General features: G+C 60.2%; 42 protein-coding genes and 2 pseudogenes (1 of these 44 cut by a window edge). 33 read left to right on the top strand and 11 right to left on the bottom strand.

Annotation, left to right across the window (positions count from 1 at the left end):
- Positions 1-212 carry the 5' portion of a hypothetical protein gene (locus tag M9827_RS08335; RefSeq protein ID WP_007917411.1) on the bottom strand. It extends 43 nt beyond the left edge of the window, so the window shows 212 of its 255 coding nt (coding positions 1-212); its start codon is at positions 210-212; its stop codon lies beyond the left edge, outside the window.
- Between the two features lie 154 nt (positions 213-366).
- Here M9827_RS08335 and M9827_RS08330 point away from each other — a divergent pair, with 154 nt between their 5' ends.
- On the top strand, positions 367-684 hold the full coding sequence (locus tag M9827_RS08330) for an ElaB/YgaM/YqjD family protein (protein ID WP_016982860.1): 318 nt from the start codon (positions 367-369) through the stop codon (positions 682-684).
- A 60-nt stretch (positions 685-744) separates the two neighbouring features.
- On the opposite strand, the gene M9827_RS08325 is transcribed toward M9827_RS08330, so the two are convergent.
- The gene (locus M9827_RS08325) at positions 745-1,785 is read right to left on the bottom strand and encodes an Ldh family oxidoreductase (RefSeq protein WP_250605007.1); all 1,041 of its coding nucleotides are present in this window, start codon (positions 1,783-1,785) and stop codon (positions 745-747) included.
- 229 nt (positions 1,786-2,014) lie between these two features.
- On the opposite strand from M9827_RS08325, the gene M9827_RS08320 reads away from it, so the two are divergent.
- Complete coding sequence (locus M9827_RS08320; protein WP_250605005.1) at positions 2,015-6,868, top strand: dermonecrotic toxin domain-containing protein; 4,854 nt, start codon at positions 2,015-2,017, stop codon at positions 6,866-6,868.
- Between the two features lie 85 nt (positions 6,869-6,953).
- Here the strand turns inward: M9827_RS08320 and M9827_RS08315 are convergent, their stop codons facing one another.
- Positions 6,954-7,223, bottom strand: coding sequence for a PepSY domain-containing protein (locus M9827_RS08315; protein WP_250605003.1), 270 nt, complete (start codon positions 7,221-7,223; stop codon positions 6,954-6,956).
- Positions 7,224-7,375: 152 nt separating this feature from the next.
- Here M9827_RS08315 and M9827_RS08310 point away from each other — a divergent pair, with 152 nt between their 5' ends.
- A complete protein-coding gene (locus M9827_RS08310; RefSeq protein WP_250604998.1) occupies positions 7,376-8,377 on the top strand; it encodes a FecR family protein in 1,002 nt (333 codons plus the stop codon).
- 55 nt (positions 8,378-8,432) lie between these two features.
- Here the strand turns inward: M9827_RS08310 and pvdQ are convergent, their stop codons facing one another.
- Positions 8,433-10,778, bottom strand: coding sequence for a bifunctional acylase PvdQ (gene pvdQ / locus M9827_RS08305; protein WP_250604993.1), 2,346 nt, complete (start codon positions 10,776-10,778; stop codon positions 8,433-8,435).
- Between the two features lie 897 nt (positions 10,779-11,675).
- Between pvdQ and M9827_RS08300 the strand changes: the two genes are divergently transcribed.
- The gene (locus tag M9827_RS08300; RefSeq protein ID WP_095050747.1) at positions 11,676-12,053 is read left to right on the top strand and encodes a fe2+ zn2+ uptake regulation protein; all 378 of its coding nucleotides are present in this window, start codon (positions 11,676-11,678) and stop codon (positions 12,051-12,053) included.
- Positions 12,054-12,071: 18 nt separating this feature from the next.
- Here M9827_RS08300 and M9827_RS08295 read toward each other — a convergent pair whose 3' ends face one another.
- Positions 12,072-12,260, bottom strand: coding sequence for a hypothetical protein (locus tag M9827_RS08295; protein WP_038363103.1), 189 nt, complete (start codon positions 12,258-12,260; stop codon positions 12,072-12,074).
- 158 nt (positions 12,261-12,418) lie between these two features.
- On the opposite strand from M9827_RS08295, the gene M9827_RS08290 reads away from it, so the two are divergent.
- From M9827_RS08290 to M9827_RS08265, 6 genes are all read left to right on the top strand, one after another.
- Positions 12,419-12,559, top strand: a complete 141-nt coding sequence (locus tag M9827_RS08290) for a hypothetical protein (RefSeq protein ID WP_250604991.1) — start codon at positions 12,419-12,421, stop codon at positions 12,557-12,559.
- A 275-nt stretch (positions 12,560-12,834) separates the two neighbouring features.
- Entirely contained in the window at positions 12,835-14,082 is a 1,248-nt protein-coding gene (locus M9827_RS08285) for an MFS transporter (RefSeq protein ID WP_250604989.1), read from the top strand.
- A gap of 11 nt (positions 14,083-14,093) precedes the next feature.
- Positions 14,094-15,224, top strand: a complete 1,131-nt coding sequence (locus M9827_RS08280; RefSeq protein WP_250604987.1) for a LuxE/PaaK family acyltransferase — start codon at positions 14,094-14,096, stop codon at positions 15,222-15,224.
- Between the two features lies 1 nt (position 15,225).
- Complete coding sequence (locus M9827_RS08275) at positions 15,226-17,622, top strand: acyl-CoA reductase (RefSeq protein WP_250604985.1); 2,397 nt, start codon at positions 15,226-15,228, stop codon at positions 17,620-17,622.
- Between the two features lie 42 nt (positions 17,623-17,664).
- Positions 17,665-18,966 (top strand): phenylacetate--CoA ligase family protein, encoded by a 1,302-nt coding sequence (locus tag M9827_RS08270; RefSeq protein ID WP_250604983.1) that lies wholly within the window; start codon positions 17,665-17,667, stop codon positions 18,964-18,966.
- Positions 18,954-19,883, top strand: coding sequence for a GNAT family N-acetyltransferase (locus M9827_RS08265; RefSeq protein ID WP_250604981.1), 930 nt, complete (start codon positions 18,954-18,956; stop codon positions 19,881-19,883). The genes M9827_RS08270 and M9827_RS08265 overlap by 13 nt, the downstream gene beginning before the upstream one ends.
- A gap of 59 nt (positions 19,884-19,942) precedes the next feature.
- On the opposite strand, the gene M9827_RS08260 is transcribed toward M9827_RS08265, so the two are convergent.
- A complete protein-coding gene (locus M9827_RS08260) occupies positions 19,943-20,470 on the bottom strand; it encodes a hypothetical protein (protein ID WP_250604979.1) in 528 nt (175 codons plus the stop codon).
- A 381-nt stretch (positions 20,471-20,851) separates the two neighbouring features.
- Between M9827_RS08260 and M9827_RS27960 the strand changes: the two are divergent.
- The 19 genes and pseudogenes from M9827_RS27960 to M9827_RS08170 form a co-directional block, all read left to right on the top strand.
- Positions 20,852-21,982, top strand: a pseudogene (locus M9827_RS27960) (HAMP domain-containing protein); the annotation flags it as partial.
- Between the two features lie 333 nt (positions 21,983-22,315).
- Positions 22,316-22,843, top strand: a pseudogene (locus M9827_RS27955) (methyl-accepting chemotaxis protein); the annotation flags it as partial.
- A 308-nt stretch (positions 22,844-23,151) separates the two neighbouring features.
- A complete protein-coding gene (locus tag M9827_RS08250; protein ID WP_250604975.1) occupies positions 23,152-23,598 on the top strand; it encodes a DUF411 domain-containing protein in 447 nt (148 codons plus the stop codon).
- On the top strand, positions 23,598-24,032 hold the full coding sequence (locus M9827_RS08245; RefSeq protein ID WP_250605465.1) for a YqaA family protein: 435 nt from the start codon (positions 23,598-23,600) through the stop codon (positions 24,030-24,032). Before M9827_RS08250 ends, M9827_RS08245 begins: the two co-directional genes overlap by 1 nt.
- Positions 24,033-24,119: 87 nt before the next feature.
- On the top strand, positions 24,120-25,169 hold the full coding sequence (locus M9827_RS08240; RefSeq protein ID WP_250604973.1) for an alpha/beta fold hydrolase: 1,050 nt from the start codon (positions 24,120-24,122) through the stop codon (positions 25,167-25,169).
- Between the two features lie 13 nt (positions 25,170-25,182).
- Positions 25,183-26,136: a D-2-hydroxyacid dehydrogenase family protein gene (locus M9827_RS08235; protein ID WP_250604971.1), complete on the top strand. Its 954-nt coding sequence runs from the start codon at positions 25,183-25,185 to the stop codon at positions 26,134-26,136.
- Positions 26,137-26,718: 582 nt separating this feature from the next.
- Positions 26,719-28,305, top strand: coding sequence for a glycogen synthase GlgA (gene glgA / locus M9827_RS08230; protein ID WP_250604969.1), 1,587 nt, complete (start codon positions 26,719-26,721; stop codon positions 28,303-28,305).
- Between the two features lie 18 nt (positions 28,306-28,323).
- A complete protein-coding gene (gene treZ, locus M9827_RS08225; protein ID WP_250604967.1) occupies positions 28,324-30,126 on the top strand; it encodes a malto-oligosyltrehalose trehalohydrolase in 1,803 nt (600 codons plus the stop codon).
- The gene (gene malQ / locus M9827_RS08220; protein WP_250604965.1) at positions 30,123-32,201 is read left to right on the top strand and encodes a 4-alpha-glucanotransferase; all 2,079 of its coding nucleotides are present in this window, start codon (positions 30,123-30,125) and stop codon (positions 32,199-32,201) included. The genes treZ and malQ overlap by 4 nt, the downstream gene beginning before the upstream one ends.
- On the top strand, positions 32,198-34,972 hold the full coding sequence (locus M9827_RS08215) for a malto-oligosyltrehalose synthase (RefSeq protein WP_250604963.1): 2,775 nt from the start codon (positions 32,198-32,200) through the stop codon (positions 34,970-34,972). The genes malQ and M9827_RS08215 overlap by 4 nt, the downstream gene beginning before the upstream one ends.
- A 21-nt stretch (positions 34,973-34,993) precedes the next feature.
- Entirely contained in the window at positions 34,994-35,308 is a 315-nt protein-coding gene (locus M9827_RS08210; protein WP_250604962.1) for a DUF2934 domain-containing protein, read from the top strand.
- A 226-nt stretch (positions 35,309-35,534) separates the two neighbouring features.
- Positions 35,535-37,694, top strand: a complete 2,160-nt coding sequence (gene glgX, locus M9827_RS08205) for a glycogen debranching protein GlgX (RefSeq protein WP_250604960.1) — start codon at positions 35,535-35,537, stop codon at positions 37,692-37,694.
- Position 37,695: 1 nt separating this feature from the next.
- Positions 37,696-38,694 (top strand): acyl-CoA dehydrogenase family protein, encoded by a 999-nt coding sequence (locus M9827_RS08200; RefSeq protein WP_250604958.1) that lies wholly within the window; start codon positions 37,696-37,698, stop codon positions 38,692-38,694.
- Positions 38,691-39,449 carry a PIG-L deacetylase family protein gene (locus tag M9827_RS08195; RefSeq protein WP_250604956.1) on the top strand — a complete coding sequence of 253 codons (759 nt, stop codon included), beginning with the start codon at positions 38,691-38,693 and terminating at the stop codon, positions 39,447-39,449. The genes M9827_RS08200 and M9827_RS08195 overlap by 4 nt, the downstream gene beginning before the upstream one ends.
- Complete coding sequence (locus M9827_RS08190) at positions 39,446-40,045, top strand: SAM-dependent methyltransferase (RefSeq protein ID WP_250604954.1); 600 nt, start codon at positions 39,446-39,448, stop codon at positions 40,043-40,045. Before M9827_RS08195 ends, M9827_RS08190 begins: the two co-directional genes overlap by 4 nt.
- On the top strand, positions 40,042-40,728 hold the full coding sequence (locus tag M9827_RS08185; RefSeq protein WP_250604952.1) for a glycosyltransferase family 2 protein: 687 nt from the start codon (positions 40,042-40,044) through the stop codon (positions 40,726-40,728). Before M9827_RS08190 ends, M9827_RS08185 begins: the two co-directional genes overlap by 4 nt.
- A gap of 156 nt (positions 40,729-40,884) precedes the next feature.
- Positions 40,885-41,643 (top strand): PIG-L deacetylase family protein, encoded by a 759-nt coding sequence (locus M9827_RS08180; protein ID WP_250604950.1) that lies wholly within the window; start codon positions 40,885-40,887, stop codon positions 41,641-41,643.
- 188 nt (positions 41,644-41,831) lie between these two features.
- Positions 41,832-42,614, top strand: a complete 783-nt coding sequence (locus M9827_RS08175) for an endonuclease/exonuclease/phosphatase family protein (RefSeq protein WP_250604948.1) — start codon at positions 41,832-41,834, stop codon at positions 42,612-42,614.
- Between the two features lie 388 nt (positions 42,615-43,002).
- Entirely contained in the window at positions 43,003-44,070 is a 1,068-nt protein-coding gene (locus M9827_RS08170) for an autotransporter domain-containing protein (RefSeq protein ID WP_250604946.1), read from the top strand.
- Between the two features lie 124 nt (positions 44,071-44,194).
- On the opposite strand, the gene glgB is transcribed toward M9827_RS08170, so the two are convergent.
- The 3 genes from glgB to M9827_RS08155 form a co-directional block, all read right to left on the bottom strand.
- Entirely contained in the window at positions 44,195-46,426 is a 2,232-nt protein-coding gene (gene glgB, locus M9827_RS08165; protein WP_250604944.1) for a 1,4-alpha-glucan branching protein GlgB, read from the bottom strand.
- Positions 46,427-46,428: 2 nt separating this feature from the next.
- Positions 46,429-49,770 carry a maltose alpha-D-glucosyltransferase gene (treS, locus tag M9827_RS08160; RefSeq protein WP_250604942.1) on the bottom strand — a complete coding sequence of 1,114 codons (3,342 nt, stop codon included), beginning with the start codon at positions 49,768-49,770 and terminating at the stop codon, positions 46,429-46,431.
- Between the two features lie 142 nt (positions 49,771-49,912).
- Positions 49,913-51,910, bottom strand: a complete 1,998-nt coding sequence (locus M9827_RS08155; RefSeq protein ID WP_250604940.1) for an alpha-1,4-glucan--maltose-1-phosphate maltosyltransferase — start codon at positions 51,908-51,910, stop codon at positions 49,913-49,915.
- 217 nt (positions 51,911-52,127) lie between these two features.
- On the opposite strand from M9827_RS08155, the gene M9827_RS08150 reads away from it, so the two are divergent.
- Positions 52,128-52,286: a hypothetical protein gene (locus M9827_RS08150; protein ID WP_250604938.1), complete on the top strand. Its 159-nt coding sequence runs from the start codon at positions 52,128-52,130 to the stop codon at positions 52,284-52,286.
- A 120-nt stretch (positions 52,287-52,406) separates the two neighbouring features.
- Here the strand turns inward: M9827_RS08150 and M9827_RS08145 are convergent, their stop codons facing one another.
- Complete coding sequence (locus tag M9827_RS08145; RefSeq protein WP_250604936.1) at positions 52,407-52,919, bottom strand: MgtC/SapB family protein; 513 nt, start codon at positions 52,917-52,919, stop codon at positions 52,407-52,409.
- A gap of 124 nt (positions 52,920-53,043) precedes the next feature.
- Here M9827_RS08145 and M9827_RS08140 point away from each other — a divergent pair, with 124 nt between their 5' ends.
- The 3 genes from M9827_RS08140 to mapR all read left to right on the top strand — a co-directional run bounded on the left by M9827_RS08140 (position 53,044) and on the right by mapR (position 56,688).
- Positions 53,044-53,292 (top strand): DUF3203 family protein, encoded by a 249-nt coding sequence (locus tag M9827_RS08140; protein WP_250604934.1) that lies wholly within the window; start codon positions 53,044-53,046, stop codon positions 53,290-53,292.
- A 195-nt stretch (positions 53,293-53,487) separates the two neighbouring features.
- Positions 53,488-54,930, top strand: a complete 1,443-nt coding sequence (gene ccoG, locus M9827_RS08135; protein ID WP_250604932.1) for a cytochrome c oxidase accessory protein CcoG — start codon at positions 53,488-53,490, stop codon at positions 54,928-54,930.
- Positions 54,931-55,278: 348 nt separating this feature from the next.
- Positions 55,279-56,688 carry a GntR family transcriptional regulator MpaR gene (mapR, locus tag M9827_RS08130; RefSeq protein ID WP_016985121.1) on the top strand — a complete coding sequence of 470 codons (1,410 nt, stop codon included), beginning with the start codon at positions 55,279-55,281 and terminating at the stop codon, positions 56,686-56,688.
- Between the two features lie 149 nt (positions 56,689-56,837).
- On the opposite strand, the gene M9827_RS08125 is transcribed toward mapR, so the two are convergent.
- A complete protein-coding gene (locus M9827_RS08125; RefSeq protein WP_250604931.1) occupies positions 56,838-57,584 on the bottom strand; it encodes an SDR family oxidoreductase in 747 nt (248 codons plus the stop codon).
- Positions 57,585-57,671: the final 87 nt, after the last annotated feature.

The raw sequence follows: 57,671 nt of genomic DNA, 5'->3' as shown, positions 1-57,671 counted from the left end.
ATGTTGGCGAACTCCGGCGGCGACATGCCGTCCAGTTCCGCGCGGACCCACTCGGCCCACTTGCCTTTGCGCTTGCCGCGCTCGCCGAACAAACGCGCGGCTTCGCCTTTGGCTTTGCCCAGATTGTTCTGCCAGAGTTCGAACAGACGGGATTTCTCGTCTTCCAGCGCAGCGCGCTCTGCGAGTGATTTGTCGGCCAGATTGAAACTCATGGGGAATTATCCTGCTGCGTAAAATGGCGACATCTTACACGCTCGACGGAAATCTCCCGCGCAGGTTTTTATTTCTGACCTAAATTCAGTGCAACTTTTCAGCAAGCGCCACACTCCATTGATCACTGTCCATTCAACTGCAAGGAGTCACCCAATGGCCCGCAAATCCGCCGTGCAAGCCGCCGAAGATCAAATCAAGGATCAGGCCTTCAGCGAACTTCAGGCTCTGATCGAAGAGTCCGACAAACTGCTCAAGAGCAGCGCCTCACTGGTCGGCGAAGAAGCGGAAACGCTGCGCGGACAAATCGCCCTGAAACTGCAGCAGGCGCTGGATTCCGTGTCGAGCGTACGTGATCGCACCAAACCGGCGGTCGACGCCACCGAAAGCTACATCGGCGGTCATCCATGGCAGACCGTGGCGATCTCCGCCGGTTTCGGCCTGGTGGTCGGTTTGCTGCTCGGTCGTCGCTGAGTCAGGCACACAAAAAAGGCGAACCCTGCTGGGTTCGCCTTTTTTATGCCTGGCGAAAACTTAAGCGCCTGCCAGTTCACGCAACTGCGCCAGCGTCTGCGCATCCAGCACAATGCCCTCAGCCAGCGACTTGCTCCGTTGCCAATGCCGACGATCGCCCGGCAAACGCTTGAGGCCGACACTGTGCATCTGCCGCACCAGCTCACCACTGCGCTCGGCAAAACTCTGCCCGGCGGCTTTGCTCGGGTCGATGACGATCAACAATTGACCGGTCCACGGTGTTTTCGCCCCGGGATGATTGGCCCAATCGAACTCGAAAGAAAAATTCCCCCCCGTTAATGCGGCCGCCAGCAACTCGACCATCATCGACAGCGCCGAACCTTTATGCCCGCCGAACGGCAGCAACGCCCCACCCTCGAGAATCGCTTTGGGATCCTGCGTCGGCTGCCCGAGGCTGTCCACGCCCATTCCGGCCGGCAGCCGCTCGCCTTTGCGTGCAGCGATCTGCACGTCGCCATGGGCGATGGCACTGGTGGCCAGATCGAAAACAATCGGCGCAGCACCGGCCCGTGGTGCCGCGAATGCAATCGGATTGGTGCCGAACAGCGGGCGGTCGGCGCCGTGCGGCACCACGCAAGTCATGCTGTTGACCACGCTGAGCGCCACCAGACCTTCATCGGCGAAGGGCTCTACGTCCGGCCACAGCGCGGCAAAGTGATGCGAGTTGCGAATGGCCAACACGGCAATCCCGGCACTACGCGCCTTCTCCACCAGCAACGGCCGGGCGGCGGCCAGTGCCGGTTGGGCGAAACCGTTGCCGGCATCGACACGGACAAATCCCGAGGCGACATCCTCCACTTGCGGCACCGCGTGGCCGTTGACCCAGCCGCTGTTCAAGGTCGAGACATACCCGGGAATGCGGAACACGCCGTGGCTGTGGGCACCGTCGCGCTCGGCGCCGGCGCAGTTGGCGGCCAGCACTTGCGCGACTTCGGCGGAGGTGCCGTGGCGCAGAAAAATCGTTTCAAGCAGTTGCGTCAGCGCTTCGAGTGACAACGAGGACGAGACGGCAGAGGACACATGATCGTGTGGCGCAGACATCTGAAGCTCCAGAATGATTATTGGAGGGAACAACAGCGTACGGACGACTTGCCCGCCGATTAACCATGCCGGAGCTATTGGCTGTCAACCCTTCGATTGGCGATGGCGGGCATTGGTCCATGGCACATTTCAACTCGATGTGTGCGGTAACTATGTACCGCCTGCACGGCGACCTGCCTGCCTACTCTTGAACTCCCCGCCCAAGGCGTCCCCGTTCAGAGTTGCGAAGATGTCCAGCCCATTGCTATTCCCCGACATACTCAAATTCCAGGGTGAGCATGACGACCCAGGTCGAACGCACGGGCTCAACAGCAAAGATTTCAGCTGGCTCGCGCATGTGCAGCTGGCAACCCACACCCTGCGCAGCGAACAAACACCGCCCATGCTGGCCGAACGCATTCTGCTTAACGCCGACAAGCAATTGGCTGTACCGCTGGCCGGCAGTTTTGTACTCAGCGCCGGGCCGGATGACAGTGGCGTGTTTTTGTACACCCCTTACGACGGTCTGAAAAAGTACAGCGATGAAAAAGCGCTGACAGATGCCCTGCAGACACGCCTCGACAACGCTGACGAAACGGATGATCTGTTGGCCTTTCTCAGTGTTTCGCTGCGCAAGGAACTGGTAGAGAAACGCGGCATTACCCTCACCCGCGAAACCATCGCAGGCGATGTCTTTGACGATCAAAGCGCCACGATCCGCCAGTCTCAGGACACCTGCGCCCGCGACCTGCTGGATGAACTGAAACAGCTGCCGTCGCTCACCACCCTGCTGGAGAAGATTCTCGACGAATTGCTCGAAGCGCATTTTGCCGGTTTGCAGCAGTCGCGCACCCGCGTCAATTTCTATCCCGACAGCGCCCCGCTGTCCGGAGATATCAGGCAATGGATCCGTTCGATGTCATTGAGTGAAGCGCTGTTGCTGCACTTTCGCCGTCAGGGCTGGCCACGCGGCCAGACAGCGCAATTCTCCCACCCGGCCCGCGCAAGCCAGGAGGAAGATCAGGCTGCCTGGGCCGATGCGATCAAGTCTGCGTCAGGGAAACTGACCATGCTGCTGTTTCGACAGCTAGAGGCCTACTGGAACGCCGCTGCATTCGAGGGTTCGCCCAGACGCCTGTGCTTCAGCCAGGCGTTGAAGGATCAAATGCGTGCCGATTTGATGCTCAAGCGCGAAACGGAAATCCTCTGCGCCAGCGAATTCGACGCCCTGCACAGCGTGATCCGGGAGCCGAAGGTGGCGTTCCGACGGCCCAACTTCGAAACCGTGTGCTTGCGTGAGGCGACCGCCCATGTCGAACTGGCCGGCTCGCTGATGATCAACCATGACAAGGCTTATCTCTACACCCCGACCCAAGGCTTGCAAGTCCTCACCGACTACTCCGATCTGAAACAGACGCTGATCGCCAAACTCAGTGCGGCCGGCCATGAAGACGAGCTGTATGGACTGATGAGCCTGGAGGAACGCAATCGCTATCTCGGCTTTACCCAGGTTCAAGTGTCCGGGGAAAACATCGGCGGCGACATCATCGCCACGCTGCTTGAAGCGATCCTCACCAAGCAGCGGCAGAACGTTGAATTCGCCTTGCAGCTCTTCCGTCAGAGTGAGCGCACGACCGATATCCATGCGCTGTTCGACAAGGCGCTGGATATCCGTTCGATGATTCATGAGCGCCTGCTCAAGCTCGACGTCAACGAGCGCTGGAGTACCCGACCGTTGTTTGCCAGTGCGCCGCTCTCATCACGGGTGCAGGCCGACAAGGCTGCGCAACTGGCGATAACACTCGAACGCGACGAGGAGAATCTGAGCCGTCACTTCAAGGACCAGCCGACCGCGAGCAGCGCCGAACAACGCGTGTTTCTCCAAGGCATTCGATGGAAACTGGCGCAGGCTTTTGAGGATGGCGTGCGCGCCGAGGCGCACGTGAGAAATCTCAGCGGTTCCTGGCTGACGGTCGAACGGAAAATAGTCGAGACCGTGTTCGATGCAAAACACGCGACACGCAGGGATCGCCTGGCGTTCAATGGTTTTCGGCCAGATGCCTGGTCGTTGATCCTCACCTGCGCAGGCAAAAGCGATGCACTGCCGCTTGCGCATTGCGTGCTGTTGACCGAGCGCGGAGGCATGGACGCCGAGCATTCCGGACGGGTGATCCTCTGGACGCCAGCCATGGGCCTGGAATCGTTCGACGACATCGCCATTGCGCAAAAGCAATTGCAACGGCGCCTGGACAACAACAACCAGTCTCAGACGCTGCTGGAAAATTTGCCAACGGCACACTATCGACTGGATCAACAATACACACTGGGCCCGTTACAACTGATTGAAGGCGACGTGTTGAATGATCGCATGCAATCGGCCATTGACCATTTCCTGGCCCGTTGTGAGGCGTTACGCGTTTGCATCACGGACAAGTCCGTCCTCGCGAACTCCCTCACGCAAATGGCAAACACGACCATCGATACCAATCTGCGCCGCGCCATCGAACTGACCCGGACTTTCGTCCGTCAACAGGATTTCCCCGACTGGTTGCGCATGGCTCCGGACACGGAACAACGCACACAACTGGCACTGCTGGATGAGGTGCGGCGCAGTGTTATCGAGGGCAAGGATTTTCTCCACGACGTCCCCGCGTTGGCCACCCATGTCGAGCAAACGCTGAAGACTCTGCTCGACGCGCGATTCCCGGGTACCGACCTCAAGCCACAGGAAATCCAGATCACCCCGAATCTCACGCTGGCAGGCCCGCCTTGCAACCTGCTCGACTTTGCCTTGCATCACTACAACATCGTGCAGGGCACCGGTTTCAAGGTTGCCTCGACAATCGCCAGCGCATTGCCGGCAAAGCTTGATCAGTCGGCGGTGCAGCAACTGCTGCAATCCCTCGACATCACCACCACCTACACGCGAAAAGTCACCGACTCGCTGTCAGCCAACAGCGAGTCGGCACGCACCAGCAAAGCGCGTTTCCTCCGTCAGTTGCCCTGGCAATTGATGCAGCACGCGCATGCCTTGAAGTTGCAACAGCAGCTATCGGAAACCGGGTACGACTACATTTGCCAAGTGCTGGATATGCCGGACGGCATAGCGCGCGCCACGGTGCAGGGTGCGCACGCCATCGCTTGCCCGCTGTCATTGATCAAGACCTCCGGTGCCGATTTCGTTGACACCCTCGGACTTTATGTCATTGGCCCCGGCGCGGGACATACAGGGCCACGCGTGCTCTACGCACCCTACTCGCGCTTCGTATTTCGGGAATTCGAGAACCAAGCGCAATTGGTCGAGACCTTGAATACACCGGGGCATTTTCAGGACCTGATCATCCGGCGCCTGCCTTCCGGGCAACAGGCCGTTTTCAAGAACCTGCTGCAAACGACGATTGGCAAAACCAGTGAAATCAAAATTCACAGCACGCCCATCAGCGGCAATCTGCTGGAGCATTTGCACAAGGACACGCTCAGTCTGCTGCCGCAACTTCTCAGGTGCCAGCCGCAGATCAATGCACAAGCCGATTGGGAGACCGCGAAGTCTCTGTTCTGTCACGGTGTGCGTCTGGTTCCCCATCTCTTGCCGGGGAAAATTGCCTCTTTGTTTTTTCTGTGGAAAAGCTACAACGACTTCAAGGAGTCCGCCGAAAACCTGCAGGATCATCATTGGGCCAACGCTCTGAAAAGCTTTATCGCCGGGGCGATCTCGCTGTTTAGCCTGGGGCGTCTGTCCTGGGAAGCAGAGGCAGAATCGGAGACGGCCGAGTTTGCCGCTGAAACGCCGGCGCCAGGACCAAAGGTTGTGCAAGCCTTGGAGAATACGACGGAAAAAGTCGCCAGCCGCTGGGCAAAAGTCCCGCCGGTTACACCCTCTCGCGCCAACTTACAGCCTTATGAAACCAGCACCGCACTCGAAAACCTCAAGTTCGAAGCCAATAAACTGGTGTATGCGGATGCGTCGAATACACGCAAGTACGCGGCGATTGCCGGCAAGGTCTATCCGGTGCTCCTGTCTGAAGAGACGTGGCACTTGCGCAAGAAAGACGGGGGGCTGGGACCTGCGCTTGAACAGAAAAACACAAGACTGGTGCTTGCCCCCGTCGGTCAGGCCGTGCATCGCTGCCGATCGAAGAGGCGCGCGCCTCTGCAAACCAGACTTGAGCAGCACTGTTCAGTTCTGATGCTTATCCAGGCCAGAGGAATGGCGGAAATCAACCGTTTGTACCCCGCCCGAGCGTTCGTGATCCAGCAGGCGGTCGGGCGGGCGAGAACTTACGCGCTGAATTGCCTGCATAACTTTGTCGTACACCGCGACAATCTCGGCGGCACTCGCGTGGAAAGAGTCCTGAGGGACTTTTTCGAAGTGTCGCAGGTGACGCCCATGTTGCTGAAGAAGATCGAGAAGGTGATCCTGCCCCTTTGCCGGGAGCTGACGGACCCTAAAGATGACTTGCTCTATACCGAGCGTTTTTTCGCGGGCCTCAATGCGCGCTACGACGACGATACGGTGGCCTTTGTGTTTAAGGAAGACAGGCGAAGGGTCGTGCACTTCACGGAACATTTTTTCAATCCGAAACTGGATACCTACACCGCTTATTTGCCGCCCAGGTTCAATGTCGACTCCCATGCTCGCGCGGTCACGCTGCTCCACGAACTGTCGCATTTGATCTGCGACAGCGAAGACCTCGTCTCCGTAGAGGCAATGAGTCCGTACCCGGACCTTATCGATACCAACATTGCAGACGGTCAACTGCTCAAAACCGTTCTGGAACGCTATCGCAAGTCTTTGTCGCGCTCCACCACGCCGGCACAGTTATTCGCGGACAAGAATCAGAAAGGAGTGTGGGTGGAACTGGGTCAGTTACCGGAGCAAGCCACGGCTTACAACAAAGTGCTCAGCCTGACCAAAACCAGAAATCTTGCCGAGGCGCGCAAAGCGTTTCGCAATCCGCTCGCTGATGAAGCGCGCATAGACGTGATGATGGCCAACGCCGACTCGATCGCGCTGCTTATCAGCGAATTGGGCAGGCAACTGGATCCACCACCGGCACCGATACCGTTGCCGGCGCCCACATCAAGCCAGGCGAATTCCAGGTAAGCGTCACCGTGCCCAGTGGCACAAAAAAAAGCGCCGGTCTGAGGCCGGCGCTTTTTTTCGAACACACTAAGTATTTACAGCGTGATCAATCCTTTTGGTCGCGCAAAACATTGCCCGATGCCCCGTCGATGCGGAACTCGTAAACACTACCATCAGCCTTGCGTCCTTCGCCTTTCCAGTAGCCGTCGTTGTCGGCTTCGATCTCATAGACCTCGACGTAACCGGCCTTGGTCTTGACGATCTCGATGGCTTTTTCGATGGTGACCCAGCCAGCGCTCGGGCGATCGGCCAACGCTGCGCCTGCGCTGAGCAAACCGGCGGTGGCAATCAACGCTGCGAATGTCTTCTTGATCATTTCTTTTCTCCATTTGTACAGAGTGGTCATTGTCGTCCTGCTTTTTGGGTGCCTGAGGGAAAAATAAGTTCCACTTTGATGGGTAAATGCCATGACGGATGTTCTCGGTCACTTCCCGACAAGGTTAGAATGGGCGAAATCAGGACGAGTCAATGACCCAAGACACTCTCTCGGAAGCCGAATACGATGCGATCACCGATGCCGCCGCGCATTGGTGCATGCGAGTGCACGCCGATGACTGTACGGAAGAAGAACGTCGCGCATTCAAGCAATGGCACGACGCTCATCCCCTGCATGCATTCGAGTATGAAGCCATGCTGGAAATCTGGGACGTGGCCGAACATTTGCCGCGCCCGGCATCTGCTCCGGTCATGCCTGCACCTCAGCCTTCACGCTCGTGGCGTCAATTCGCTGTAGCTGCCGGTGTCTGTGCGCTCGCGTTGCCGCTGGCGGCGTATACCGGCTGGAGTCTGGGCTGGCTGCCCGACAGCTATCAGCATTTTGCCGCCACCGATACGGTCCGCCAGGTCACGCTGAGTGATGGCAGCCAACTCGAACTGAACCTGAACACCGACCTGACCTTCAGCAATTACAAGGACGAACGCCGCGTCACCCTGAAAAAAGGTGAAGCGTTCTTTACGGTCAGCCACGACACGGCTCACCCGTTTGTCGTTCGCGCTGGCGAAGGCAGGATTCGCGTCACGGGTACGCGCTTCAATGTCTGGATGTATCAGGACCAGGTGCGGGTGAATCTGATCGAAGGTTCGGTGCTGGTCACCAGCAACCGCTCATTGCCAGGCGATGGTTTGCGCCTCGGCCCGTCGATGCAGGCGCGCTACAAACAGGGCGACTACATGCCGCAGATCAGCCAGACCTACGCCGGTGACACGTCATTGGCATGGCGCAACGGCAAGCTGGTGCTGGATAACCTCGCATTGAGCGAAGCGCTGCCCCTGATCAACCGTTATCTGAACAATCCATTGGAGCTGGCTGACAACAGTACCGGTGCGATCCGCGTGGGTGGTATCTACAACATCAAAGAGCTGAACAACTTCGCCAACAGCCTGCCCAAGGTACTGCCGGTCTACCTGACCCGTAACAAGGAAGGTAACCCGGTGATCAACCCGATACCGCAACAGCCACCAAAAAGCTGAAGGCCGCAGCCCTTGCAGGATGCGGCCTTCAGGCTCGACGCGATTAACGCTCGGGTTATTGCGTGGCAACCTTCCCTGCCTTGTCCAGCGTCTCGCGCACAGTCTGCACCTGATACTGCGGATCAGCCTGAATCTGCTGTTCGGTAAACGGCAGCACACTCCATTGTTTCTTCGAGAACGCCTCGGTCTGATCCCGCGAATACTTCGACGCCGGATCGCTCGACAGCGAGAACGCCAGCAGCCCTTGGGCGTGCGGGCCGTTTTCGTCAAAGGTCACGACTTGCAAGTAGCTGGTGCCACTGACCACTTCGAGTTTGCCGTCTTCACGCGGCACGCTCTGGATGGCGTTGTAGATGCCCAACGTACCCGGGCCGCCGTGAATCGGCGTCTGCTGCCCGCCGCTGCTGACGACCTGGATATCACCCCAACGGGTTTGCGGCTTGAGGCCCATTTTCGCGCTCGACTCGACCGACGCCAGCATTGCCTCACGCAGTACCTTGGCCACCGCCGGCTGCTCCACTGCCAGACCACGCGGCGTGTGTTGCGCATCCTTGGGATCGAACGCGACACGCCAGACATCCGGTGAAGCCTGCAAGGCCTGCATGATGTTGTGAAAATGCATCAAGCCCAGGCCAGAATCCAGATTGGCGCGGCCATCCCATGCCTTGAGGCTGGTGCAAACCGGCTTCAGCGCCTGCGCGTCGGCCCCCAGGTCAGAGCCACAGAACTTCAGCAGGTCCGGCACCACCTGAGTCGCCAGATACACCTGATCATCCATCACCATCTGCTGCAGATCCTTCACTGCCAGCGGACCTTTCTTGCTCAGCGTACTCAGGCGATCCAGAGCAAACCGTGAACGCAAGCCCAACGGTTGACCTTCCTGGCTGATCAGCGGCGAGAAACCGGTGAGCGGTTGCGCCGGATTGGCCAGCCATGCCGAGTCGTTGGAGTGCTGGACGAAGTCCTTGCGCAGCAGTTGCGGCAATTGGCTGGCAGCATAAATGCCCTTCTGCGCTGCTTGCGGATCGATATCCCACGCGCAGGCGCTGTTGGAGCCGTCCAGCACAATCATTTGCGTACCGATACGCGGGTCACTGCACTTGGCCAGCTTCTCGGCGTTGACGTTCGGCACCACCGACAGGTTCATGTACAACGTCTGACCCTTGTCATCCACGGCCAGGGTGTTGACCCACGGGATGCCCTGAATCTTGTGCACCGAATCCTGCAACGCCTGAAGCGTGGAGGCCTGATTCATCGTGTACCACTGGTTCAGCACGCGATCGTTGTCGAGGTTGGCATCACGCAAGCTGTAGGCGAACTGATTGTCCCAGTCGAGCTTGCCCGGCCATTGCACGATCGGCCCGAATTGCGAGCTGTAGACATCACGCGAAACCGGCACGACCTGCCCATCAGCCTGTTTCACCTGCACAGTGACTGTCTGCTTGTTCAGCGGCAAGGATTGGCCATCGAGCAAATAGCGCGTGGAATCCTTCGGATCGAGTTGCAGACGATACAAGGTGAAGTGTTTCGACGAATCGACCGTGTGCGTCCAGGCCAGATGCTGATTGAAGCCGATGTTGATCATCGGCAGCCCAGGCAACGCTGCGCCCATGACGTCGAGCTTGCCGGGAATGGTCAGGTGCATCTGATAGAAACGCATGCCACCGACCCACGGGAAATGCGGGTTGGCCAACAGCATCCCGCGCCCGTTGAACGAACGCTCGCTACCCACCGCAACAGCGTTACTGCCACGGTCCAGAGCAAAGCGTTGCTGACGCGCATCGGCCAACTGATAGGCCTGCACATCATGTGCGATCGCCGCGGTCGCCTGCGGCGGCGTCGCCCCAGCCAACGCCTCGGCAAACTGGCCAACACCGCCTTCGACCAACAGCCGACGGGTCAGCTTCACCAGATCTTGCGGCGTAATCTCACGCACCCACTCGCCCTGACATTGTTGCGGCAAGCTTTGCTGCCGGCGCTCCCCCAGATAGCGGTTGTAGCCAGCCGCATACCCTTCCACCAGATCACGCACCTGCACAGGCTGCGCCTGCCAGAACGCCTCGACCGCTTGCGGCGTGTTGAGCCAGGTAAAAAACACATCGCTGACACGGTTTTCGCGTTGCTCGACCGTGAACTGCTCCGGCCCGAAATAACGTGAACGCTGTCCGTTGACCGTCACGATCTCATTGGCCAGCAGGCACAGGTTGTCTTGCGCATAGGCATAACCGATGCCAAACCCGAGCCCGCGCTCATCCTGCGCACGAATATGCGGCACCCCAAAAGCGGTACGGCGAATATCGGCGCTGACATCCGTGGCCGGGCTGAACGCATGGGCTGAACAACTCAACCCAAAAAACACGCCGGCCAAGGTCAGTCCGGTTAACTGTCTGGAAATAATCACGCTCGCTCCTGATCGACATGCCAAAGAGCGAAACCGGCGCTGGCACGACTCCGCTCTGGAAACACCCACGCGTCCACGCGCAATGAGCCTGTCGAAGAAACGAAGTCAGCGGAAAAAATTTAGGCTCTCCACGCAACCCCCCAAAGCAGAATCAAAAGCCCCTCACCCTGGCCCTCTCCCAGATGGAGAAGGAACTGACCGAGGTGATTGTGAGAGCTACGCCGACGTGCACACCGAGTCGAATTCAAACACTGAAGCAGATCAACAGCCCCTCACCCTAGCCCTCTCCCAGAGGGAGAAGGAATTGACCGAGGTGATTGCGAGAGCTACGCCGACGTGCACACCGAGTCGAATTCAAACACTGAAGCAGATCAAAAGCCCCTCACCCGCTCCTGACCACTCAACAGGATGAGCGTTAGCTCGGCTGCAGCTCTTGATCTTGCCGTGCTGGCCCCTTCGGCAGGCTGAGTGGAGGGATTGATCCGGGGGTGGGAGCGCAGCGACCGTTCGACGCAGTCGAACACATCGAAAGGAGGTGCAGCGAAGCAAACCGGAAGCGATGCCCCCGGATCGATCCCGGAGCGAAGGAACCCCGAGCCCCAGCGAGCGGGCCGAACGCCGGGGCCCAGACCTTTGGTTCCTTTGGGGCGTTTGCCAAAGGGACTCGCTGTAAGAGCGAAACCGCCAGCCGCAACACCCAAAAAACGGATATACACCCAAAACCCAAAGAGCCTGGTCGGCCCAAAGGCCGCCAAGGCCACCCCCCAATCACAAGGAAAAGACAAATCCCCGACAAAATTTCTACATTTTTTCTTTCATGATTTGTCGTGCTGATACGTCTCGTTCTAGAGAGCGCAAAAAAACCACCCCGATCAGACTCTGAAAAGGAGTAATCGCATGTACAACTCGCAACTACCAACGGACGGTAGCCAGGCCCCCAAAGGAGTCTCCATGAGCCCACACGCGAGCGATTTCGGGCAGCGCGTCGAGCGTCACGGTAACGAACGCATCCGCCTGCTGCTGAAAAGTTTCGGGCTGCGCACCAGCCTGATTCGTCTGAAAGTCATCGACGCCCTGCTGGTCGCCGCACAAAGCGAACGGCGCCTCGGCGTGCGCGGTGTCCACAGCCAATTGCTGGATCTGGATATTCCGCTGTCCTTCCTCAGTGTGCGCGAGGTGCTCAAGCGCCTGTGCGCCGAAGGCGTGATCACCTTCAATGAAGACAAGAGCTACAGCCTGCATCCACAGGCCGCAGCCGTCCTCAACCACGATTGAAGCGTACAGCCATCGCCGTCAAGGCTTGACCTTGCGGCGCATCACGCCGTTGATCACCACCACGATCACCGCCACACCAATGGCGACGAACTGAAACGTCTTCTCTGAAATCATGCCGGCATTTTGCAGCCAGGACAGGCCGAGCATGATGGCCAGGACCGACACGGCGATCAGAATCGAATAAATCAAGCGTTGCTTGTGGGTCATTGCGGCTTCCTGAAACTTTGAAATGTATCCGGTTTGTATCCGCTTGCATGCCATGCACTTACCGTTCTACGGGGATGCGCCGATGCAATCGGGGTCTTATGTTACAGCCGATGAAGAGTTTTCGCTTCATGACGGCGTAACCATGAGGAATTTTCAAAATGCTGCGTCGAATCACCTGGCTGATTCCCGTTCTTGCCCTGCTGACCCTGAGTGGCTGCATCATCTTCCCCCACGGCGGCTGGCATGACGGTCACCACCGTTATTACCAGGGTGGCCCTGGTTATTACCAACATCGCTAGAACAGGATTGTTCGCCCTGCCCGCTTGCCAATGAACAGACCGTGGCAGGAAAACAACAAGTCCGATCAACTTCAAACAAAGCCCGCCCCGTTGCGGGCTTTTCTGTTTTTGCCAAATGCATTGAGCACAACGCTCTAACTCGCTGCCTGCGCCAAATCCAATCACTAAATAAGTTGCAAGCATTTGAAATCTAATGTCGCAGCAAAACAATAGGTCGGGCGCGCCTGTGCAACTAGTCTCTGGCAACTTCCTTCCACTCACTAACAGGAACGTTTATGCAGAGAACTCTTATACAGATCCGGCCGCGACAAGCGCTCGGATTCTGTTTGGCGATTAGCGCGTTTGAACTTCTGACGTATATGGCCAGCGACTTGATCATGCCTGCGATGTTAAGCGTTACTACCGAACTTGAGGCCGATGTGCGGCATGTACCGAACGCTTTCAATCTTTATCTGCTTGGCGGTGTCTGCCTGCAATGGCTGATCGGGCCGCTCTCCGATCAATGGGGTCGACGGCGAGTATTGTTGATCGGCTGCGCGTTGTTTGCGGTGGCCTGCGCGGGGGCATTCACCATCCAGAGCATTGAAGCTTTCAATCTGCTGCGATTGCTGCAAGGCATGGGCCTGGGTTTTGTTGTCGCGGTCAGTTATCCGGCCCTTCAGGAAGTGTTTTGCGAGGCTGATGCGGTGCGTTTGATGGCGCTGCTCGGCAATATCGCACTGCTTTCACCGTTGGTGGGGCCGCTGCTGGGCATTCTGCTGTTGCAATGGCTGTCCTGGCGCGAAGTGTTTCTGGGCCTAGGCCTAGCCGCGTCGATGGTCTGGCTGGGGCTGTTGGCGTGGATGCCGGAAACCGTCGGCGTCGTCCGTCGAGACGGTCAGATGCAACCTGCCGTACGTTTTTCCTGGCAGCAGACCTGCCGACGTTACCGCGCCCTGCTCGGCAATGGCCGATTCCTCGCCGCCAGCCTCGCACTGGGGCTGATGAGTCTGCCGCTGATTGCCTGGATCGGCCTTGCACCGTTGCTGCTGATCCAGTTGCTCGGGCTCACGCCGCTTGAATATGGCATGTGGCAGATCCCGATTTTCTCTGCGGTGATTGCCGGCAATCTGATCCTTGACCGGTTGCTGATCACGCACGCCTTGCCGCAACTGATCCGCTTGGCGCTCTGGCCTTTTTGCCTGGGGCTTCTGACCCTGATCGTCTGCGCACTGGCTGGCGCCGGACTCGGCCCGGTGGTCGCCAGTCTGGCGCTGTACGCAGTCGGGCTGGGTATGAGCAATGCCGCGCTGTATCGCCTGGCGCTGTTTGCCAGTGATGACAGTAAAGGTCTGGTATCGGCCCTGGTCGGGATGATTTCGATTGCTGTGATGGGCCTCGGCGGCTTGCTGATTGCCACCATCGGCGGTGGCGCACGCCTCGAGCTTTTCGCGCTTTGCGCCGCCTTCAGCGGACTGATGTGTCTCCCACTGTTGCAGGGTTTGTTGCAACGCCCCCCCTCCGACTCCGCCTCTGCTCAGTAAAGGAATATTGAATGAATCACTTCCCCGCCAGCGACGCACTTTGCGCGTTGCCACACCCCTATTGCCCGGATTCTGTGCCGGTAGGCCTGTTCGATAAGGCCATGACCGAGATCAGTCGGTTTCATTGCCGGCACACCCCCGGCTACGGCCATTGGCTGAATGCCAACGGCCTCGACGAACAGGACCTGGACAACCTTGATGACTGGTCCCGTCTGCCGCCGATCCTGGCCAACTTTTTCAAACAGCAATTGCTGCTCAGCCCGACCGGGGAGCACGCGCTGGAACTGACATCGTCCGGCACCAGTGGCCAGAAAAGCCGCATGCGTTATGACCCGCGCAGCCTTGCGGGCGCTCAGTTCATGGTCGAGCGGATTTTCAACCATTACGGCTGGCACTCGGCCGATACGCCGTGCAACTACCTGCTGCTGAGCTATGAACCGCAGGGGGCGATCACCTTGGGAACGTCGTACACCGATCAGTTTCTGTGCCGCTTTGCTCCCGTCAACCGCGTCGCCTACGCGTTGCGCAGTAACGGCGACGGCCATCAATTCGATGTGTTCGGCGTCATCACGGCCCTGCAATCGTTCGCCGAAGAAGGTCTGCCCGTGCGCATTTTCGGTTTCCCGGCGTTCCTTTGGCAGACCCTGCAACACATGCAGGCCACCGGCGTGCCTGAGTTGAAACTGCCGGCAGGTTCGCTGGCATTTTTTGGCGGTGGCTGGAAAACCCGGGCCAGCGAGGAAATCCCCAAACAGCAATTGTATGGACGCATCGCCCGGCAACTGGGCATCGAAACCTCGCGGTGCCGCGACGGTTACGGTGCGGTCGAGCACGCGGTGCCGTACATCGAATGTGACCGGCATCATTTTCATGTGCCGGTTTACGCCAAGGCTTACGTGCGCAATCCGCTGGATTTTTCCGTTCAGCCCTATGGTCAGCAAGGCTTGCTGGGATTCGTCTCTCCCTACATTTCGTCCAGCCCGGCACATGCGGTCGTGATGAGCGATCTGGCGACGCTGCACCCCGGCTCAAGTTGCGGCTGTGGCCTCGCCAGCGACTGGTTCGAACTGCATGGCCGTGCAGGCACCACCGCCGGCAGGAGCTGCGCGATGGCCGCCTCCGAATTGTTGGGGAGGCACTGACATGTACCTGATCCACGGAGAGCTTTTCGCCGAAATCGACCTCGACAACGCACTGGCGCAACTGCATCAGACTTTGCCGCAACACCTGAGCACACCGCTGGACAGCGCCATCGTTCTGGCCGCCGCGGCCAACTTTGCGCAGCAACTGCACAGCGCCGAACTGCCGCTGGATGACGAACAGCGCCAGGCGCTGATTGCCTTCTGTCAGCCTCACGCCCTGCAAACCAAGCTTGAACGCGAACTGGGCGATCAGGCCGATTCGTTGCGGCGCGTTGATTATCAGCAGTCGCGCTTTGAACGCTGGAGTCCCCTGGGCCTGGTGGTTCACGTCACCCCGGCCAACGCGCCACTGCTGGCCTGCTGCGCCATGCTCGAAAGCCTGCTGGCCGGCAACCTCAACTGGCTACGCCCCAGCCGCAGCGACCAAGGCCTGACCGCACGCCTGCTGCACGCATTGGTGCAATGCGACCCCAGCGGACAACTACGCCATTACGTCGCGGTGTTACCCGTGTCCACGGCGCAGATCGGTCGTTTGTGCAAAATGGCCAATGGCGTATCGGCGTGGGGTGGCGAAGCGGCGCTGCAAGCGATCCGCCAACAGTTGCCACCCGGATGCCGCTGGATCGATTGGGGGCACCGCATCAGTTTCGCCTACCTGACACCGGACGCGGTCTCGCCGACGGCACTGGAGGCGATCGTCGATGAGGTCTGCCGACTGGATCAACAGGCCTGTTCCAGCCCGCAATGGTTGCTGGTCGACAGCGACGATCCGGCCGCCCTGCAAGATATCGGCTGCGCATTGACCAAGGCATTCGAGCGCCGTGCCGGGCAGTGGCCGGCGCTGACCCCGACCATTCAGGAAGCCAGCGAGATCACCAGCCATACTCAAATGGCCCGTCTGGGCCAGAGCTTTTCCGGCAGCACCGGGCAAGTCTGGAGCGCGCCGGGCTGGCGGCTGATCTGGAACCATGATCAGTCGCTGGCGCCTTCACCGCTGTTTCGCACGTTGCTGCTCAAACCGCTGCCACGGGCGCAGCTGAGTCAAACGCTGCTGCCGTGGCGCAACGTGTTACAGAGTTGCGCGCTGGTCTGCGGTGAGGCGCAGATCAATGAACTCGCGCGCACATTGATTGCGGCGGGTGTCAGCCGGATTACGCCGATCAACGCGATCCACGACGGCTACGACGGCGAGCCCCACGACGGCGTTTACGCACTGCAACGCCTGAGCCGACGCGTGTCGGTCAGCCTCGCGCCGACACAGTTGCCGGCCCACATGAACCTCGACCAGGCACCTTGCCCGCTGACCCTGACGGGGCTGCCGATCACCGACAAAGCAGCGTTTATCGCGCAACCGACCACCGCGGCGGCGCAACTGTTTTTCCGTTCCGGCGGCAGCAGCGGCACACCGGCGCTGTCGGGCTTCAGTTACCGCGATTTTCAACGGCAAATGCGCGCGGCGGCCGACGGGCTGTTCGCCGCGGGCCTTGATCCGCGCCGCGACAAGGTGATGAACCTGTTCTTCAGTGGCGGCCTGTACGGCGGTTTCTTCAGTTTTGCCAAGGTGCTGGAGTTGCTCGGTGCGACGCACCTGCCCATGGGCGCGCCGGCCGACGATGATTACCGCGACATTGCGCAAGTGATCATCGAGCAGCGCGTGACTGTGTTGATCGGCATGCCCAGCACGCTGCATCGATTGTTTCTCAACGAGGGGCCGCGTCTGAGTCGTTATGGCGCGATTGAAAAAGTCTTCCTCGGCGGTGAGCACATCAGTGATCAGTGTCGCGAATTGCTGCAAAGCTGCGGCGTCGCCAGCATCCGTTCGGCGGTTTACGGCAGTGTCGATGCGGGACCATTCGGACATGCCTGCGCCGCTACCGGTGACGGTGTGTTTCATCTGATGGACGCTATCCAGCATCTGGAAATCGTCGACCTGGAGCAGGACGTGCCTGTCGCTGGCGATGAAGTTGGCCGCTTGCTGTTCACTTCCAAAGCACGTGAAGGCCAGCAAGTGCAACGTTATGACGTCGGCGACACCGGCCGCTGGCTGCCCGGCGCCTGCCCATGCGGGCTGAGTTCGCCGCGTTTCGAATTGCTGCAACGACACGGCCGGCTGCTGCGCATCGGCAGCGATTTCATCTGTCTGAACGAACTCGCCCGGCACTTGCAAGCGCCGTTTCAGTTGTACCTCGATCACGCTGCCGATGGCCTCGAGCGCCTGCTGATCCGCAGCCCTGGTGAACCCGCAGACATTCTCAGCCGACTCGAGGGCTACTCGACACTTGCAACACTTGTGCGCACCCGACTGCTCACCGTGCAAGCGCAACCCTGCGAACCACAACATTTCGACAGAAACAGACACAGCGGAAAGATACCGCCAGTAATCGACGCGCGCCGTTAACAGCAATCGGCGGCGATGGCCCGAATAATTAAAGAGAACACCATGAATCCAATACCTGAACTGAACAAGTTGTTTGCTTTTGCCCGCGAACATTCAAAGTATTACGCCAGACATTTGCAAAAAGTTACACCGCAGACAAGCACTTTGGATGAACTTCCGGTGATCGATCCACAACAATACTGGGCAAGTAGCGACAACTTCGAACAATGGCCAGTATTGACTTCAACGGTCGAACGCGCCTTGGTATTCAAGACCGGCGGAACAACCAGCGCCGGTAAACTATCAGTATTTACCCGCGAAGAGTGGCAGACACTTGTGCGGGACTTCGGCGGCCATCTCGCTGGGCAACTCAGTCCCGGCGATCGGGTGGCGAATCTGTTTTTTGTCGGCGATCTGTACGCCAGTTTCGTTTTTATCCACGACGCATTGGCGCACGAAACAGCGGGTGTTACCGAATATCCGTTTACCGGTGACGTCGACCCTGCGGTGCTGGCCGACTCGATCCGCCAACACCGGATCAATGTGCTGGCCGGCGTACCCGCACAATTGCTGACATTCGCCGGCGTGCTGGAGCGTCAGGCGCGAACCCTGGGTGAAGTCGAGACAATCCTTTACGGCGGAGAAAGCCTGTTCACCGGACAATTGCAGGCGTTGCGCCGGGTGTTCCCCAATGCGCGGATTGCCTCCATCGGCTACGCGAGTGTCGACGCCGGCTTCATCGGCGCCACGAGCCGCGATTGCGCCCTCGGCGAGCACCGGATGCTGGCCAGCCACAGCGTGCTGGAAATCGTCGATGAACACACCGGTGAAGTGATCGAAGAGTGCGACCGAACCGGACGACTGCTGATCACCAACCTCACCCGCCGGCTGATGCCGCTGATTCGCTACCCCGTGGGTGACCTCGCTTGCTGGCGCGAACCGGCCGGCGCGGCGATGCGCAAGTTCGCCTTGCTGGGCCGCAGCGCCAGCAGTCAGCGGGTGCGGGTGAGCAGCCTGACCCTGTTGATCGAAGACATTGCCGGAATCGTTCAGCGCATCACCGCCCGCGACGACTGGCAACTGATCATCAGCCAACCGGCCAGCGTCGATATCTTGTGCCTGAAATGGGTTCCGGATGTGCTCAGTCCTGAAACCGCCCAGACCAACGCAACCCTGCACCGGGCACTGGTCGAGCAGTACCCGCTGATCGCGCAACTCTGCATTGATGAGCAACTTGAACTGCAGGTCGCCGATTGCGCACCCGACGAACTCACTCGCCATCCGCGCTCCGGCAAACACCAACGCGTCGTCGACCAGCGTAGCTACGTCCCCCCGCATGCGGAGCAACGTCCATGGACAAGGTGACGCTGCGCAGTTATCGCCCTTGTGACGCCAGGGCCGTCAGCCGCCTGTTTCGGCAAATCTATGGAGACCACTACGTGCAGCCGCACGTGTATTTGCCGTTGATGATCAACCAGAACCATGGCGACGGTCGCTGGCATTCGCTGGTCGCGGAATCCGGCAAGAAAATCCTCGGCCACGCGACATTGTGCAGGAATCCGGGATCGCACACGGCGGAACTGGCATTGAGCGTGGTACACCCGTCGACTCGCGGGCAGAACATCGCCACGCAATTGGGCATTCGCCTGCTGATCCATGCACAGGCGCTGGGTTGCCATGGCGTGACGATCAAACAAGTGACGCAGCATGCCTACACACAACGCATGGCCGACCGACTGGGTTTCTGCAGCACGGGACTGATGCTCGACTATGTGCCCTCGCCGTTTGGTGAATCATTGCCGGAGTCCATCGTCATCGGCTACACGCCAATCGATGGTTATTGCCGCCCACTCCCGGCGCTGCCATGGCCAGACAGCTGTCGCGACTTCATGGAGCATTTGTGCAGCGTATACGGAACGCAAGAAAAGGACGCGCCCTGGGTGGGTCCGCCCCTGCGTGTCGAACAATGTTCCGGGCGTTATGACGTAATGCTGAAACAAGTTGATAGCCGTTTGCTTAAACAGCTACGAGAACTGCCACGGCACTGGATGGTCTCGATCCGGCTCAGGCTGGCAAGCGGTTTTGCCGAGGCCGTGGACAGCCTGTCGGCGATGGGTTTCGTGTTCACCGGGATCACCCCGGATGATCGCAGCAAGGGGTGGCTGGCGCTGTTTCATCGCGGCTATCAGCCTCGTACGCTGGAGCTGCGCTGCCCGCACATCCAGCGCCTGCATGATCAGGCACAACAGCAAATTGCCCGTCAGACGTCAGCACATTCCTGAACCAAAGCCGACACCACGACCAGCCCGCTCACGCCTTGAGCGGGCTATACGACCGAGGCTTACGCCTTGGCTTTGACGCCCTCGTCGACCGGTTTCGGCGCGTTGCCTTCACCGTAGGTCTTGAGGTTCTGCAGCACATAGATCGCCTTCTTGAACTCAGGAATCAGGCTCTTGCCATAGGCATTGCCATTGAGACCATTGTTCTGGATGGAATCCAGTTGGGTCGCGAAATACTCCAGGGCGTTGAACTTGGCATCGATATCCTTGACCACGCCAAAACGGTCGAACTTGTCCCCGGCGTTCTTCAACGTAAGGGACGTGATCTCGGAGATCAGACCGCGGCTACGCAGCATCTCGCTCAGATTGCCCAATTGTTTTACCGAAACATTCGCAGGATCAAAGCCCTTGATCGCCTTGCGCATGCCCTGCTTGTCCATTTCAGCGGTATTCAGCGCGGTGGGATTGGTACCGACCAAAGTGAGCATCTGCTGCACCTTGACGCTCTGGGCCACTTGTTTTTTCGCGCCGGTGTTACGAACCATAACCCCTGCTTTGCTCTCCCAGCCGCCGACAATACCGATCGTCATGAGAAGACTCCCTGTGAAATGAACATAAAAAATATCCGTGTTGAACGGCATTAATGGGCGCGAGTATCGGCGGGCGAACTGATGGCACCAACCTCTTTCTGCACATTTTTACAATTCTCGTACATTCTCGATACAAAAGCTCCATGGCCCGCAGAATCTGCGCCAAAGCTGTCATGACAACGTCATGAAAATCGCTTTTTCAGTTATTGGCGTGCGCTGATCAGCGCTTGTGTATCGATCTCGATACTGGCCAGTCGTCGGCATCACTGCTTTTCAGCACGTGCGTACCTAAAGCTTCCTGCTGCGCCGACGATACGCTGTCGACACCCGCACTTTTTTACCCTGCCCCTAATAAGAAACGCTGCTCAAGGACCGGTCTCCATGCCCGCATTCCGCACTATTCAGGCTCGCTACACGCTGTTTCTGGTTCTGTTCATCCTGCTGTTGTCAGTGCTGACCGTGGTTGGCATAAGCCAATTGGTCGCCCCCAAGCTGCGTCACACCGAAGAACAGGTCGTGCTCAACCGCATCGCCGAAGTGGCCGAGCAGATTCAGGGCGAGTTGAACAAAGTGCAGGCGCAACAGCGCAGCATCACCCAGACCATCCCGTTGCTCGACAGCGCCGCCATCGACACGGTGTTGCCAGGTTTGGTCGATCAGTACGGCGAGCTGAAAGTATTCGGCGGCGGGATCTGGCCTCTGCCAGGGCAACGTGAAGCCGGGCGCAACAAATTCAGTACGTTCTGGCACCGCGATGCGTCGGGAAAACTGGCCGTGAACACGTTCTGGAACAGCGACGCAGCCCCCAACTATTACGACCAGAGCTGGTACAAGGGCGGCATGACCACACCACGCGGTCAATGCGCCTGGGCGGCGGCGTACAAAGATGACGCCAGCGCCGAGCCGCGCACCAACTGCGCCATGGCCATCCAGAAAAACGGCAGTGCCTGGGGCGTGTCGACCATCGACGTCACACTTGGCTTCTTCAACGATCTGGTCGCGCGCAAGGAAAAAGACCTTAACGCCGAGATGCTGATCGTCGAAGCCGACGGCAAGATCATCAGCAACAGCTCGCGCATCAGTGGCCCGATCGTGCTGAAGAACATCAGCGAACTGGCCGGCACATCGACCTTCGCCAGCCAGGTCAAAGCCGGGCTGCAAAATCGCGATCAGGCGCAGCGCATCGAATTCGATAACAACGGTGAAGCCAGCACGTTCTTCATGCGTCCTATCGAAGGCACGCCGTGGTTCCTCGCCACCGCCCTGCCGACGAAAATGCTCACCGCCCAGCGTGATGACGTCCTCAGCACCCTGAGCCTGTTGCAGATTCCGCTGGTGATCCTGCTGGTTTTGTTGCAGGTCTACGCGATTCGCCAGTTGGTGCAACGCATGAAAGCGTTGAAGGCCGACATCGATTTGCTGTCCAGTGGCGATGCCGATCTGACCCGGCGCATCACTATTCGCGCCGAAGACGAACTCGGCGCCATCGGCCACTCGGTCAACACCTTCATTGCCTACCTGCAGAACATGATCGGCGAAGTCACCCAGGCCACCGGAGCCATGGCGTCCAGCCTCGACAACCTGCAACGCACTTCGGCGCACACCAGCCAGATCCTGCTGCGTCACGCCTCGGAAACCGATCAGACCGTTACCGCCATCACCGAGATGAGTTCGACGGCAGAAAGCGTTGCGCAGAATGCCGCCGAAACCGCCGCGTTTACCCAACGCGCCAACGAAAACGCCGACCGTTCCCGCGTGGTGGTGGGTGAAGCGACCAACAGTGTCGTGGCGCTGATCGATGAAGTGGCCAGCGCCACACACAAAGTCGAAAACATGCAGCAGGACGCCCAGCGCATCACCGAAATTCTCGGGGTGATCGGCGCGATTGCCGGGCAGACCAACCTGTTGGCGCTCAACGCGGCCATCGAAGCGGCACGCGCCGGTGAACAGGGCCGCGGTTTCGCCGTGGTCGCCGATGAAGTCCGCGCCCTCGCCGCGCGCACCCAGGCCAGCACCTCGGAAATCAACGAGATGTTGACGCGTTTGACTCAAGGTGTGAGTTCGTCGGTCAGCGCCATGGAAAACACCCAGGCCAGTTGCCAGTCCGCCGCCGACGCCACCGCACGGGTCAACTCCGGTCTGGATGAAATGGCCGGTTCGGTCAGCCACATCAACAGCCTCAGCACGCAGATCGCCACCGCTGCCGAGCAGCAAAGCGCGGTGACCGAGGAGATCAACCGCAGCATGGTGCAGATCCGCCACATGGTTGATGAGCTGGTGCAGAGCGGCAAAGCCAGCGAACTGAATACCCATCAATTGCTTGAAGCCAACAGCCGGGTGAGCGCGATCATGGGACGTTTCAAAGTACGCTGATCCCAGCAGAGATTTCTGCCTGTCACATAACCCCTGTGTGGCTTGCCAGCGATGGGGCCCGGTCAGACACAACCTCATTGACTGACCTGCCGCCATCGCGGGCAAGCCCGCTCCCACAGGGGGCGACGGGGTTCATACAATTGTAGGCTGACAACATTGTCATCTCGCGCTCAGCAACCTGTCAGCGTTGATCTACGATCATCCTGCCCGTCCGCCTTGCAACAACTGGAAACATTGCGTTGATGCCCGGCGGGAAAAACCGGTCAAAATGCCTGCTTTCCGATCGTCACCCGAGCCGAGAATCCGTTATGCGAACCTATCTGCGTCTGGCCGCCCTGAGCGTCCTGTTCATCTCCTCCCTGGCCCAGGCCGCCGATCTGATCCCGATCGAAGTCCACCGCGACGCCAATTGCGGCTGCTGCAAGAAATGGATCAGCCACCTCGAAGCCAACGGCTTCAAAGTCGAAGATCACGTCGAAAGCGATATGAGCAGCTTCAAGCAGCAACATGGCGTACCACCGCGTCTGGCCTCGTGCCATACCGCGATCATCAACGGCAAATTCGTCGAAGGCCATGTGCCGGCGGATCAGGTGTTGGCCCTGAGCAAGCGTGACGATCTGCTCGGCGTCGCCGCACCGGGCATGCCGATGGGGTCGCCGGGCATGGAAATGGACGGCATGAGCGATGCTTATCAGGTTATCGGCCTGAAGAAGGATGGCGCTGACGTGGTCGTGGCGGATTACCCGGCCCATTGATCGGCGCGGCATACGGCGGGCTGTTCCTCGCCGCATTCGGCGCGGCAACCCTGTTGCCGCTGCAGTCCGAGGCGTTGCTGGTCGGTCTGATCGTCAGCGAGCGTTATTGGCTGTGGGGGCTGCTCGCGGTGGCGACGCTGGGCAACGTACTCGGCTCGCTGGTCAACTGGTGGCTGGGCCGTGGCCTCGAGCGCTTTCAGGATCGGCGCTGGTTTCCGGTCAGCGCCGCGCACATGGCCAGGGCGCGCAAACACTATGAGCGCTATGGTCACTGGTCGTTGCTACTGAGCTGGTTGCCAATCATTGGCGACCCTCTGACACTGATTGCCGGCGTGATGCGCGAACCGCTCGGGCGGTTTCTGTTGATCGTCACCCTGGCCAAAAGTGCGCGTTACGCCGTGCTGGCCATGCTGACGGTGGGCTGGCTGGGTTGAACGATCGGGTGCGGGCATTGCCTGTGTTTAACGTCGGCGTAATCCAGTCATTCCAGCATCGGCCGATTTCAAACGGAGTTTGACCTTATGTCTGTCATGTTTTCCCGTTGGCTCCCCGGCCTGCTCCTCTGCGCCGCCCTGCCCCTGTCAGCGCAAGCCGCGACGTCAGGCGAAGCCGCGCCGGAAGGCCCGGCCTACGGCCCGGAACTGCAAGGCTTCGAATACCCTTACACGCTTAAACACTTTGCCTTTCAATCCCAGGGCAAATCCCTGCAGATGGGCTACATGGATGTCGCCGCTCACGGCAAGGCCAATGGCCGCACCGTGGTGCTGATGCACGGCAAGAATTTTTGCGGCGCAACCTGGGACAGTTCGATCAAGGCATTGAGCGAATCCGGTTACCGGGTGATCGCGCCGGACCAGATCGGTTTCTGCACCTCCAGCAAACCCGACCACTATCAGTACAGCTTCCAGCAACTGGCGACCAACACCCAGCAGTTGCTCAAAGCACTGGGCATTCAAAAAGCCACGCTGCTCGGTCACTCCACCGGCGGCATGCTCGCCACCCGTTACGCCTTGCTGTTCCCTGAGCAGGTCGAGCAACTGGCGCTGGTCAACCCGATCGGTCTGGAGGACTGGAAAGCCCTCGGCGTGCCCTATCGCACCGTGGACCAGTGGTATCAGCGCGAACTGAAAGTCAGCGCCCAGGGCATTCGCGATTACGAACGAACCACTTACTACGATGGCCGCTGGAAACCCGAATTCGATCGCTGGGTGGACATGCTCGCCGGGCTGAGCAAAGGCCCGGGCAAGACTCAGGTCGCGTGGAACTCGGCACTGATCTACGACATGATTTTCACCCAGCCGGTGTACTACGAGTTCAAGGATCTGAAGATGCCGACCCTGCTGTTGATCGGCACGTCCGACACCACGGCGATCGGCAAGGACCTCGCATCGCCTGAGGTGAAAGCAAAAATCGGCCACTACGACGTGCTCGGCAAACAAGTCGCCAAGCTGATCCCGCAGTCGACGCTGGTGGAGTTTCCCGGCATGGGTCATGCGCCCCAAATGGAAGAGCCGGCGCAGTTCCACAAGGCCCTGCTCGACTGGCTGAATACATCCAATCCCGTTCGTTGATGAGGTAAGGCTGATGGCGGTGCAGATTGCAGTGATCGATGACTGGCAGGACGTGGCCCGCGACGTGGTCGACTGGTCGGTGCTCGAGAGTCTGGGTGAAGTGACGTTCGAGCACGATTACCCGGCAGACAACGCCACACTGGCCGAGCGCCTGGGCCGCTATCAAGTGATTTGCGTGATGCGCGAGCGCACGCGCTTCGACGAAGACTTGCTCAAGCGCTTGCCCAACCTGAAATTGCTGGTCACCGGCGGCATGCGCAACGCGGCGCTGGATATGCAAGCGGCCGCCAGGCTGGGCATCAAGGTCTGCGGCACCGACAGTTACAAGCACGCCGCGCCTGAATTGACCTGGGCGCTGATCATGGCGGCCACGCGCAATCTGGTGAATGAGGCCAACACCCTTCGCGCCGGTCATTGGCAACAAGGGCTGGGCGGCGATCTGCACGGCAAGACCCTCGGGATTCTCGGTCTGGGCAGTATCGGTCAGCGCGTCGCGCAGTTTGCTCAGGTGTTCGGCATGCGAGTGATTGCCTGGAGCGAAAACCTCACGGCCGAACGCGCTGAACAGGCTGGCGTGACGTACGTGAGCAAGCAGGCACTGTTCGAGCAGGCCGATGTGCTGTCGGTGCATCTGGTACTCAGCGAGCGCAGTCGCGGGCTGGTCGATGCGCAGGCACTGGGCTGGATGAAGCCGACGGCGCTGCTGGTCAACACCGCGCGCGGGCCGATTGTCGATGAGGCGGCGCTGATCAAGGCGTTGCAGAAACAGCAGATCAGCGGGGCGGCGCTGGATGTGTTCGAACAGGAGCCGCTGCCAGCGATGCACCCGTTTCGCACACTGGACAATGTGTTGGCGACCCCACATGTCGGGTATGTCAGCCGGCAGAATTATGAGCAGTTCTTTTCGCAGATGATCGAGGATATTCAGGCTTGGGCGGCTGGTAATCCAATCCGTGCGTTAAATTAACCCCGCTGTAGGAGCTGCCGAAGGCTGCGATCTTTTGATCTTCGCTTTTAAAGGCAAAATCAAAAGATCGCAGCCTTCGGCAGCTCCTACAGGTTTTGTCTGGGGTCAGCCCATCAACAAACTGCCCGCACCACAACAGTGCAGCCACATCTCTCGCTAGCACAAATTCGTGACCGATCAGTCACCGTTTTCGCCCCCCCTCACAAAAAAACCTGCACTTCGTCGGTGCGTTTCCCCCTCAAAAGCACGCTTGGCGCGGACTACCCACCGATTGTCGAACAATTTACCCATTTGCTCTGGCCCGCTCTAGGATCTGGCCTAGACTGACGTTCGCGGGGTAAAACCGACCGGTCACATTGCCGAAAAAAAGTCGAAACTTTTGCGCGCGGCGGCAGGTCATCTGAAAGACAGGGCCATAGCGACTGGTGCAATCCTTGCAACGGCCCGTTCACCCATTCTGCTTGCGCGTGTTGGGTAGCGTTTGCTCACCGATGCGTGGCGCGTTTGCGCCCGGCCACAGGACTTGGCTACGGACATCGCTTGTTCAAGACAAGAATCAGATCAACGAGACGGGAGATTCACATGATCAGTGCGGCATTGGAAATTCAGGGAGAGCGTGCTCAGCAGGCGGTTGGTGAATCGAGCACCATCAGTGTTCCTGGCAGCCGACAGATCAACGTCCCCGGCACCAAAACGCTGACTCCGGTAGCGAGCCAGAACCCCAACAAGAAGAAAGTATTGTTCGTCACCTCGGAAATCGCCGATCTGGTCAAGACCGGTGGTCTGGGTGACGTTTCCGCCGCCCTGCCCCGGGCCATGGCCCATCTGCACGACGTGCGCGTGTTGATCCCCGGTTACCCGCAGGTGATGCACAGCGAAAACCCGATCCACATCATCGGCGAACTGGGCGGCCACGCAGCGCTGCCACCGTGCAAGATCGGGCGCATGGACATGGCGGACGGTCTGGTTATCTACGTGCTGATCTGCCCCGAACTCTACGAGCGCGAAGGCTCGCCTTACGGCGCCAATAATGGTCGCGACTGGCCGGACAACCACATCCGTTTCGCCCGCCTCGGCCTGGCCGCCGCCGACATCGCCGCCAACCTTGCACAGATTCACTGGTGCCCGGATCTGGTGCACGCCCATGACTGGCCGGCCGGTCTCGCGCCTGCCTATATGCACTGGCGCGGGCAGCGCACGCCGACCCTGTTCACCATTCACAACCTCGCCTATCAAGGCGTGACCAGCCTCGGCTCCTGCCCTGAGCTGGGCATTCCCGCCCATGCCCTGCAACAGGAAGGCATGGAGTTCTACGGCAAGATGTCGTTCCTCAAGGCCGGCATGGCGTATTCGAGCCACATCACCACGGTCAGCGCCACTTACGCGCAGGAAATCACCACCCCGGATTTCGGCTGCGGCCTCGACGGTTTTCTCGCCGCCAAGACCCAGCAAGGCTTGCTCAGCGGCATCCCCAACGGCATTGATGAAAGCTGGGACGCCGCCACCGACCCGCACCTGTTCGCACCGTTTGCCATCGGCGACTGGGACGGCAAAGCGGTCAACGCTGCCCATGTGCGCGAACTGTTCGGCCTGAATGATTCCACCGGCCCGCTGTTCGCCGTGGTGTCGCGACTGGTTTATCAAAAAGGTCTCGACCTGACGATCGCGGTGTCCGAGTACATCGTGCAGAACGGCGGCCAGATCGCCATCATCGGTCGCGGCGAGCCGGAAGAAGAACAAGCCATGCGCGAACTGGCGTTGCGCTTTCCCGGGCAGATCGGCGTGCGCATCGGCTTCAATGAAACCGACGCCCGACGCATGTTCGCCGGCAGCGATTTCCTGCTGATGCCTTCGCGTTACGAGCCTTGCGGTCTGAGCCAGATGTATGCGCAGCGTTTCGGCTCGCTGCCGGTGGCGCGCAATACCGGCGGTCTGGCCGACACCATTGAAAACGGGGTCACCGGTTTCCTTTTCGATGAGTCCACTGCTGAAAGCTATCAAGAGGCCCTGAGCCGCGCGTTCAAGGTGTTCGCCTTTCCCGAACTGCTCAATGCCATGCGCTGCCGGGCGATGGCTGCGCCGTTCAACTGGTGCAAAGCGGTTGAACCGTACGCCGACCTCTACGAACGACTGGTCGCCAAGGCGCTGGGTAAAGCTCACCACAAATAACCAGGGAGGTTCACCACGATGCCGTTACGGTCTACTGAAACCTGGCCCCACGGCGCGATCATGCTGGACGCCGAACACACGCAGTTTGCGCTATGGGCGCCGGATGCGTTTTACGTGAGTGTCGAACTTGAAAATGGCCAGTCGCTGCCGATGCTGTCTCAGGCAGACGGCTGGTTTGTGCTCAAGGCCCGCTGTCCGGCGGGCACCCGTTATCGCTACAACATCGACGGCGAACTGGAGGTGCCGGACCCGGCCTCCAGGGCCCAGGATGGTGACCTCGACCGCCACAGCGTGGTGGTCGATCCGCTGGCCTATCAATGGCGACACACTGCCTGGCACGGCCGGCCATGGAGCGAAGCAGTCATCTACGAGTTGCACGTCGGTGCGCTCGGCGGCTTCGCGGAAGTCGAACAACATCTGGCGCGCCTTGCAGGCTTGGGCGTCACCGCCATCGAACTGATGCCGCTGGCGCAGTTCCCCGGCGAACGCAATTGGGGATACGACGGTGTTTTGCCCTACGCCCCGCAAGCCTCCTACGGCACGCCGGAACAACTCAAACACCTGATCGACAGCGCCCACGGTCACGGTCTGGCGGTGATTCTCGACGTGGTTTACAACCACTTCGGCCCTGACGGCAATTACCTGCATCGTTATGCAAAAGGCTTTTTCCGCGAGGACAAGCACACGCCGTGGGGCGCGGCGATCGATTTCCGCCGTAGCGAAGTGCGCGAGTTCTTCATCGAAAACGCGCTGATGTGGCTGCTCGAATACCGCTTCGACGGCCTGCGCCTCGACGCTGTACATGCCATCGAGGATCCGGACTTTCTCAGCGAAATGGCCCAGCGCATCCGTCAACAGATCGACCCCACCCGGCATGTCTGGCTGACCGTGGAAAACGAACTCAACCAGTCGAGCCTGCTGGAATACGACTACGACGCGCAGTGGAATGACGACGGGCATAACGCCCTGCACGTCCTGCTCACCGGCGAAACCGACGCCTATTACGCCGACTACGCCGCCCAACCCACCGAGCAATTGGTGCGCTGCCTCAGTCAGGGTTTTGTTTTCCAGGGGCACATCACCCGCCACGGCGAACCGCGCGGCGAGCCCAGCGAACACCTGCCCTCCACGGCGTTCGTGCTGTTCCTGCAAAACCACGATCAGATCGGCAACCGCGCATTCGGCGAACGCCTGCATCATCTGGCCGATCCGCGCGCCGTGCAGGCAGCGACCGTGTTGTTGCTGCTGTCACCGATGATTCCGCTGATGTTCATGGGCGATGAGTTCGCCGCCGAGCAGCCGTTCCTGTTTTTCACCAGTCACCACGGCGAACTGGCGGAACTGGTGCGTGAGGGACGCCGCAATGAATTCGCCGCATTCAGCGCCTTCACCGATCCGCACAAGCGCGAGCAGATTCCCGACCCGAATGCCGAAAAAACCTTCCACGCCTCACAACCCAGGTTGATCGGCAATGGCAACCTGAAACAGCAGGAAACCCTCGCGCTGTACCAGAAGCTGCTGCAATTTCGCCATCAATACATCATTCCCCATCTGTCCGGCACGCAAGCGCTCGGCGCCCATATGCTCGGTTATGGCGCGGTCAGTGCGCGCTGGCGTCTGGGCAATGGCAGCGAGCTGCGAATTGACCTGAACCTCAGCGACACGCCAGTGGTCAACCCTCCACAGACCGAGGCCGTATGGCTGTTTCAACAGCCATCCAGCATCGATCTATCGGAATCGGGCGAACTGCCCGCGTATTGCGCGCTTGTCAGCCTCACGGCCGCAACCCCTTTGCAACCTCTGGATGGAGAGCGCCTATGAGCGATGCGCAACTGGAAATACTTGCAAGCCGCGCCGGCCTTGCCGTCGACTGGATCGACGCCAACGGTCGCCCGCAAAAAGTCGCGCCGGCAGTGCTGCGCAATGTCCTGATCGGACTTGGCCACCCCGCCAGCACGGCGCAGGAAATCGACGCCAGCCTGTTGGAACTGCAAGCGGCGCAACAAGACCGCCACCTCCCGCCATTACTCACCAGCGATGTCGGCGTCGGCCTTGATCTGGGTCGGTATTTCGCCCCGCAAACCCCGTGTGAAATTCACCTTGAAGACGGCTCGCGGCTGAATCTGAAACTCGATTCCGAAGCGATATTGCCGGGGCTGATTCCGGTCGGCTATCAACAGGTGCACATCGGCGATCAATATTTCACCTTGGCCGTGGCCCCGGAACGTTGCTTCAGCGTCGGCGATGCGGTCGATAACCCGATTCCGCGGGCGTGGGGCCTGAGTGCGCAGTTGTATTCGCTGCGCCGCGCCGGCGACGGTGGCTTCGGCGACACTCAAGCGCTGGAAGACCTGGTTCGCGTGGCCGGTGAACGCGGCGCCGATGCGCTGGCGATCAGCCCGTTACACGCCATGTTCAGCGCCGACAACGGGCGCTACAGCCCTTATTCGCCGTCCAGTCGGCTGTTCCTCAATCCCCTGTACGCCGCCCCCGGCGCAATTCTCGGTGAGCGCGCCTTGCGTGATGCGATCGACGCGACCGGCCTCGCCGAACAGTTTGCGCAACTGGAAGACCTGACCCTGATCGACTGGCCGAGCGCGGCCGAGGCCAAGCAAAAACTCCTGCAGGCGTTGTACGAGGGTTTTATCGCCGGTGAGCATCCGCTGCACGCGGACTTCGCCAGTTTCCGCCATGCCGGTGGTGAAGCGCTGGAAAACCACTGTCGTTTCGAAGCGATTCAGGAAATGCGCGCCGCCCGGGGCGAAAACCTCGACTGGCGGCAATGGCCGGAACACTGGCACGACCCACGCGGTGCGGCGCTCGAAGCGTTTGCCGAGGAATACGCCGAACGCATCGGCTACTTCGCTTTTTGCCAATGGCTGATCCACCGTTGCCTGGAGCGCGCGCAAACCGCCGCCCGCAGCGCCGGCATGGGCATTGGCCTGATCGCCGATCTGGCGGTCGGCGCCGATGGCGCCGGCAGTCAGGCCTGGAGCTTTCAGGATGAACTGCTCGCCTCACTGACCGTCGGCGCACCGCCGGACATCCTCAATCGCTCGGGCCAGGGCTGGGGGATTTCCGCATTCTCTCCCGAAGGCCTGATTCGCAATGGCTTCCGCGCTTTCATCGACATGCTGCGCGCCAACTTCGCCCACGCCGGCGGCTTGCGCATCGACCATGTCATGGGCCTGCAACGTTTGTGGGTGATCCCCAACGGCGCCGCGCCGGCCGATGGCGCGTACCTGTATTACCCGGTCGATGACTTGCTGCGTCTGCTGACCCTTGAGTCCCATCGCCACCAGGCCATCGTCCTCGGTGAAGACCTTGGCACCGTACCCGATGGCCTGCGTGAAAAGCTTATCGCCCGCTCCATGCTCGGCATGCGCGTGCTGCTATTCGAACAGGACAACACCTTTTTCAAACCGATTCTCGACTGGCCGGACAACGCCTTGGCAACCACCAGCACCCACGATCTGCCGACGCTCAACGGCTGGTGGCATGGCCGCGATATCGACTGGAACGCCCGCCTGGGCTTCGTCGACGCCAACGGCGAAATCGAATGGCGCCATCACCGTCAGCGGGAGCGCGAAGGCCTGCGCAGCGCATTGAGCCAGGACCCGCAAAACTTCCGCGAGGAATCCCACGAGGCCGATCAGGTGGTCGATGCCGCGGTGCGTTTCCTCGGCCACACCCGTGCGCCGTTGGTGCTGTTGCCGCTGGAAGATGCGCTGGGCATCAATGAGCAATCCAATCTGCCGGGCACCATCGACACCCATCCGAACTGGTCACGGCGTCTGCCCGGGACCAGTGAGTCGCTGCTCGATGGCGCGGACGCGGCGCGACGTCTGGAATTACTCGCCTGCGCAAGGCTCCAGGCTGCCGAGCGTGACCAATGAACCAAGCGCTCATCCAGCCCCTGCGCGCGACATTGCGCCTGCAATTTCATAAAGGCTTCACCCTCGAACACGCCGTGCCATTGGTGCCGTACTTCGCCCGGCTCGGCATCAGCCACATCTACGCCTCTCCGCTGCTCGCGGCGCGGGCCGGTTCGATGCACGGCTACGACGTGGTCGACCCGACCCAGGTCAACCCGGAGCTTGGCGGCGAGCCGGCGCTCCGGCGCTTGGTCAGCACCCTGCGCGAACACAACATGGGCCTGATCCTCGACATCGTCTCCAACCACATGGCGGTCGGTGGCAGCGACAACCCGTGGTGGCTCGATCTGTTGGAATGGGGACGTCTGAGCCCTTACGGCGAGTTCTTCGACATTCAGTGGCACTCGCCGGACCCGCTGATGGAAGGCCAGTTGCTGCTGCCGTTCCTCGGCAGCGATTACGGCGTGGCCTTGCAGGAAGGCACGCTGAAACTGCACTTCAATGCGCAAACTGGCGGCTTCCATGTCGAGCACTACGACCATCACTTTCCGATCTGCCCGAATGATTACGGTGAGCTGCTGAGGGCCGAGGAAGCGTTGAAGCCGTTGGCCGATCGTTTCAGCGCCCTCAGCTATCAGACCGATGCCCATTCACTGGCGATTCCGCTCAAAGAAGAATTGCGCCAACTGGCGAGTCATCCGTCAATCGCCGAGGCCATCGAAAACAACCTCAAGCATTACGATTCGACCAGCGAAGAAGGCTTCCACAAGCTGCATCAACTGTTGGAGCGTCAGAGCTATCGCCTGGCGAGTTGGCGCACGGCGGCGGACGACATCAACTGGCGGCGCTTTTTCGACATCAACGAGCTTGGCGGGCTGCGCGTTGAGCGTCCGGCGGTGTTCGAAGCCACCCACGGCAAGATTTTCCAGTTGATTGCCGAAGGGCTGGTCGACGGTTTGCGCATCGACCATATCGACGGCCTCGCCGATCCGCGCGGTTACTGCCGCAAACTGCGGCGCCGGGTTGATCTGCTGGCGCCGGGCAGGCACTTGCCGATCTACGTCGAGAAAATCCTCGGCGCCGGCGAAACCCTGCACCGCGACTGGGCGGTGGACGGCACCACCGGTTATGAATTCATGAATCAGCTGTCGCTGCTGCAACACGATCTGGAGGGCGAACACGTGCTCGGTGATCTCTGGCAACGGCGAACCGAACGCCCGGCGGCGTTCATCGAAGAAGCACAACTGGCGCGTCAGCAGATCCTCAACGGCTCGTTGGCCAGTGATTGCGAAAGCGTCGCCCAGGCCCTGCTGCAAGTCGCCCGAGATGACCTGATGACCCGCGACCTGACCCTCGGTGCGATCCGCCGGGTGTTGCAGGCGTTGATCGTGCACTTCCCGGTGTATCGCACTTATATCAGCGCGATGGGCCGCTCCGAGCAGGACGAAAAGTTCTTCCAGCACGCCATGGACGGTGCGCGGCAAACACTCGGTGAAGGCGACTGGCCGGTGCTCGATTGCGTCGCTGCGTGGCTTGGTGGCACACCGTGGCGGCGCAAACCGCGCGGTCGCTCACGGAAGATTCTCAAGCATGCCTGCGTACGCTTTCAGCAACTGACCTCACCGGCAGCGGCCAAAGCCGTGGAAGACACTGCGCTGTATCGCTCGGCCGTGCTGCTGTCGCGCAATGACGTGGGCTACAACACCGAGCAGTTCAGCGCCCCGCTCAGCGATTTTCATGCGGTCAATCAGCAACGGCTGAGTGAATTCCCCGACAACTTGCTGGCCACCGCGACCCACGATCACAAACGCGGCGAAGACACCCGCGCACGTCTGGCCGTGCTCAGCGAGCGCAGCCATTGGTACGCAGAGCAGATCGAGTTGTGGCGCGCCCTCGCCCGCCCGGTGCGCGTCGACGATCAGATGCCGTCGAGCGGCGATGAGCTGATTCTCTATCAAGCCTTGCTGGGCAGTTGGCCGCTGCAATTGCGTGACGACGATCAGGCGGGTTTCGCCGACTACGCCAAGCGCATCTGGCAATGGCAACAGAAAGCCTTGCGTGAAGCGAAACTGCAAAGCAGTTGGAGCGCGCCGAGCGAAAGCTATGAAAACGCCGCGCAAGCGTTCACCGAAAAGCTCCTCACCGGAGAGGAAGGCGAGCTGCTGCGCGCCGCGCTGAGCAAGACCGTCAACAGCATTGCTGCGGCCGGCGCGCTCAATGGCTTGGCGCAAACCTTGCTGCGCATGACCGTGCCGGGGGTGCCGGATCTGTATCAAGGCAATGAGTTCTGGGACTTCAGCCTGGTCGATCCGGACAATCGCCGGCCGGTGGATTACCCCGCTCGCGAGCAGGCCTTGCACGCGCCATTGCCACCTGTGGAACTGCTGGCGAACTGGCGTGACGGGCGCATCAAGCAAGCCTTGATCGCCGAAGTGCTGAACTTGCGGGTCGAGCATGCCGAGCTGTTCCGCCGGGGCACTTACCAGGCCCTGGAAGTGCTCGGCAGTCAGGCGCACAACGTGCTCGCATTTGCCCGTGAGCACGAGGGCAAGCAGGCCATCGTGATCGTACCGGTCCGTTGCGCCACCCTGCTGGAAAACGGTGCTGTACCTCAGGTCGATGCGCTGCGCTGGGGCGATACGCGGGTGGTTTTACCGTTCGCCGCCTCTGCGACAAACCTGAAGGGACTTTTTTCAAGCCGCGCAGTCACAAAAAACAGGGAGCTGAATATCAGCGACGCGCTGGGGGATGTCCCGGTCAATCTCTTTATCCAACACTTAACACAAGCATGAGTTCAGTTCAGGAGCATTGCGATGAGTACCGACGATAAACGCATTCGCGAATTCGCCTATCAAATCTGGGAATCGGAAGGTCAGCCTGATGGTCAGGAGGCGCGCCATTGGGAGATGGCGCGCAAGCTCGCTGAAGCTGAGGCCCTGGCACCGAAGAAACCGCCAAAAGCCGCCGGCAGCAAAGCGGCTGGCAAAACGGCCGAGGCCAAGGCCCCGCTCACCAAGCCGAAACCACCGGCCAAAGGCAAACCGGCAGGCGCCGCGAAAGTGATTCCGCCGGGCGAAAAAGCCGCCGAGAAAAAGCCTCGGGCGCCGAAGAAGCCTTCGGCGATCTGACGCTCTAACCGGATTATTGAACTGAATGATTGTGTGGCGGGTTCGCTCGCCACCGAGGGCTGACTCGCCCTTAAGAAACACACAAAACCCTGTGGGAGCGAGCCTGCTCGCGAAGACGTTGGCACATCCGACATCTCTGTCAGCTGACCCACCGCTTTCGCGAGCAGGCTCGCTCCCACAGGGGATCAGTGTCAACTGAACCATCCCGATTTTTGCAGGAGCAATCATGACCCGTCCAACGAAAGCCGAACCCACCGCACACGCCGAGCCGTCGAGAATCCGTGAAGGCCTGCCCTTCCCGCTTGGTGCGACCTGGGATGGTCTGGGGGTGAACTTTGCTCTGTTTTCCGCCAACGCCACCAAGGTCGAACTGTGCATCTTCGACGATGCCGGCGAAGTCGAACTCGAACGCATCGAACTGCCGGAATACACCGACGAGATCTACCATGGCTACCTGCCCGACGCGCACCCGGGGCTGATCTACGGCTACCGCGTCTATGGCCCGTACGACCCGGCCAACGGTCACCGCTTCAACCACAACAAATTGCTCATCGACCCGTACGCCAAGCAATTGGTCGGCCAACTGAAATGGTCAGAAGCGCTGTTCGGCTACACCATCGGCCACCCTGACGCTGATCTCAGTTTCGATGAACGCGACAGCGCGCCATTTGTGCCCAAGTGCAAAGTCATCGACCCGGCGCACACCTGGGGCAATGACCACCGCGTCAGCGTGCCGTGGGACAAGACCATCATTTATGAAACCCACGTGCGCGGCATCAGCATGCGTCACCCTTCGGTGCCGGAGAACGTGCGCGGCACCTTTGCCGGGCTGATGGTCGACGATGTCCTCGAACACATTCGCAAGCTCGGCGTGTCCACCGTCGAGTTGCTGCCGATCCATGCCTTCGTCAACGATCAGCATCTGCTGCACAAAGGCATGACCAACTACTGGGGTTACAACAGCATCGCGTTTTTCGCCCCAGACCCGCGCTACCTCGCCAGCGGCAAGATTGCCGAGTTCAAGGAGATGGTCGCGCACCTGCACGAAGCCAATCTCGAAGTGATCCTCGACGTGGTCTACAACCACACCGCCGAGGGCAACGAACAAGGTCCGACCCTGTCGATGCGCGGTATCGACAACGCCTCGTACTACCGCTTGATGCCCGATGACAAACGCTACTACATCAACGATTCCGGCACCGGCAACACCCTCGACCTGAGCCACCCGTGCGTGCTGCAAATGGTCACCGACTCGTTGCGTTACTGGGCCAGTGAGATGCACGTCGACGGTTTCCGCTTCGACCTGGCGACGATTCTCGGTCGTTATCACGACGGTTTCGACGAGCGTCACAGCTTCCTCGTGGCTTGCCGCCAGGACCCGGTACTGCGTCAGGTGAAAATGATTGCCGAACCGTGGGACTGTGGCCCCGGCGGCTATCAGGTCGGTAACTTCCCGCCGGGTTGGGTCGAGTGGAACGACAAGTTTCGCGACACCGTGCGTGCGTTCTGGAAAGGTGACGACGGCCAGGTCGCCGATTTCGCCAGCCGCATGACTGCCTCCGGCGAGATGTTCAACCAGCGCGGGCGGCGGCCGTACTCTTCGGTGAACTTCATCACCGCCCACGACGGTTTCACCCTCAACGATCTGGTGTCGTACAACGACAAGCACAACGAAGCCAACGACGAGAACAACCAGGACGGCAGCAACAACAACCTGTCGTGGAACCACGGCGTCGAAGGCCCGACTGACGATCCGGAAATCAATGCGCTGCGCCATCGGCAGATGCGCAATTTCTTCGCCACCCTGCTGCTCGCCCAAGGCACGCCGATGATCGTCGCCGGCGATGAATTCGCCCGCACCCAGGACGGCAACAACAATGCCTATTGCCAGGACAGCGAGATCGGTTGGGTCAACTGGGACCTGAGCGAGGACGGCAAGGCGTTGCTGAAATTCGTCAAACGCCTGATCAAGTTGCGTCTGGCTTACCCGATCCTGCGTCGCGGACGCTTCCTGGTTGGCGAGTACAACGAGGACATCGGCGTCAAGGACGTTACATGGCTGGCACCGGACGCCACCGAGATGACCACCGAGCATTGGCACGATGCGCACAACCGCTGCCTGGGCATGCTGCTCGACGGCCGCGCGCAGGAAACCGGGATCCGCCGCAAAGGCGCGGATGCGACCTTGTTGCTGGTGGTCAACGCCCACCACGACATCGTCAATTTCACCTTGCCGGAAGTGCCGGAGGGCAGCTTCTGGACCTGCATGATCGACACCAATCAGCCGTCAATCCGTGGTCAGGAACGCTTCGATTTCGGCCACGAATACTCGGTCACCGGGCGCTCGCTGCTGCTGTTCGAACTGCAACGTGATGAAGAAGACTGATATGGATCTGCACCGCTATCTGAGCCGACGTCCAGCGGATTATCCACACACCGCAGCCCTCGGCGATTGCCTGCGGGCACTGGTCGAGGCCGGGCTGGATCGTCTGCCGTTACCGGGCAGTGGGCGCACGCTGGAGCGTTTTCAGCGGTTGGCGGAAGTCGGCGGGCATGATCTGGGTTTGTGCAAACTGTTCGAGGGCCACACCGACGCACTGGCGATCATTGAGCAACTCGGCGGCTCGCCTACGCCGGGCAGCACTTGGGGCATGTGGGCAGCGGAACCGCCGCAGGCACGGGTCAACGTCAGCCCGGCCGGGCACATGGTCGCGCTGCATGGACGCAAGGCATGGTGCTCCGGCGCCGCCGTGCTCAGCCATGCCCTGCTCACCGCTTGGGATAGCGATGATCAGCAACAACTGGTGGCTGTCGCTCTCGACCAACCGGGCGTGACCGTCACCGAGCAAGGCTGGCAAGCGGTGGGCATGGCGGCTACTGGCAGCGTCGAGGTGCTGTTCGACGGTGCCGAAGCGCAGGCCATCGGCAATCCCGGCGATTATCTGCAACGCCCGGGTTTCTGGCAGGGCGGCATCGGTATTGCCGCGTGCTGGTACGGTGCTGCGCGGCAAATCGCCGACGCATTGCGCGCACAGTGTGAGCAACGCCCGGAACCGCACGCCCTCGCCCATCTCGGCGCAGTCGACAGCGCCTTGCAGGCAGCGGCGGATGTCTTGCGTTTCAGCGCTTTGCACATCGATGCCCATCCCGAGGACAACGCCGAATTGCTCGCCCGTCGTGCCCGTGCGGTGGTCGAGCAGTCGGCCGAACAGGTCATGCGTGAAGTCGGCCGCGCCCTCGGCGCCGGGCCGTTTTGCAAGGATCGCCACTTTGCCCGGCTCAGCGCCGATCTGCCGGTGTTCCTGCGCCAGAGTCACGCCGAACGGGATCTGGCCGCACTCGGCCAACTGCTGGCCGGGCAGTCTTCGGAGGCATGGACGCTATGAAAACCAATCCGATTGTCGGCCAGGGCACCAGCCTGCATCAGTGGCAGGCGTCGCGGCACCTGGCGGAGCTGGACAGCATCGACATCCTCAGTCTGGTGCCACCGGGCGCGCGAGCGGTGATTGTCGCGCCGCACCCGGACGACGAAGTGCTTGGTTGTGGCGGTTTGCTGCAATTGCTCGCCGAGGCCGGCCGGCCTCTGCAGCTGATTTCAGTCACTGACGGCAGTGCCAGTCACCCTGGTTCCAGTCGCTGGCCGGTGGAACGTCTGAGCGTAGTGCGCCCGCAGGAGTCAGCCGAAGCGCTGCGCCGCCTCGGTTTGCCGATGCATCGGGTGAAGTGGCTGCGCGGTGGTTTCACTGACACGCAGGTCGCGGCTCAGGAAGCTGAGCTGGTCGATTTCATCGAGCAGCACCTGCGCCCCGATGATGTGCTTTTCACCACCTGGAGCGAGGACGGTCATTGCGACCACGAGGCCGTAGGCCGCGCCAGTGTCGAGGCTGCCCGACGGGTCGGTGCGACTTGCCATGAACTGCCGGTGTGGACCTGGCACTGGGCAACCCCGGAGGACGCCTTCGTACCGTGGCAGCGAGCGCGCAAGATTCTTCTGACGCCGGCGCAAGTCGCACGCAAGCGCCACGCGGTGCACGCGTTCGCCAGTCAACTGGAAGGCGATGCTGACGCCGGACTCGGTCCGGTGCTCGCCCCGTATGTGCTCGATCGCCTCTTACAGCCCTTCGAAGTGGTGTTTCTATGAGTGTCGAGGATCGCTATTTCGACGGTTTGTTCGCCGGTAACGACGACCCGTGGGCGTTCCGCGAGCGCTGGTACGAACAGCGCAAACGCGCAATCACCCTCGCCGCCCTGCCGCGTCCGCACTATCGGGCAATCTTCGAGCCGGGTTGCGCCAACGGCGAGCTGAGCGCCGAACTGGCCACCCGTTGCGATCGATTGTTGTGCTGTGACACCGCCAGCGCGGCGGTGACATTGGCGCGCACCCGTTTGAGCCTGTTCGATCACGCCGAAGTGCGACAAAACCGTCTTCCCGGCGACTGGCCGGAGGAAAAATTCGACCTGATCGTATTTAGCGAGATCGGCTACTACCTGGATAGTAAGGATCTGACAGAAGTGATCCGTCGGGCCAGTGAATGCCTGACTGCCGATGGCCAGTTCCTGGCCTGTCACTGGCGCCCGCCCATCGATGGCTGTCCGCTGAATGCGCGACAGGTTCACGACCTGATTCACGAAAAACTGCATCTGCCACGCTTGGTTCTGCATCAGGAAGCGGACTTCATCCTTGAGGTGTGGAGCCGCGAACCACGCTCGGTGGCAGCACTGGAGGGCTTGCGATGATCGGCATTCTGATCCCGGCGCACAATGAGGAGGATCTGCTCGGCGACTGCCTGAGCGCGGCCATGCGCGCCAGTCGCCACGGTTTGCTGGCCGGTGAAAAGGTTGAAGTGCTGGTGGTGCTCGACAGCTGCACCGACCGCTCGGCGCAGATTGTCAGCCGCTATCCGGTGCTGAGCCTGCACATCGACGCTCGCAATGTCGGCCAGGCCCGGGCGGCCGGCGCGCAGCTATTGCTGGAGCGCGGCGCGCGCTGGATCTCTTGCTCGGATGCCGACAGCCGAGTGGCCGACGACTGGCTGGTGGCGCAACTGGGTTTGGGTGCCGACGCGGTATGCGGTACCGTCACCGTCGAACGCTGGCACGAGTCGTTCGATGAAGCGGCGCAAATCCGCTATCACCGGGATTACCGGGCCTGCGATGGCCATCGGCATATCCACGGTGCCAATCTGGGCATCAGCGCCGACGCCTATCGCTGGGCCGGAGGCTTTAAACCGCTGGCCTGCGACGAGGATGTGCAGTTGGTGCGGGAGCTGGAACTGGACGGCGCCAACATCGCCTGGAGCCATCGCCCGCAAGTGCTCACCAGCGCACGCTTCGACAGCCGTGCGCGCGGCGGCTTCGGTGACTATCTGCGAAATCTGGCACAGATGGAGCAAAAAAAAGCGGATCAGATTGATCTGTGACGCGACGAACTTCGCTTCATGAGCAATACTCTGCTGCGCGGCAATCCAGGGTTCGGAGCGTCGCAAGGCATTCAACCCGCCTTCACGGGTCGCTGGCGTCTGGCAATCACCGCCAATCGCACGACTGAGGGCCGAACAACACAAGGACGTCACACCATGAAACCGTTATCCCTCAGTGACAGCAGTCTGCCGGCGCAAATCTGGAACAGCGCCGCGCAACTGGACAACATTCCCGTCATCAATACCTTGAGCCTGGTCCCCGCCGGCGCCCGCGCCGTGATAATCGCCCCGCATCCGGGTGATGAAGTGGTCACCTGCGGCGGCCTGCTGCAACTGCTATCAAGCCTCGGTCATCCACTGCTATTGCTGTCGATCACCGATGGCAGCGCCAGCCACCCGGGTTCGCGGCAATGGTCGGAAAAGCGCCTGAGCGTGTTCCGCCCACAGGAAAGCGTCGAAGCCCTGCGCCGTCTCGGCCTGCCGATGCACAGCCTGAAATGGGTGCGCGGCGGCTTCACCGACAGCGCCCTGTGCGATCAGCAAGATCAAGTAACCGAGTTCATCAGCCGCTACCTGCGTCCCGGTGACGTGGTGTTCAGCACCTGGCGCGGCGATGGCAACGACGACCACGAAGCGGTGGGCCGGGCCAGTGCGCAAGCGGCGGAACAAGCCGGCGCGACCTTCCATGACGTGCCGGTGTGGGCCTGGCACTGGCCTGAACGCGATCAGCAGATGATCCCTTGGGAGCGTGCGCGCAAACTGCGCCTCGACACCTGGACCGTGGCGCGCAAGAGCCACGCCACCCACGCTTACGCCAGCCAGCTGAAGGGTGAACCGGCGATTGGTATTGCACCGATGCTGCCGCCGGTGATTCTGGAAAGAATGCGCCTGCCCTACGAAATCGTCTTCGTCTGACAAGTACCCTGTAGGAGCTGCCGAAGGCTGCGATCTTTTGATCTTGATCTGCAGAAGCAGATTCAAAAGATCGCAGCCTCGTTTCACTCGACAGCTCCTACAGATGAATGGCGCCCCCAAGCAAAAGGAACTGCCGCCCCTCCCCATCAGTCGCATGAATAAGCGGCCCGCAATCCAGAGGAGTGAACGTGTCCAGCGATCCCAAGCGTCATGTTGTCGACGCGCCCGTCATTCATCGTCTCAGGGTGCTGACGGTCAATACCCACAAGGGTTTCACCGCATTCAACCGGCGATTCATTCTGCCGGAACTGCGCGAAGCGGTGCGCAGTACCTCGGCCGACCTGGTGTTTCTGCAGGAAGTGGTGGGTGAACACGAACGGCATTCGAACCGTTACAACGAATGGCCACAAACCTCGCAGTACGAATTTCTCGCCGACAGCATGTGGAGCGATTTCGCTTACGGGCGCAATGCCGTTTATCCCGACGGCCATCACGGCAATGCGCTGCTGTCGAAATACCCGATACGCGAGTACCGCAACCTCGACGTTTCGATCACCGGCCCCGAACGTCGTGGCCTGTTGCACTGCGTGCTCGACGTCCCGGGGCACGCCGAAGTCCATGCGATCTGCGTGCATCTGAGTCTGCTCGAAAGCCATCGGCAATTGCAGCTGCAACTGCTCTGCCAGTTGCTCGAATCCCTGCCCGACGATGCCCCGGTGATCATCGCCGGTGATTTCAACGACTGGCAGCTTCAGGGCAACGTCGCCCTCGGCCGTCGCGACTACCTGCACGAAGCCTTCGAACGCCACCACGGGCGCCCGGCCAAGACCTACCCGGCGCGCTTTCCGTTGCTGCGGCTGGACCGTATTTATTTGCGCAATGCCAGCAGCCATGACCCGCAAATCCTCGGCAACAAGCCGTGGACGCATCTGTCGGATCACCTGCCGCTGGCGGTCGAGGTGCACCTGTAAACGCATTAGTGACAGCAATACCCTATGTGGCAGATTCGCACTCCTTGTGCCCTTTCAGTGCCGGCAGACCTTCTGTCGGTAACTGAAGCCCTCTAAGCCGGGGCTTTCACTGCGTTTTTCCATGCAAACAACCACTTAGTTATGTGCAGAAAAACAAACGCTTGCAGATCCTGTTTTACGGCTACCGCTCATCGTTCAATTTCTTGACGTGCGGGCACGACTCTTCTTATCTCTACCTTACTACCCCCGGAATCACTACCGGGACGAACCTCCGGACACTCGCGAAATCGAGCGGCCACGGTTCGCCCCGCTCCATTCGGTCGCCCCTCGTTCGGGGTAGGAGAGACGCCACATCGAGATGCCGCATGCGCCTGCAAGGTAGACCTCCATGAGAACTTCAATCGGCCCACACGAGATCAAAATCACTTTCTGCACAGTGTCGAGTTCTATCTTGCTGTGCTCATCCATGGAGGCGCAGGCCGGTCCTGCGGCGGATGAAACCACCCCGTGGTATCGCGCGGATGTCCCCGTGCTGACGCTGCCCACCACCGTCATAACGCCCGAGCCTCGCCGCCTGAGCCCACGGCCAGACTTGCAGGGCGCCGACCTCATCACAGAAGATCTTGCACCCGGCGCGTGGGACCTGCTCTATGGTCGCAGCGCCCGGCAAGCGCAAACCGATGTGCTTGCCTCAGGCTTCGCAACACCCGGCAGCGGTGACGTCAAAGGTCCGGCGGTGCTGACCGTTCGAGGCGCCAACCATACCCAGACCCTCGGCCTCATCGGCGGTGTCAACCAGATTCAGGCCAATGGCAACGGCGTACTCACCAGTCGCGCCTTGGCCGATCCGAACAGCGACACCCTCAATCTCCAAGGCCAGAGCCTCGGCGCCTACTACAGCCTCACCGGTGCGCAAGGCTGGCACGTAGACCTGTCGGCCAGCGGTGGCCGGGTCAGCGGCTTCAGCCGCAACGGTCAAGGCGCCCGGCAAGCCACCGAAGGCAGCGCCATGACCTTCTCGGTGGAAGGCGGTTTTCCGATTGGTTTGAGTGACAACTGGGTGGTCGAACCACAGGCGCAGTTGATCAATCAACGCATTACCCTCGACACACCCTACGCCGGCTCGGGCAATGCATCCTCCACCGATCTGACGGCGTGGAGTGGCCGCGTCGGCGCACGCTTGAAAGGCAGTTACGATTTGAATGGTCTGCCGGTCGAACCCTATGTGCGCACGAACCTCTGGCACACCGTTTACACCGGTAGCACGGTGACGCTGGATCAGGTCGACAAGATCAGTAGCAGCCGCAAGTCCTCCACCGTTGAGTTGGGCTTGGGACTGGTAGCGCGGGTGACGCCGGTGGTGAGTCTGTATGTCAGTGCCGATTACAGCAGCGATGTCGATGACAATGATTTGAACGGGTTGATTGGCAGCCTTGGGGTGAGGATGCGTTGGTGAGCGGTGGGCCGGATTTTGAAGATGCCTGAACCGGCGCCTTCGCGAGCAGGCCCGCTCCCACATTTGGAATGTATTTCCCCTGTGGGAGCCAGCCTGCTCGCGAATGCAGCGACACGGTTTTAGATCAACCTTCAGGTTTGAGGATCAACACCGCCAACGGCGGCAGATTCAGCTCCAGCGACAGCGACTGACCATGGCTCGGCACCTCCTCGGTAAACGCCCCGCCGCCATTGCCGTAATTGGAACCGGCATAGGTGTCGGCATCGCTGTTGAGCAATTCGCTCCAGCGCCCGGCAAACGGCACACCGACGCGATAAGCCTGACGCGGCACTGGCGTGAAGTTGGCCACCACCAGCACCGGTTTACCCTCCTTGCTCCAGCGCAGCCAGGCATAAACGCTGTTGATTGCATCGTCGCCGATCAACCACTGAAAACCCTGCGGCGCGTCGTCTTGATCGTGCAGCGCCGGCTCTTCGCGATACAGCCGATTGAGATCGCCGACCAGTTTCTGCACGCCTTTGTGCTCGGAATACTGCAGCAGATACCAGTCCAGCTGTTGATCGTGATTCCACTCGCGCCACTGGCCAAACTCGCAGCCCATGAACAACAGCTTCTTGCCCGGGTGCGTCCACATGAAACTCAGATATGCGCGCAGGTTGGCGAATTTCTGCCAGCGATCGCCGGGCATCTTGTCGATCAGCGAATGCTTGCCGTGCACCACTTCATCGTGGGAGATCGGCAGGATGAAACGCTCGGACCAGGCGTAAACCAGACCAAAACTCAACTCGTTGTGATGATGGGCGCGGTACACCGGGTCCTGCTGAATGTAATGCAGCGAATCGTGCATCCAGCCCATGTTCCATTTGTAGGCGAAACCCAGACCGCCCTGCTGCGTGCTCTGGCTGACACCCGGCCACGCCGTGGACTCTTCGGCGATCACCAGCGCACCCGGCGCTTCCAGCTCAACCACGTCATTCAAATGGCGAAGGAAGTCGATGGCCTCCAGATTTTCCCGGCCGCCATGGCGGTTCGGCACCCATTCGCCGGCCTTGCGCGAATAGTCGCGGTACAACATCGACGCCACCGCATCGACGCGCAGGCCGTCGACGTGGAAATGCTTCAACCAGTGCAGCCCGGAAGCCAGCATGTAGCCGTGCACCTCAGTGCGCCCGAGGTTGTAGATCAGCGTGTCCCAATCCTGATGGAAGCCTTCCAGCGGGTTGCCGTACTCGTACAGCGCCGTGCCGTCGAACTGGGCAAGACCGTGGGTATCGGTCGGAAAATGCGCCGGCACCCAGTCAAGAATCACGCCGATCTCGGCCCGGTGGCAGGCATCGACGAACTCGGCGAACTGCGCTGGCGAGCCGTAGCGCGCACTCGGGGCGAATTGCGACAGCAGTTGATAACCCCAGGAGCCGCCAAACGGGTGCTCCATGATCGGCATCAGTTCGATATGGGTGAACCCCAATTCCTTGACGTAAGGAATCAGCCGTTCAGCCAACTCCGGCCAGGTGTACTGGCGGGCGACTTCGCCGAGATCATCCAGCTCGCACTGCCATGAGCCGGCATGCAGTTCATAGATTGACAGCGGCGCCGAATGTTTCTGACGGTCACGGCGGCTGCTCATCCATTCGTGATCCTGCCAGTCGATTTGCAGCGGCTCGGCGACTTTCGACGCGGTGTCCGGCGGCAGGCTGGTGGCCAGTGCCATCGGGTCGGCCTTGAGCGGCAGAATGCCGTGGGCGCCGAGAATTTCGTATTTGTACAACTCACCCGCTTGCAGGCGCGGAATAAACAACTCCCAGACCCCGGACGGATGACGCAAGCGCATTGGATGGCGACGCCCGTCCCAGACGTTGAAGTCGCCGACCACCGACACGCGCCGGGCATTCGGCGCCCACACGGCGAAACGCACACCATCAACACCATCGACGGTTTTCAGCTGCGCGCCGAGGCAGGCGCTGAGGTCACGGTGATTGCCTTCGGCGAACAGATACAAATCCATTTCGCCGAGCAACTGGCCGAAGCTGTAAGGATCTTCCGCCACCTGCTCGCCACCGGCCCAACGCGTGCGCAGCAGGTAAGGCCGTGCATGGTCGAAATGACCGACAAACAGCCCCGGCGTATCAGCCTGCTGAAGCGGGCCAAGCTCTTCGCCGGAGTCCTTGTCCAGCACGACAACACTCAGCGCACCGGGTAGATAGGCGCGGACAAATTGCCCGCCGGCACCATCACCGTGCGGGCCGAGAATGGAAAACGGGTCTTGATGTTCCGCCCGCACCAGCGCGTCGATGTCCTTCGCGGTCGGCAATAATGCCTCTTTAACCACACCCTGTTCCTTGTTCGAGAAACTCATGACTACTCTCCACCAAGATCGGAAAAGGGTTTAAGCCCCGTCAACAACCCGTACAAACCGTGCAATGGCACGGGCAACCACGTGGGGCGATTTTCGGCTTCATAGGCCACTTCATAGGCCGCCTTCTCCAGGCCGAACAACGCCAGCGCGGCGTCGGCACCTTCAGGATCTTGCCAGGCATGATCAAGACTAGCTGCCGCACGGCGATATGCCTGAACAAATGCCTCGCGGGCCTCGCGCAGATAACGCTCGGCCACCAGACGCCGCGCCGTTTCAGACTCGCCGCTGTGGTCAACGTTGTGCACGTTGATGGTCATCGCCGCCGCGTAATCGAACGAGCGCAGCACGCCGCTGACATCTTTGTACGGACTGTGTTTGCCACGCCGCTCGCTCAATGGCCGCGCCGGTTCACCCTCAAAGTCGATCAGATAGGCATCGCCCTTGATCACCAGCACCTGGCCCAAATGCAGATCGCCGTGGACGCGAATGCGCAAACCGCCGACGGCTTTTTTCGCCAGATCCTGCACGTGGGCGAGGATGGTTTTTTTCTCGTCGACCAGCCTATTCACCAGTCTCTGATCCGCTGCGCTGAGTTCGCCCTGATGCTGCTTGAGCAGTTTCAAAGCATGCTCGACCTGGGCCACGACATCCTTGCCCGTCGCCTGCATATCCTTGACCGTCGACACCTGCGGGGCGAAGTCGGCATTGTCGGTGGGCGCGGCGAGCACCTTGTGCATCTCGCCCAGACGCTGACCGAGCATCCCGGCAAAATCCCTCAGCTCGCCGAGGGCGTTGTAATGCTGTTCCTGCTCTGACATGGCATCGGCCAGTTCATCGCGCAGCGCCCGCTCGAGGTTGTTTTGCGTCCACTCCCAGGCGTCGCCCTGATTGCTCAGATAGCCTTGGGCGATCATCAGCAGGTTGTCTTCGCCCTGGACGTCGCGGCGAATCACCGAGCCGAGCAGCGGAGAGATATTGGCAAATCCGGCCTCGGTCAGGTAAGCGCTCATCTCCAGTTCCGGGTGTACGCCAGGAGCGACTTTTCGTATCAGCTTGAGCACCAGGCTGTTGCCGATCACCACCGAACTGTTCGATTGTTCGGCGGACAGATAACGCACTTCCGACTCAGCTCCGAGGCCTAACGTTTCCAGATGCGCCGTCGGTGCAAAGCGGATTTCGCCCTCGCTCGACTCCAGTACGGTGTTGTTCTGCATGCCTTGCAGCACCGCACGAACAAAGGTTTCAAGGCTGAACGCGTCAGTAATCAAGCCGACCTGTCGTACACGGCGTACACGGGACAAGGCCAGTTGCTGCGGCAGCGCCGGGCCGACCTGATCCTCGGAAATGAAACCGAACGGCAGTTGATAGCGACTGGTCTGCCCACCGCTGGTGACTTCGAATTCGCTGAGCAACACCGGATGCTGCGCATCGCCGAAACGCACGCCATAAGCCAGATGCACTTTTTCGATGGCCGCGTCTTTGCCGGCGAACCAGCGCCGATTCTGCAGCCAGCTCGGCAGGATGCTTTGCTCCAGCGTCGTACGCGACGGCGCTTCGAGCAGCTCTTCCATGCGTTTTTTCAGCACCAGCGTGGTGAAGTCCGGCAGGCTTTGCGCCGGTTCCACGTGCCAGCTCGGCATCTGGTTTTCTGCCGCCAGGGCGAACCAATAGAAACCATACGGCGCGAGGGTCAGGAGGAAATTCAACTGGCCAATCGGCGGGAATGCGTTACCGCCGAGCATCTCCACCGGCACCATGCCGACGTAGGCCGACAGGTCCAGCTCCACCGCTTGCGCACTGCGCGAAACGTTGGCCACGCACAGAATGATTTCGTGCTTGCCATCGGCATCGGTGAATTCGCGGGTGTAAGCCAGCACGCGACGGTTGTTCGGCGAGAGCATCTTCAAGGTGCCGCGACCGAAAGCCTTGGACTGCTTGCGCACAGCGAGAAGACGTCGGGTCCAGTTGAGCAGCGAATGCGGATCGCCAGACTGGGTTTCGACGTTCACCGACAGATAGCCGTATTGCGGATCCATGATCGGCGGCAGCACCAGACTCGCCGGGTCGGCGCGGGAGAAACCGCCATTACGGTCGATCGACCATTGCATCGGCGTGCGCACACCGTCGCGGTCGCCCAGGTAGATATTGTCGCCCATGCCGATCTCGTCGCCGTAATACAGGGTCGGCGTGCCGGGCATCGACAGCAGCAGGCTGTTAAGCAGCTCGATGCGGCGGCGATCACGCTCCATCAACGGCGCGAGACGACGGCGGATGCCGAGGTTGATCCGCGCGCGACGGTCAGCGGCGTAGTAATTCCACAGATAGTCACGTTCTTTATCGGTGACCATCTCCAAGGTCAGCTCATCGTGATTGCGCAGGAAAATCGCCCATTGGCAATTGGCGGGAATTTCCGGGGTCTGGCGCAAAATATCGGTGATCGGGAAGCGATCTTCCTGAGCCAGAGCCATGTACATGCGCGGCATCAGCGGAAAGTGGAACGCCATGTGACATTCGTCACCATTAACGCCCTCAGCATCGGTATCACCGAAGTAAAGCTGCGTGTCTTCCGGCCATTGGTTGGCCTCGGCAAGCAGCATACGGTCGGGATAATTGGCGTCGATCTCGGCGCGGATCTGCTTGAGGACGTCGTGGGTTTCCGGAAGGTTTTCGTTGTTGGTGCCGTCACGCTCGATCAGGTACGGGATCGCGTCGAGACGCAGACCATCAATGCCCATGTCCAGCCAGTAGCGCATCACCGACAACACGGCTTTCATCACTTGCGGATTGTCGAAATTCAGGTCCGGTTGGTGCGAATAGAAACGGTGCCAGAAGTACTGGCCGGCGACCGGGTCCCAAGTCCAGTTGGATTTTTCCGTGTCGAGAAAAATGATCCGCGTGCCGTCGTATTTCTGGTCGTCATCCGACCACACGTAAAAGTCCCGCGCCGCCGAGCCTGGTTTGGCCTTGCGCGCACGCTGGAACCACGGGTGCTGGTCAGAGGTGTGATTGATGACCAACTCGGTGATCACCCGCAAACCGCGTTTGTGCGCTTCGGCGATAAAACGCTTGGCGTCCGCCATGGTCCCGTAATCGCTGTGCACGCCTCGGTATTCGGCAATGTCGTAGCCGTCATCGCGGCGTGGAGAAGGATAGAACGGCAACAGCCAGATGGTGTTGACGCCGAGGTCGGCGATGTAATCGAGTTTGGCGATCAGGCCGGGAAAGTCACCGATGCCGTCGTTATTGGAGTCGAAAAACGATTTGACGTGAACTTGATAGATCACCGCGTCCTTGTACCAGAGCGGGTCTTTGATAAAGGTGGCTGCCTTGGGTTTCTTCGCCATGTGAAACTCCTGAAAAATTCGTTTCTGCACAGAATCTGATTGTGCTGATCCCCCTGTAGGAGCTGCCGAAGGCTGCGATCTTTTGATCTTGTTTCTAAAAGATCGCAGCCTTCGGCAGCTCCTACAGGGGTTTGGGCAATGCTTAGGTGGCAGTAATTCGCCAGATACCGAACGGCTGATACGCCGGGTCAATGCGCATGAACTGGTATTTGCCGTGCCAGTCCCAGCGATGCCCGTTCATCAAGTCTTCGCCGTGGGTGGTCGCATCGTCGGGCAGGCCCATTTCCCACAGCGGCAGTTCAAAATTCGCTTCCTGCACGTTGTGCGGATCAAGGCTGACCGCGACCAGAATGAAATTGCTGCCGTCAAAACTGCGCTTGCCGAAAAACAGGATGTTGTCGTTCCACGCGTTGTAGACCTTCAGGCCCAGATGCGTGTGCAGCGCCGGGTTCTGCCGGCGAATACGGTTGAGCTGGGCGATCTCGGCAATGATGTTGCCGGGCTCGGTGAAGTCGCGGACGCGGATCTCGTACTTCTCCGAGTCGAGGTATTCCTCTTTGCCCGGCACCGGCGCCGACTCGCACAGTTCGAACCCCGAATACATGCCCCACAGGCCTGAACCCATGGTTGCCAGCGCGGCGCGGATGAGAAATCCCGGACGCCCGGATTCGTGCAGGAACGCCGGGTTGATATCCGGCGTGTTGACGAAGAAGTTCGGCCGGTAGCATTCGCGCCACGGCGATTCATTCAGCTCAGTGAAATACGTCGCCAGCTCAGTCTTGCTGTTGCGCCAGGTGAAATAGGTATAGCTCTGGGTGTACCCGACCTTGCCCAGCCGCGCCATCATCGCTGGCGTGGTGAAAGCTTCGGCGAGGAAGATGACTTCCGGGTACAGCGCGCGAACGTCGGCGATCAGCCATTGCCAGAACGGCAGGGGCTTGGTGTGCGGATTGTCGACACGAAAGATCTTCACGCCCTCCTCGACCCAACCAATGACGATGTCGCGCAACTCGACCCACAGGCTCGGAATCGCGTCCGGCGCATAGAAGTCGACGTTGACGATGTCCTGATATTTCTTTGGTGGGTTCTCGGCGTATTTGATCGTGCCGTCGGGACGCCAGTTGAACCAGCCCGGATGCTGTTTGAGCCACGGGTGATCCTGGGAACACTGAATGGCGAAGTCGAGGGCGATTTCCAGACCGTGATCGGCGGCAGCGGCCACCAGTCGACGGAAATCCTCGCGGGTGCCGAGTTGCGAGTGAATCGCCTCGTGACCACCCTCCTCACTGCCAATTGCATAAGGGCTGCCAGGATCATCGGGACCGGCGGTCAGGGAATTGTTGCGGCCCTTGCGATGGGCGCGGCCAATCGGGTGGATCGGCGTGAAGTAAAGGACGTCGAAGCCCATGTCCTGAATCATCGGCAAACGCGCGTGCACATCATTGAAGGTGCCGTGACGGTGGGGATCGTCGGTGATCGAGCGCGGAAACAGTTCGTACCAACTGGCAAACTCGGCCAGTTCGCGTTCGACATCCACCGGGAACTCCGCACTGACGCTCAGGTAAGCGCGGTGATCGGCCTCAGCCATCAATTGCGCACTGCGCGAGTGCAGGAATAGCGCAACCTGCTCGGTTTCGAGCAACCCGGACAATTCGTGATGCAACGCGGCGAGCTGTTCGCTGAGCTGGCCTTCGCTGCGTTCGGCGGCCTGTTGCACCATGGTTCGGCCTTCCTGCAACTCCAGCGAAACAGGCACAGCGGCGCTGTGTTTCTTCTCCAGTTCATATTGGAAACTGGCGAAATGGTCGATCCACGCTTCGATGCAATAGAGGAAGCGTCCTTGGTGCTCAGGGCGGAACTGGCCTTGCCAGCCATTGTTGCCCTGATCAGCCATGACCTCGGTTTGCCAGGTTTCCTCGCCCTCTTCGCGCCAGCGGATGCGCACGGCGAGTTTGTCGTGGCCGTCGGCAAATACTTTGCTGGTGACCACAATTTCACGGCCGGCAATCGACTTCACGGCGAACTGCCCGCCATCGAGGGTCGGCATGGTGTTTTCGATGACAATGCGCGGCAGCAGCAACGCCTGCGACAGCGGCATGTGCGGGTTGTAGCTCAGTTCAGAAGGTCTTTCAGCAGTCATTGAGCATCTCTCCTTAACGCCCCAAGGACGCTCTTGTGCCGGATCAGTGTTCACAACGAAGCACCTGCCCCGAAATGAACTCACTTAGGTTCCGAGCGGCCGGCGCCGGGAAAAGTTCAGATGAAATTGCCGTGTCAGAAAAGCGGATCGAATCGCGTGCAGGGTGGTCAATCCACTTAAGCACTTCTCACGCCATGTGCCACACGGAGGTCATCAGATGAACATCCCGATCCCGGCCGAAACGCCCGATCCGAACATCGACAACCCAACGCTGCCAGAGACCGAGCCGCAGCCGATTCCCGAGCAGGAACCGCCCGGCACCACGCCACCGCCGAAAGAAGAACCGCCGAGCACAATGCCGCCCGTTATCGTTTGATCACCGATGTAGCTCATGTAGGAGCTGCCGCAGGCTGCGATCTTTTGATCTTGGTTTTAGACAATCAAAGTCAAAAGCTCGCAGCCTTCGGCAGCTCCTACAGGGGTTAGCAATCATTGGCTACAGATGTCTGTTCTTTTCATCGTCGTTTTCGAACAGCCGTACAATTCGCGGCATCACGCTGAAAATTCCCAGCGCCAGCAAGGTACTCAGCAGCGCCGTCGCTTCCCGGCCCAACCCGGCCGCCACACCAATGGCCGCGGTCATCCACAACCCGGCAGCCGTGGTCAGGCCTTTGACATGGCCTTCATCGCCTTCCTTGTTTTTCAGGATAGTCCCGGCGCCGAGAAAGCCGATCCCGGCAATCACGCCTTGCAGCACACGGCTCATCGCATCCGACTCCGCCCCCGACGTCTGCGGCACCAACACAAACAGTGCGGCCCCGAGCGCCACCAACATATGCGTGCGCACCCCGGCAGCCTTGCCCTTGTGCTCGCGTTCAAAACCGAGGATGCCGCCCAGTACCGCCGCCATCAGCAGGCGCACGGTAATGCGCGTCAATTGCGAAGCATCCGCAACGTCGGCGAATTCCGCCTGCAGGGTTTCCCACACTTCATGCCACCACGCGTTCATCGTGCAGTCCTTGTTATTGGCTCGATAGACGATGGACAGCGGCGACCATTAATCAGTTGCGCAGAACGATCGGCGAAGCCTGTGCCCTAACCTTGCAGACACCCCTGAAAAAAGGACTGCCCTCATGCTCCTTCGAGTCGATGAATCCAATCCCGAACAGAAAGTATGTTTTTTCACTGTCGAGAATGGCGAAGAAATCCGCATTTGCGACACCCTGGAAGTGCTCACGGACAGCGACAAGGCCATGTCGTTTGTGGAAATAGACGGCCGGCGCGTGTACATCACCGAAGCAGATGCTGACGCATTGACCGTCGCGGGTGCCAAGGACGGTCGCAAGCACTTGAAGGCTGACGAGAGTGGTTCGGTGATTTGACTGACCTTGATCAACACCCCGCGCAAACGCCTGATATAGGCGTTTGCGCCTTTGTTTGCGGGCTGCTTCAAGTTGTCGCAGGCGTTGCACAGAATCGCATCTGATCCGCTTTTTATTGAAATAGCTGAGTCTGTTATGCAAACAGATCGACGCTCATAGTGCTCTGGCCTGATGGAGGCTGATGAGCGAATAACCATGAGCGAACAAATCCCCGTCCGAACCGTAGAAGCATCCCCAACCATAGCTCCTCATATAAAAAAGGTGCCCGCACGCCCAATGAAGGCGACGGCCAGGTCCAGCGACAACCAGATCCACACCCGCAGCTTCACCGGCCTGTTCCGTACCCTGCGCATGAGCGGCGCGGGTTTTCTGTTCGTGCTGTTTTTCGGCACCGTGTGGCTGAACTGGGGCGGACGTCAGGCGGTGCTCTGGGATCTTTCCGAAAGCAAATTTCACATCTTCGGCGCGACCTTCTGGCCGCAGGATTTCATTCTGCTGTCCGCGCTGCTGATCATCGCCGCGTTCGGCCTGTTCGCCATCACCGTGTTCGCTGGCCGGGTCTGGTGCGGCTATACCTGCCCGCAGAGTTCGTGGACGTGGATCTTCATGTGGTGCGAGAAGATCACCGAAGGCGAGCGCAACCAACGCATCAAACTGCAAGCTGCGCCGTGGAGCCTGAACAAACTGGCGCGGCGTGCGGCCAAGCACACCCTGTGGCTGGCAATCAGCGTGCTGACCGGCCTGACCTTTGTCGGTTACTTCACGCCGATCCGGCCACTGGCCGAAGAACTGCTGACCCTGCAAATCGGCGGGGTCAGCCTGTTCTGGGTGCTGTTTTTCACCGCTGCGACTTACATCAACGCCGGTTGGCTGCGTGAAGCCGTTTGCATGCACATGTGCCCGTATGCGCGGTTCCAGAGCGTGATGTTCGACAAGGACACCCTGGCGATCTCCTATGACGTTGCCCGTGGCGAAAACCGTGGCCCGCGCAAACGCGATGTGAAACCGCTTGAAGCCGGCCTGGGTGATTGCATCGATTGCCAGTTGTGCGTGCAGGTCTGCCCGACCGGCATCGACATCCGCGACGGCTTGCAGATGGAGTGCATCGGCTGCGCGGCGTGCATCGACGCCTGTGACTCGATCATGGACAAAATGAACTACCCGCGCGGGTTGATCCGCTACAGTTCCGAGCGCGAGTTGCAGGGTGGCAAAACCCACCTGCTGCGCCCGCGTCTGATCGGCTACACCGTGGTGCTGGTGGCGATGATCGGCGCATTGGCACTGGCGCTGGTCGAACGGCCAATGGTTTCGCTGGATGTAACCAAGGATCGCGGGTTGTTCCGCGAGAATGGTCAGGGCCAGATTGAAAACATCTACACCCTCAAAGTCATTAACAAAACCCAGCAGCGCCAGGACTACAACCTGAGCCTGGTCGACGGTGACGGCTTCCAGTTGCAAGGCAAGACCGAGTTGAGCCTGGCCCCGGGGGAAATTGTCGATGTGCCAGTGTCGGTGGCGATGACCACGGAACGCCCGGCCAGCAGTTCGCAGACCTTGAGTTTCAAGATTGCCGACAGCGATGAGCCGGAGGTTTACAGCGTGGCGAAGAGCAGGTTTGTTGCGCCGATGAATCGTTGAGCCGTTAGAATCCGCTCCCTCACCCCAGCCCTCTCCCAGGGGTAGAGGGGGCCGACCGAGGTGTCTGTCGCTATACATCGACCTGACAGACCGAGTCGATTATGGATTCAGCAAAGCATTTTCAGGCTGAATCGATTATGGATTCAGCAAAACACTATCAAGACGAAACGATTGTGGATTCAGCAAAGCATTTTCAGGCCGAATCGACTATGGATTCAGCAAAGCACTTTCAGGTCGGTGTAGTTCACAAGCATCCCCCAATCAGTCCCCTCTCCCTCTGGGAGAGGGTTAGGGTGAGGGCTTTTTCCTCCCTGACACACCTCAAAAACACCAGCACCAAGGTACTCGATGAAACGCTACGAAAAATTCGCCGACGACATCGCTGAACTGATCCGCTCCGGCGTCCTTGGCCCCGGCCAGCGCGTGCCTTCGGTGCGTTACGCCAGCCAGACCTACGGGGTCAGCCCGTCCACGGTGTTCCAGGCCTATTACCTGCTCGAACGCCGCGGCCTGATCCGCGCGCGTCCGCGCTCCGGCTATTTCGTCAACACCCACGCGCCGAGCCCGTTTTCCGAGCCGGTAATCAGCAGCCACGTCAACGATTCCACCGAAGTCGACGTCAGCGAACTGGTGTTCTCGGTCCTCGATTCGATCAAGGACCCGAGCACCGTGCCATTCGGCTCAGCGTTCCCCAGCCCGACCCTGTTCCCGTTGCAGCGCCTGTCGCGTTCGCTGGCCAGCGCCGCACGCGAGATGGACCCGCGCATGGTTGTCACCGACATGTCACCGGGCAACCCGCAACTGCGCCGGCAGATTGCCCTGCGCTACATGGTCGGCGGGCTGATGCTGCCGATGGAAGAACTGCTGATCACCAACGGCGCCCTCGAAGCGCTGAACCTGTGCCTACAAGCCGTCACCGAACCGGGCGATCTGGTGGCCATCGAAGCCCCGGCGTTCTACGCCAGCCTGCAAGTGCTCGAACGGCTGAAACTCAAAGCCGTGGAAATTCCCGTGCACCCGCGCGACGGCATCGACCTCGGCGTGCTCGCGCAAACCCTGGAACGCCATCCGATCAAAGCCTGCTGGTGCATGACCAGTTTCCAGAACCCGATGGGCGCAACCATGCCTGAGGCGAAGAAACAGGAACTGGTCGAACTGCTGCGCCACCATCAAGTGCCGCTGATCGAAGACGACGTCTATGCCGAACTCTATTACGGCCAGCAGGCGCCGAAACCGGCCAAGGCATTCGACACTGAAGGGCTGGTGATGCACTGCGGTTCGTTCGCCAAAAGCCTGGCCCCCGGCTACCGCATCGGCTGGGTCGCCGCCGGACGTTACGCGCAGAAAATCGAACGTCTGAAACTGATGACTTCGCTGTGCGCCTCGATGCCCGCACAAGCAGCGATTGCCGACTACCTGCAACACGGCGGTTATGACCGCCACCTGCGCAAACTGCGTTACGCACTGGAAGAACAGCAGAGCGCAATGCTCGCGGCGATCGCCCGCTACTTCCCGGCGCAGACGCGGGTCAGCCAACCGGCGGGCGGCTACTTTTTGTGGCTGGAACTGCCACCGCAAATGGATTCATTGAAGTTGTTTCAGATGGCACTGGCGCAGGGGATCAGCATTGCACCGGGGCCGATTTTCTCGCCGACGCAGCGCTTCAGGAATTGCATTCGGCTGAACTATGGCAGCCCTTGGACCGAGGACTCGGAAAAAGCCATGGAAACGTTGGGGCGGATTGTGCGGTCGTTCTGACAGTTGGATGTTGCCTGTGCTGGCGCCATCGCTGGCAAGCCAGCTCCCACAGTGATCTCTGTCACCGCATAGGTTGTGTACGACACAGAAACCTGTGGGAGCTGGCTTGCCAGCGATGTGGCCGGATCAGGCAACACAAATCCCAAAGATCAGCGCCCACCCCCCAAATCAACAAACGTACCCGTCGCATACGAAGCCTTATCCGACAACAACCAGACAATCGCTTCCGCCACCTCATCCGGCCGTCCGCCACGGGCCATCGGAATCGCCGACTCGAGCTTGCTGACCCGATCCGGATCGCCGCTCAAGGCGTGGAAATCGGTATAGATGTAACCCGGGCGCACCGCGTTGACCCGAATCCCCTCTCCCGCGACTTCCTTGGACAAACCGATAGTGAAGGTGTCGAGCGCACCTTTGGACGCCGCGTAATCGACGTATTCGTTCGGCGAGCCCAGACGCGCGGCCACCGACGACACATTGACGATGCTGCCGCCCTGCCCGCCGTGTTTGGGCGACATGCGCAGGATCGCGTGCTTGGCGCAAAGAATCGGCGCCAGGACATTGGTTTTCATGATTTTGAGGATACGGAATTCGGACATTTCGTCGACCCGCGACTTTTGTCCGACGGTGCCGGCGTTGTTCACCAGTGCCGTGACCCGGCCCAACTCGGTGTCGACCCGATGGAACAGCGCGATCACTTCGTCTTCGATGCTGACGTCGGCACGTACGGCGATGGCCTGGGCGCCCAATGCGCGGACCTGCTCCAGTACGCTGTGCGCGGCCTGTTCATCCGACTGATAGTTGATGCAGATCCGATAGCCTTGCTCGGCAGCCAACAGCGCCGTGGCCGCGCCAATCCCGCGCCCGCCACCGGTGATCACAATGACTTTATCCATGCTGGCCTTTCCCCCAAATGCACACGTAACAGTCGGGGGGAAGAATAACCGCCATTGGCGGGTTTTGCATGGAGTCTGTGGTGTCTG

Source organism: Pseudomonas sp. AKS31 (genome assembly GCF_023634765.1).
Lineage (GTDB): Bacteria > Pseudomonadota > Gammaproteobacteria > Pseudomonadales > Pseudomonadaceae > Aquipseudomonas.
Note: the sequence above shows the minus strand (reverse complement) of the source record. Positions and strands in the feature narration are given on the sequence as shown.

Coding starts and splice junctions, on each gene's coding strand:
- M9827_RS08330 (WP_016982860.1), top strand. CDS start 367: ATGGCCCGCAAATCCGCCGTGCAAGCCGCCGAAGATCAAATCAAGGAT.
- M9827_RS08325 (WP_250605007.1), bottom strand. CDS start 1,785: ATGTCTGCGCCACACGATCATGTGTCCTCTGCCGTCTCGTCCTCGTTG.
- M9827_RS08320 (WP_250605005.1), top strand. CDS start 2,015: ATGTCCAGCCCATTGCTATTCCCCGACATACTCAAATTCCAGGGTGAG.
- M9827_RS08315 (WP_250605003.1), bottom strand. CDS start 7,223: ATGATCAAGAAGACATTCGCAGCGTTGATTGCCACCGCCGGTTTGCTC.
- M9827_RS08310 (WP_250604998.1), top strand. CDS start 7,376: ATGACCCAAGACACTCTCTCGGAAGCCGAATACGATGCGATCACCGAT.
- M9827_RS08300 (WP_095050747.1), top strand. CDS start 11,676: ATGTACAACTCGCAACTACCAACGGACGGTAGCCAGGCCCCCAAAGGA.
- M9827_RS08295 (WP_038363103.1), bottom strand. CDS start 12,260: ATGACCCACAAGCAACGCTTGATTTATTCGATTCTGATCGCCGTGTCG.
- M9827_RS08290 (WP_250604991.1), top strand. CDS start 12,419: ATGCTGCGTCGAATCACCTGGCTGATTCCCGTTCTTGCCCTGCTGACC.
- M9827_RS08285 (WP_250604989.1), top strand. CDS start 12,835: ATGCAGAGAACTCTTATACAGATCCGGCCGCGACAAGCGCTCGGATTC.
- M9827_RS08280 (WP_250604987.1), top strand. CDS start 14,094: ATGAATCACTTCCCCGCCAGCGACGCACTTTGCGCGTTGCCACACCCC.
- M9827_RS08275 (WP_250604985.1), top strand. CDS start 15,226: ATGTACCTGATCCACGGAGAGCTTTTCGCCGAAATCGACCTCGACAAC.
- M9827_RS08270 (WP_250604983.1), top strand. CDS start 17,665: ATGAATCCAATACCTGAACTGAACAAGTTGTTTGCTTTTGCCCGCGAA.
- M9827_RS08265 (WP_250604981.1), top strand. CDS start 18,954: ATGGACAAGGTGACGCTGCGCAGTTATCGCCCTTGTGACGCCAGGGCC.
- M9827_RS08260 (WP_250604979.1), bottom strand. CDS start 20,470: ATGACGATCGGTATTGTCGGCGGCTGGGAGAGCAAAGCAGGGGTTATG.
- M9827_RS08250 (WP_250604975.1), top strand. CDS start 23,152: ATGCGAACCTATCTGCGTCTGGCCGCCCTGAGCGTCCTGTTCATCTCC.
- M9827_RS08240 (WP_250604973.1), top strand. CDS start 24,120: ATGTCTGTCATGTTTTCCCGTTGGCTCCCCGGCCTGCTCCTCTGCGCC.
- M9827_RS08235 (WP_250604971.1), top strand. CDS start 25,183: ATGGCGGTGCAGATTGCAGTGATCGATGACTGGCAGGACGTGGCCCGC.
- glgA (WP_250604969.1), top strand. CDS start 26,719: ATGATCAGTGCGGCATTGGAAATTCAGGGAGAGCGTGCTCAGCAGGCG.
- treZ (WP_250604967.1), top strand. CDS start 28,324: ATGCCGTTACGGTCTACTGAAACCTGGCCCCACGGCGCGATCATGCTG.
- malQ (WP_250604965.1), top strand. CDS start 30,123: ATGAGCGATGCGCAACTGGAAATACTTGCAAGCCGCGCCGGCCTTGCC.
- M9827_RS08215 (WP_250604963.1), top strand. CDS start 32,198: ATGAACCAAGCGCTCATCCAGCCCCTGCGCGCGACATTGCGCCTGCAA.
- M9827_RS08210 (WP_250604962.1), top strand. CDS start 34,994: ATGAGTACCGACGATAAACGCATTCGCGAATTCGCCTATCAAATCTGG.
- glgX (WP_250604960.1), top strand. CDS start 35,535: ATGACCCGTCCAACGAAAGCCGAACCCACCGCACACGCCGAGCCGTCG.
- M9827_RS08200 (WP_250604958.1), top strand. CDS start 37,696: ATGGATCTGCACCGCTATCTGAGCCGACGTCCAGCGGATTATCCACAC.
- M9827_RS08195 (WP_250604956.1), top strand. CDS start 38,691: ATGAAAACCAATCCGATTGTCGGCCAGGGCACCAGCCTGCATCAGTGG.
- M9827_RS08190 (WP_250604954.1), top strand. CDS start 39,446: ATGAGTGTCGAGGATCGCTATTTCGACGGTTTGTTCGCCGGTAACGAC.
- M9827_RS08185 (WP_250604952.1), top strand. CDS start 40,042: ATGATCGGCATTCTGATCCCGGCGCACAATGAGGAGGATCTGCTCGGC.
- M9827_RS08180 (WP_250604950.1), top strand. CDS start 40,885: ATGAAACCGTTATCCCTCAGTGACAGCAGTCTGCCGGCGCAAATCTGG.
- M9827_RS08170 (WP_250604946.1), top strand. CDS start 43,003: ATGAGAACTTCAATCGGCCCACACGAGATCAAAATCACTTTCTGCACA.
- glgB (WP_250604944.1), bottom strand. CDS start 46,426: ATGAGTTTCTCGAACAAGGAACAGGGTGTGGTTAAAGAGGCATTATTG.
- treS (WP_250604942.1), bottom strand. CDS start 49,770: ATGGCGAAGAAACCCAAGGCAGCCACCTTTATCAAAGACCCGCTCTGG.
- M9827_RS08155 (WP_250604940.1), bottom strand. CDS start 51,910: ATGACTGCTGAAAGACCTTCTGAACTGAGCTACAACCCGCACATGCCG.
- M9827_RS08150 (WP_250604938.1), top strand. CDS start 52,128: ATGAACATCCCGATCCCGGCCGAAACGCCCGATCCGAACATCGACAAC.
- M9827_RS08145 (WP_250604936.1), bottom strand. CDS start 52,919: ATGAACGCGTGGTGGCATGAAGTGTGGGAAACCCTGCAGGCGGAATTC.
- M9827_RS08140 (WP_250604934.1), top strand. CDS start 53,044: ATGCTCCTTCGAGTCGATGAATCCAATCCCGAACAGAAAGTATGTTTT.
- ccoG (WP_250604932.1), top strand. CDS start 53,488: ATGAGCGAACAAATCCCCGTCCGAACCGTAGAAGCATCCCCAACCATA.
- mapR (WP_016985121.1), top strand. CDS start 55,279: ATGAAACGCTACGAAAAATTCGCCGACGACATCGCTGAACTGATCCGC.
- M9827_RS08125 (WP_250604931.1), bottom strand. CDS start 57,584: ATGGATAAAGTCATTGTGATCACCGGTGGCGGGCGCGGGATTGGCGCG.